This window comes from Flavobacteriales bacterium, assembly GCA_025210805.1.
Classification (GTDB): Bacteria; Bacteroidota; Bacteroidia; order Flavobacteriales; family CAJXXR01; genus JAOAQX01.
Map to the genome: position 1 here is coordinate 1 of JAOAQX010000034.1, position 57,671 is coordinate 57,671.

54 protein-coding genes and 2 tRNA genes (1 of these 56 running past the window's edge) are annotated in these 57,671 nt (G+C 32.7%); 34 read left to right on the top strand and 22 right to left on the bottom strand.

The annotated features are described in order from the left end of the window. The first annotated feature begins 105 nt into the window (after window positions 1–105). The 7 genes from N4A45_12980 (at window position 106) to N4A45_13010 (ending at window position 4,636) form a co-directional block, all read left to right on the top strand. A tRNA-Ile gene (locus N4A45_12980) sits at window positions 106–175 on the top strand. A 137-nt stretch (window positions 176–312) separates the two neighbouring features. Further along, window positions 313–507: a GIY-YIG nuclease family protein gene (locus tag N4A45_12985; protein ID MCT4666133.1), complete on the top strand. Its 195-nt coding sequence runs from the start codon at window positions 313–315 to the stop codon at window positions 505–507. 309 nt (window positions 508–816) lie between these two features. Then, on the top strand, window positions 817–1,347 hold the full coding sequence (locus N4A45_12990; protein MCT4666134.1) for a carboxymuconolactone decarboxylase family protein: 531 nt from the start codon (window positions 817–819) through the stop codon (window positions 1,345–1,347). A 113-nt stretch (window positions 1,348–1,460) separates the two neighbouring features. Beyond that, a complete protein-coding gene (locus N4A45_12995) occupies window positions 1,461–2,339 on the top strand; it encodes a helix-turn-helix domain-containing protein (protein ID MCT4666135.1) in 879 nt (292 codons plus the stop codon). Window positions 2,340–2,468: 129 nt separating this feature from the next. Further along, on the top strand, window positions 2,469–3,122 hold the full coding sequence (locus tag N4A45_13000; protein ID MCT4666136.1) for an alpha/beta hydrolase: 654 nt from the start codon (window positions 2,469–2,471) through the stop codon (window positions 3,120–3,122). Further along, window positions 3,119–3,799, top strand: coding sequence for a YiiX family permuted papain-like enzyme (locus tag N4A45_13005; protein MCT4666137.1), 681 nt, complete (start codon window positions 3,119–3,121; stop codon window positions 3,797–3,799). Before N4A45_13000 ends, N4A45_13005 begins: the two co-directional genes overlap by 4 nt. A 180-nt stretch (window positions 3,800–3,979) precedes the next feature. After that, on the top strand, window positions 3,980–4,636 hold the full coding sequence (locus N4A45_13010; protein MCT4666138.1) for a hypothetical protein: 657 nt from the start codon (window positions 3,980–3,982) through the stop codon (window positions 4,634–4,636). On the opposite strand, the gene N4A45_13015 is transcribed toward N4A45_13010, so the two are convergent. Continuing rightward, complete coding sequence (locus N4A45_13015) at window positions 4,614–5,261, bottom strand: NAD(P)H-binding protein (GenBank protein ID MCT4666139.1); 648 nt, start codon at window positions 5,259–5,261, stop codon at window positions 4,614–4,616. The two genes, N4A45_13010 and N4A45_13015, sit on opposite strands and share 23 nt — an antisense overlap. A gap of 126 nt (window positions 5,262–5,387) precedes the next feature. Between N4A45_13015 and N4A45_13020 the strand changes: the two genes are divergently transcribed. From N4A45_13020 to xrtN, 5 genes are all read left to right on the top strand, one after another. Continuing rightward, window positions 5,388–6,008: a hypothetical protein gene (locus N4A45_13020; protein MCT4666140.1), complete on the top strand. Its 621-nt coding sequence runs from the start codon at window positions 5,388–5,390 to the stop codon at window positions 6,006–6,008. 1 nt (window position 6,009) lies between these two features. Further along, window positions 6,010–6,300, top strand: a complete 291-nt coding sequence (locus tag N4A45_13025; protein MCT4666141.1) for a transcriptional regulator — start codon at window positions 6,010–6,012, stop codon at window positions 6,298–6,300. Window positions 6,301–6,468: 168 nt separating this feature from the next. Next, window positions 6,469–6,867, top strand: a complete 399-nt coding sequence (locus tag N4A45_13030) for a ubiquinone biosynthesis protein COQ4 (GenBank protein ID MCT4666142.1) — start codon at window positions 6,469–6,471, stop codon at window positions 6,865–6,867. A 19-nt stretch (window positions 6,868–6,886) separates the two neighbouring features. Beyond that, window positions 6,887–9,367, top strand: a complete 2,481-nt coding sequence (locus tag N4A45_13035) for an XrtN system VIT domain-containing protein (protein ID MCT4666143.1) — start codon at window positions 6,887–6,889, stop codon at window positions 9,365–9,367. Continuing rightward, window positions 9,367–10,674, top strand: a complete 1,308-nt coding sequence (xrtN, locus tag N4A45_13040) for an exosortase N (GenBank protein ID MCT4666144.1) — start codon at window positions 9,367–9,369, stop codon at window positions 10,672–10,674. Before N4A45_13035 ends, xrtN begins: the two co-directional genes overlap by 1 nt. 264 nt (window positions 10,675–10,938) lie before the next feature. Here the strand turns inward: xrtN and gcvP are convergent, their stop codons facing one another. The 15 genes from gcvP to N4A45_13115 all read right to left on the bottom strand — a co-directional run bounded on the left by gcvP (window position 10,939) and on the right by N4A45_13115 (window position 26,488). Further along, entirely contained in the window at window positions 10,939–13,815 is a 2,877-nt protein-coding gene (gcvP, locus tag N4A45_13045; GenBank protein ID MCT4666145.1) for an aminomethyl-transferring glycine dehydrogenase, read from the bottom strand. Window positions 13,816–13,924: 109 nt separating this feature from the next. Further along, on the bottom strand, window positions 13,925–14,569 hold the full coding sequence (deoC, locus tag N4A45_13050) for a deoxyribose-phosphate aldolase (protein MCT4666146.1): 645 nt from the start codon (window positions 14,567–14,569) through the stop codon (window positions 13,925–13,927). 30 nt (window positions 14,570–14,599) lie between these two features. Continuing rightward, a complete protein-coding gene (locus N4A45_13055) occupies window positions 14,600–15,604 on the bottom strand; it encodes an iron ABC transporter permease (protein MCT4666147.1) in 1,005 nt (334 codons plus the stop codon). After that, entirely contained in the window at window positions 15,605–16,693 is a 1,089-nt protein-coding gene (locus tag N4A45_13060; protein MCT4666148.1) for a hypothetical protein, read from the bottom strand. Then, complete coding sequence (locus tag N4A45_13065) at window positions 16,690–17,694, bottom strand: hypothetical protein (GenBank protein MCT4666149.1); 1,005 nt, start codon at window positions 17,692–17,694, stop codon at window positions 16,690–16,692. The genes N4A45_13060 and N4A45_13065 overlap by 4 nt, the downstream gene beginning before the upstream one ends. Next, the gene (gene bioA, locus N4A45_13070) at window positions 17,681–18,949 is read right to left on the bottom strand and encodes an adenosylmethionine--8-amino-7-oxononanoate transaminase (protein ID MCT4666150.1); all 1,269 of its coding nucleotides are present in this window, start codon (window positions 18,947–18,949) and stop codon (window positions 17,681–17,683) included. The genes N4A45_13065 and bioA overlap by 14 nt, the downstream gene beginning before the upstream one ends. Window positions 18,950–18,955: 6 nt before the next feature. Then, window positions 18,956–19,312 carry a hypothetical protein gene (locus N4A45_13075; GenBank protein MCT4666151.1) on the bottom strand — a complete coding sequence of 119 codons (357 nt, stop codon included), beginning with the start codon at window positions 19,310–19,312 and terminating at the stop codon, window positions 18,956–18,958. Between the two features lie 317 nt (window positions 19,313–19,629). Then, the gene (dnaX, locus tag N4A45_13080) at window positions 19,630–20,745 is read right to left on the bottom strand and encodes a DNA polymerase III subunit gamma/tau (protein ID MCT4666152.1); all 1,116 of its coding nucleotides are present in this window, start codon (window positions 20,743–20,745) and stop codon (window positions 19,630–19,632) included. A gap of 108 nt (window positions 20,746–20,853) precedes the next feature. Beyond that, complete coding sequence (locus N4A45_13085; GenBank protein MCT4666153.1) at window positions 20,854–21,282, bottom strand: phage tail protein; 429 nt, start codon at window positions 21,280–21,282, stop codon at window positions 20,854–20,856. A 343-nt stretch (window positions 21,283–21,625) separates the two neighbouring features. Next, entirely contained in the window at window positions 21,626–22,336 is a 711-nt protein-coding gene (locus N4A45_13090) for a 3'-5' exonuclease (protein ID MCT4666154.1), read from the bottom strand. A gap of 3 nt (window positions 22,337–22,339) precedes the next feature. Then, window positions 22,340–23,932: a S41 family peptidase gene (locus tag N4A45_13095; GenBank protein MCT4666155.1), complete on the bottom strand. Its 1,593-nt coding sequence runs from the start codon at window positions 23,930–23,932 to the stop codon at window positions 22,340–22,342. After that, window positions 23,933–24,358, bottom strand: a complete 426-nt coding sequence (locus N4A45_13100) for a dCMP deaminase family protein (GenBank protein MCT4666156.1) — start codon at window positions 24,356–24,358, stop codon at window positions 23,933–23,935. 1 nt (window position 24,359) lies between these two features. Beyond that, window positions 24,360–25,031 carry an isoprenoid biosynthesis glyoxalase ElbB gene (elbB, locus tag N4A45_13105; GenBank protein MCT4666157.1) on the bottom strand — a complete coding sequence of 224 codons (672 nt, stop codon included), beginning with the start codon at window positions 25,029–25,031 and terminating at the stop codon, window positions 24,360–24,362. Between the two features lie 12 nt (window positions 25,032–25,043). After that, window positions 25,044–26,018, bottom strand: coding sequence for a tryptophan--tRNA ligase (trpS, locus tag N4A45_13110; protein MCT4666158.1), 975 nt, complete (start codon window positions 26,016–26,018; stop codon window positions 25,044–25,046). Window positions 26,019–26,107: 89 nt separating this feature from the next. Then, window positions 26,108–26,488, bottom strand: a complete 381-nt coding sequence (locus N4A45_13115) for a hypothetical protein (GenBank protein ID MCT4666159.1) — start codon at window positions 26,486–26,488, stop codon at window positions 26,108–26,110. 584 nt (window positions 26,489–27,072) lie between these two features. On the opposite strand from N4A45_13115, the gene N4A45_13120 reads away from it, so the two are divergent. After that, window positions 27,073–30,033, top strand: coding sequence for an insulinase family protein (locus tag N4A45_13120; GenBank protein MCT4666160.1), 2,961 nt, complete (start codon window positions 27,073–27,075; stop codon window positions 30,031–30,033). Window positions 30,034–30,141: 108 nt separating this feature from the next. Here N4A45_13120 and N4A45_13125 read toward each other — a convergent pair whose 3' ends face one another. After that, on the bottom strand, window positions 30,142–32,208 hold the full coding sequence (locus N4A45_13125) for a M13 family metallopeptidase (GenBank protein ID MCT4666161.1): 2,067 nt from the start codon (window positions 32,206–32,208) through the stop codon (window positions 30,142–30,144). A gap of 217 nt (window positions 32,209–32,425) precedes the next feature. Between N4A45_13125 and N4A45_13130 the strand changes: the two genes are divergently transcribed. The 6 genes from N4A45_13130 to N4A45_13155 all read left to right on the top strand — a co-directional run bounded on the left by N4A45_13130 (window position 32,426) and on the right by N4A45_13155 (window position 37,073). Beyond that, window positions 32,426–32,989, top strand: a complete 564-nt coding sequence (locus N4A45_13130; protein MCT4666162.1) for a Crp/Fnr family transcriptional regulator — start codon at window positions 32,426–32,428, stop codon at window positions 32,987–32,989. Window positions 32,990–33,073: 84 nt separating this feature from the next. Beyond that, a complete protein-coding gene (locus N4A45_13135) occupies window positions 33,074–33,673 on the top strand; it encodes a hypothetical protein (protein ID MCT4666163.1) in 600 nt (199 codons plus the stop codon). A 3-nt stretch (window positions 33,674–33,676) separates the two neighbouring features. Then, the gene (locus tag N4A45_13140) at window positions 33,677–34,399 is read left to right on the top strand and encodes an acyloxyacyl hydrolase (protein ID MCT4666164.1); all 723 of its coding nucleotides are present in this window, start codon (window positions 33,677–33,679) and stop codon (window positions 34,397–34,399) included. Window positions 34,400–34,445: 46 nt separating this feature from the next. Further along, complete coding sequence (locus N4A45_13145) at window positions 34,446–35,450, top strand: DUF4377 domain-containing protein (protein MCT4666165.1); 1,005 nt, start codon at window positions 34,446–34,448, stop codon at window positions 35,448–35,450. Further along, window positions 35,447–36,301, top strand: a complete 855-nt coding sequence (locus N4A45_13150; GenBank protein MCT4666166.1) for an endonuclease/exonuclease/phosphatase family protein — start codon at window positions 35,447–35,449, stop codon at window positions 36,299–36,301. Before N4A45_13145 ends, N4A45_13150 begins: the two co-directional genes overlap by 4 nt. Window positions 36,302–36,521: 220 nt before the next feature. Beyond that, complete coding sequence (locus tag N4A45_13155) at window positions 36,522–37,073, top strand: hypothetical protein (GenBank protein MCT4666167.1); 552 nt, start codon at window positions 36,522–36,524, stop codon at window positions 37,071–37,073. 102 nt (window positions 37,074–37,175) lie between these two features. Here the strand turns inward: N4A45_13155 and N4A45_13160 are convergent, their stop codons facing one another. Continuing rightward, window positions 37,176–40,304: a carboxypeptidase-like regulatory domain-containing protein gene (locus N4A45_13160; protein ID MCT4666168.1), complete on the bottom strand. Its 3,129-nt coding sequence runs from the start codon at window positions 40,302–40,304 to the stop codon at window positions 37,176–37,178. A 161-nt stretch (window positions 40,305–40,465) separates the two neighbouring features. Then, on the bottom strand, window positions 40,466–41,473 hold the full coding sequence (gene murB / locus N4A45_13165; protein MCT4666169.1) for a UDP-N-acetylmuramate dehydrogenase: 1,008 nt from the start codon (window positions 41,471–41,473) through the stop codon (window positions 40,466–40,468). A 37-nt stretch (window positions 41,474–41,510) separates the two neighbouring features. On the opposite strand from murB, the gene N4A45_13170 reads away from it, so the two are divergent. The 15 genes from N4A45_13170 to N4A45_13240 all read left to right on the top strand — a co-directional run bounded on the left by N4A45_13170 (window position 41,511) and on the right by N4A45_13240 (window position 55,871). Further along, complete coding sequence (locus N4A45_13170; protein ID MCT4666170.1) at window positions 41,511–42,623, top strand: glycosyltransferase; 1,113 nt, start codon at window positions 41,511–41,513, stop codon at window positions 42,621–42,623. Continuing rightward, window positions 42,614–43,417 carry a DTW domain-containing protein gene (locus N4A45_13175; GenBank protein ID MCT4666171.1) on the top strand — a complete coding sequence of 268 codons (804 nt, stop codon included), beginning with the start codon at window positions 42,614–42,616 and terminating at the stop codon, window positions 43,415–43,417. Before N4A45_13170 ends, N4A45_13175 begins: the two co-directional genes overlap by 10 nt. A gap of 338 nt (window positions 43,418–43,755) precedes the next feature. Further along, entirely contained in the window at window positions 43,756–45,858 is a 2,103-nt protein-coding gene (locus N4A45_13180; GenBank protein ID MCT4666172.1) for a DPP IV N-terminal domain-containing protein, read from the top strand. 439 nt (window positions 45,859–46,297) lie between these two features. After that, window positions 46,298–47,155, top strand: a complete 858-nt coding sequence (locus N4A45_13185; protein ID MCT4666173.1) for a hypothetical protein — start codon at window positions 46,298–46,300, stop codon at window positions 47,153–47,155. Window positions 47,156–47,309: 154 nt separating this feature from the next. Further along, a complete protein-coding gene (locus N4A45_13190) occupies window positions 47,310–48,302 on the top strand; it encodes a DUF4365 domain-containing protein (protein ID MCT4666174.1) in 993 nt (330 codons plus the stop codon). 427 nt (window positions 48,303–48,729) lie between these two features. Further along, on the top strand, window positions 48,730–49,224 hold the full coding sequence (locus tag N4A45_13195; GenBank protein MCT4666175.1) for a hypothetical protein: 495 nt from the start codon (window positions 48,730–48,732) through the stop codon (window positions 49,222–49,224). Between the two features lie 268 nt (window positions 49,225–49,492). Beyond that, window positions 49,493–50,164 carry a hypothetical protein gene (locus N4A45_13200; protein MCT4666176.1) on the top strand — a complete coding sequence of 224 codons (672 nt, stop codon included), beginning with the start codon at window positions 49,493–49,495 and terminating at the stop codon, window positions 50,162–50,164. Between the two features lie 90 nt (window positions 50,165–50,254). Next, window positions 50,255–50,719: a hypothetical protein gene (locus N4A45_13205; protein MCT4666177.1), complete on the top strand. Its 465-nt coding sequence runs from the start codon at window positions 50,255–50,257 to the stop codon at window positions 50,717–50,719. Window positions 50,720–50,773: 54 nt separating this feature from the next. Next, on the top strand, window positions 50,774–51,094 hold the full coding sequence (locus N4A45_13210; protein ID MCT4666178.1) for a hypothetical protein: 321 nt from the start codon (window positions 50,774–50,776) through the stop codon (window positions 51,092–51,094). A gap of 29 nt (window positions 51,095–51,123) precedes the next feature. Next, complete coding sequence (locus N4A45_13215; protein ID MCT4666179.1) at window positions 51,124–51,903, top strand: T9SS type A sorting domain-containing protein; 780 nt, start codon at window positions 51,124–51,126, stop codon at window positions 51,901–51,903. Between the two features lie 329 nt (window positions 51,904–52,232). Further along, on the top strand, window positions 52,233–52,859 hold the full coding sequence (locus tag N4A45_13220) for a hypothetical protein (GenBank protein MCT4666180.1): 627 nt from the start codon (window positions 52,233–52,235) through the stop codon (window positions 52,857–52,859). Window positions 52,860–52,966: 107 nt separating this feature from the next. Next, window positions 52,967–53,431 carry a hypothetical protein gene (locus tag N4A45_13225; GenBank protein MCT4666181.1) on the top strand — a complete coding sequence of 155 codons (465 nt, stop codon included), beginning with the start codon at window positions 52,967–52,969 and terminating at the stop codon, window positions 53,429–53,431. A gap of 166 nt (window positions 53,432–53,597) precedes the next feature. Beyond that, complete coding sequence (locus tag N4A45_13230; protein ID MCT4666182.1) at window positions 53,598–53,999, top strand: hypothetical protein; 402 nt, start codon at window positions 53,598–53,600, stop codon at window positions 53,997–53,999. 734 nt (window positions 54,000–54,733) lie between these two features. Continuing rightward, window positions 54,734–55,000, top strand: coding sequence for a hypothetical protein (locus tag N4A45_13235; GenBank protein ID MCT4666183.1), 267 nt, complete (start codon window positions 54,734–54,736; stop codon window positions 54,998–55,000). A gap of 235 nt (window positions 55,001–55,235) precedes the next feature. Next, window positions 55,236–55,871 carry a hypothetical protein gene (locus N4A45_13240; protein MCT4666184.1) on the top strand — a complete coding sequence of 212 codons (636 nt, stop codon included), beginning with the start codon at window positions 55,236–55,238 and terminating at the stop codon, window positions 55,869–55,871. Between the two features lie 130 nt (window positions 55,872–56,001). On the opposite strand, the gene N4A45_13245 is transcribed toward N4A45_13240, so the two are convergent. The 3 genes from N4A45_13245 to pfkA all read right to left on the bottom strand — a co-directional run. Next, window positions 56,002–56,086, bottom strand: a tRNA-Ser gene (locus N4A45_13245). Window positions 56,087–56,514: 428 nt separating this feature from the next. Next, window positions 56,515–57,282 (bottom strand): hypothetical protein, encoded by a 768-nt coding sequence (locus N4A45_13250; GenBank protein MCT4666185.1) that lies wholly within the window; start codon window positions 57,280–57,282, stop codon window positions 56,515–56,517. Window positions 57,283–57,292: 10 nt separating this feature from the next. After that, window positions 57,293–57,671 carry the final stretch of a 6-phosphofructokinase gene (gene pfkA, locus N4A45_13255; protein ID MCT4666186.1) on the bottom strand. The gene runs 623 nt beyond the window's last position, so only the last 379 of its 1,002 coding nucleotides appear in the window; its start codon lies off the right edge, out of view — the gene reads right to left on this strand; its stop codon occupies window positions 57,293–57,295.

The following is a 57,671-nucleotide window of genomic DNA, read 5'->3' on the forward strand; positions in this document are numbered from 1 at the left end:
CGCAGGGGGTCGCGGGTTCGAGTCCCGTCCAGACCGCTTTTTTAAAGCACAAAAAACCTTAGTATATTCCTATACTGAGGTTTTTTTATGTTTTTAAATTTCATACTGGTAGTTCAGTTGGTTAGAATATCCCGATTATCATCGGGAGTGGTCGCGGGTTCGAGTCCCGTCCAGACCGCTTTTTTAAAGCACAAAAAACCTTAGTATATTCCTATACTGAGGTTTTTTTATGTTTTTATAATTTTCAAAATATTTGATTATGTTCTATGTTTATATCCTATTTTCTAAGTCAATTAATAAATTCTATATCGGGTGCACCCAAACCCTACAGAAAGACTTAGGCGACATAACACAAATCACAAAGGATTTACGGGACGTGCAAATGACTGGATCATTGTGTTTGTTCAAGAATTTCCGTCTAAAAAAATGGCAACTTTGAGAGAAAAGGAAATAAAAAATTGGAAATCAAGAAAGAAAATTGAGGAATTGATTGAAAAATTTCAATAATACCATTTAAGGTGTAAATATACCCATAAATTTTAGCCTCTTTTTCGAGTGCATTTACTTGGTGTAACATCCCCCTTTCCCCCTTCAAAGGGGGGGAAACAGTGAATAAATTAACACCGTAAATGATATAATACCTCCTTGTCGAATATCAAACGGCACAATTAAAACCCTTAAAAAAAGACTTGGATAGCTCACAGAAAGTATTTTGATAAAAATGTCCATTCAAATGAATAATCTGTCTATTCTATATAGGATTATTGGAATATAAATTTGTAAAGTCAATAATGACATAACTTTAAAAGAAATAAAATGACAAATTTTAACGTTCCCAAAAAAGAAGAAGTTTCAGAAACTAATCAGATAATTTTTGATAACCTCAATAAAACATTAGGCTTTGTACCTAATTTATACGCAGCAATGGCACATTCTGAGAATGGCTTAAAAAAGTATTTAGAATTTCAGAATACAAAGAGCTCTTTCTCTAATAAAGAAAAAGAAGTAATTAACCTGGTCGTTAGTCAGATAAACGAATGTAAATATTGTCAAAGTGCGCATACTGTTTTAGGAAAAATGAACGGTTTCAGTGATGAAGAGATAATAGGGTTCAGATTAGCTAAAAGTAGCAATACGAAGCTCCAATCATTAGTAGAAATAACAAGTGCAATCACCAGACAAAAAGGAAAAATTGACCATCAATTGGTTGAATCATTCTATACACAAGGATATACTAAAGAAAATTTAGTAGATTTAATTTTGCAAATTAGTGATAAAATTGCAATGAATTATTTACATAATTTGACTCAAGTTGAAATTGATTTTCCGTTAGCAAAAGAATTGTAAAATATGGACAATTATAGTTCAACAAATATGATGTAATGCATAGAATCATACTAATGAGTTAATTAACATCATAAATGGTATTATATACCAATTGAAGAAAGAGACAGAAGATTATGATTGATCAAGAAACTTACACCTTAGTAAATTCTCAAACTGGCGAGCTTGCTTTCAAACTTTATAAATTTGAAAGCATTCGCCATTTAGACCATATTCAAAGATTAAATTATTATTCCCTAATATGGATAAAATCAGGCGAAGGAAATGCGCTCATAGAAGACAAAGAATATAGTTATAAAAAAAATGATTTATTCTCTTTTTCACCCTACCAACCTTTTATGTTTAAAAGCTTAAAAAAAACTTCGGGAATAATAATTAACTTCCATTCTGATTTCTTTTGTATTTACAAACACCATAAAGAAATTGCTTGTGATGGTGTTTTATTCAATAATATATATGATACACCTATTATAAAAATAAATGACTCCTATTTTAAGAAGTTAGACTGGATAGTACAAGAAATTATTGAAGATATACAGCAAAATAATTTGGCGTATAATGAAGCTATTATTTCGCATCTAAAAATATTTTTAATTAACATTTCTAGACTCAAGAAAGAACAAAATCCTATTATCACAACAGATGAATTGAGTGAAGATCGATTTATTACACAAAAATTAAAAAATTATATTGAGCAATATTATAAAAAGAAACATCAGCCGAAAGAATATGCAGAATTACTTCATCTCACTCCAAATTCACTCGCAAAAATCACAAAGAAATACTTTAATAAAACATTATCGACTTTAATTGCTGAACGCATCATTATTGAGGCGAAGAGAGAACTATACCTATCTTCCAAATCGGTAGAAGAAATAGCATTTGAACTTGGATATGAAGATCCTTTCTATTTTAGTAGATTTTTTAAGAAACACACAGAAATAGCCCCAAGTGTTTACAGAAAAACTGTGGGATTTGACAAAGCTAATTACTGAATAAAAACACTAATGACACCTATGTATTGAAGAGCCACAAAGAATTAATAAAGTGCGTAATTTTAACGTATCGATTGATTCTTCAAATTCGAATCAGATCCCATTGTTGATTATCAGAAAAAAATATAAATGAAACTATATGGAATTAGTGGACTAGGAGCGGATAAAAGGGTTTTTGAATTTCTAACTCTAGAATATACTCTTTTTCCAATTGAATGGATTGAGCCTTTAAAAAACGAAACAATAGAAGATTACTCGCTAAGGTTTTCAAAACTTATTAATACGGAAGAGAATTTTGGTATTCTGGGGGTGAGTTTTGGAGGTTTAATTGCCGTTGAAATCAGCAAAATACTTAAACCGAAATTGACGATTCTGATTTCTTCAGTTGAAACAAAAAAAGAATTAAGGAAAATATATCGAATTATCGGAAAGACAAAAATATTCAAAATTATACCTGAATCTCTTTTTGACCCGCCACGCATTGTTGCAAATTGGGTATTCGGTGCAAAAAATAGAAGTTTACTGAATCAGATTTTAAACGATACTGATCAAAGTTTTGCAAAATGGGCAATAAATGAATTGATGAATTGGAAGAATGACGAAAAAATATCAACTCCAGTTCTTAAAATTGGAGGAACAAATGATCTATTACTTCCTTCTCATAAAGGTGAAAATCAAGAACTCATCAACAAAGGAACACATTTTATGATTGTAGATAAAGCGGATGAAATTAGCCAGATCATAAATCGTGAAATAAAAATCTTAACTGCTAAAACAAAATGAAAAAAATACTCTTTACAATTCTTGCCATCAGCTTCCTTATTTTTTTTGGTTACCAAGCAAATATTACATCCCTCCTTTCTACAGGTTCAAAAGGTGAAACCGCCTCATTTTCTTCTTTGGAATTAGAAAAAACAATAAAGAATGGTGATCTCATTTTTCAAACCTCTCTGTCTAATCAAAGTAAGGCAATACAATTGGCTACAAATTCAAAGTATAGTCACATGGGGATTATTTTCATGAAAAAGGGACGCTTTTATGTTTATGAAGCTGTTCAGCCTGTGAAGCTTACACCCATCCAAAAGTGGATTAAACGTGGAAAAAACAAACACTTTGTAATAAAAAGACTCAAAAATGCCGATCGAGCATTAAGTCCTAAGGTGTTAGGTAAGATGAAAAAAATTGGTGAAAAATTTCTTGGAAAGCCTTATGATATCTATTTTGAATGGTCGGATAAGAAAATTTATTGCTCAGAGCTTGTTTGGAAAATTTATAAAGAAGCCACAGATATTGAAATTGGACAACTTGAAAAACTCTCCGATTTTGATTTAAGCCATAAGACCGTAAAAAAGTTGATGAAAAAAAGATATGGCAATAATCTACCCTTAAACGAAAAAGTGATTTCACCCGTGGCGATGTTTCAATCCAATAAACTAGAAACTGTTTTGGCCAATGAATAATTCTTGTGCATTTATTTTTTAGTAAGAAAGCACTTTAGGAAATTCACCTTGCCTGATTCAAAAAAATAAGCAAGAAAAATACTCCCATAAATAGTTTGCCAAACCTTGATTCTCCTTGCTCATATTTCCTTATCTTTGAGTATATCATCAGCCTTTGTCTCACCTATAAAATTCACATAAATGGAATCCAATTATCCTATTTTTAGAAAGTATCAAAAGTTAGAATATGCTTTAGAGACAAAAAAACTACTTGAGGATCATAAAATACTCTGTGAAATGGCAGACAATGCTCCTATAGTTGATGTTACTTTTGCGGGAAATACTATTCAAAACTTAATTGAAATTAGGATTCCACAAGAAGATTTTGAAAAAGCGGAAAAACTATTAGAAAACGAAGCCAATAGGCTTATAGAACAAGTAGATAAGAACCATTATCTGTATCAGTTTTCTGAGGGCGAATTATATGAAATTCTTCTCAAAAAAGACGAATGGAGTGCTTTTGATTACCAATTAGCCCAAAAAATCCTGAAAGAAAAGGGAAAAACGATTGACGAACATTTATTGGCTCAACTGAATAAGCAAAGAATGGAAGATTTAGCAAAACCTGAGAGTAGCCAAAAACCATGGGTAATTGCTGGGTATTTTTTAGCCTTTTTAGGAGGAGCTTTTGGGATCATTACAGGCTATTTTCTTTGGACTTCAAAAAAAACTTTACCCAACGGAACACGAATATTTTCCTACCAAGAAAATGACCGAAAACACGGAAAAATTATTTTCTTCCTAGGCTTAGTCATTCTAATCACTTCTCTAATTGTCAGATGGATACAATTTTTCTAATCTCTTGACCAGAAATCACTTGAAAAGGTTTTGAAGCCTTTTTGCATACGGTAATCATAGCTTCAGCCAAAACCTTAGTATCTAGTGGTCTTTGACTATTCCACAATCCTATTGAATTTAAAAAACGAATTACTTTTGCGGCTATAAGCTCCCCTTTTCTATCACTACCTTTCCTCAAAAGCATCGGTGGACGAAAAATAGTTGTATTCTCAAATCTTAACGCTATAACCGCTTCTTCCAATTGTCCTTTCATTCTAGGATAATAAAATCTTGCATTTGCAGAAGCGTGTGCCGAAGAAACAAGAATATAATGAGTGACCTTATTCTCCTTTGCCAACTGAGCAAATTCGTACTGATAATCATAATCTACAATCCATTGTTTCTCTTTACTTCCTGCCGTTTTTAGAGTGGTTCCTAGACAGGAGAAAAATACAGCTCCTGAAATCATTTCCTTATAAGAAGAAATCTGATCATAATCAATAATATATTCTTGAAGCTTTGAATGTTCAAATCCTGATTTTCTACGTACAAAAATGACTACTTCTGAAAAAAAATCGTCTTTTAACAATTTTTTTATCAAATCGGATCCAGTTGCTCCTGTTGCTCCTATAACGACTGCTTTCATTGAATTTCTATTGAAAGTTAGACTCAAATTTATAAGAAAATTGTCCTGTTTTTCACGATTCACCCAAATAATTTATTTGCTCAAATCAAAATTTATCATTTACTTTGTAACTCAAAGTTCTTTCTTATGACAAAAAATCAACATTTAGAAAACTTATCCGAAATTAGAAATATCATGGAACGCTCCTCAAAATTCATCTCTTTGAGTGGATTATCGGGCGTTTCGGCAGGTGTCATTGCACTTTTAGGTGCGGGATATGCCTATAATATTCTTAATAATACATCGAGAAATACAGGAAAATTGCTCCTTACTATGACCGAAGAGAGCAAGCATGAGCTTTTTTGGTTAGCCCTAGTCATTTTGATTTTAGCCATCTCTTTTGGAGGACTTTTTACCTGGTTAAAAACAAAAAAAACTCAAGGAATGGTATGGAATAACACTTCAAAGAAGCTGTTAATCAATATGCTCATTCCGTTGATTGTTGGAGGAATTTTCTGTTTATTACTCATGTATCACGGTGCTTTGGTTTGGGTAGCCCCTGCTACATTGGTTTTCTATGGCTTAGCCTGTATAAATGCCAGTCATCACACACTTTCAGATATTCGCTATCTAGGAATTAGTCAATTAGTTTTGGGCTTATTGAATTCCTATTTTTTGGGATATGGCTTACTTTTTTGGGCACTTGGTTTTGGGATTCTTCATATTATTTATGGCGGGTTGATGTATTATAAATACGACAGAAACTAGTATGATTGAAGGCTTAAACAAACATTTCGAAAACAGAGTCAGACTTGGGGTGATGTCCGTTTTGATGGTGAATGAAAAAGTTGATTTCAAAACCTTAAAACAGACACTTAATGTAACCGATGGAAATTTGGCAAGTCATATTACGGCTTTAGAAAAAAATAAATACCTCATTGTTATGAAACAATTTATCGGGAAAAAACCGAATACCACTTATCAGGCTACTGTTATAGGAAAAGAAGCGTTTACAAAACATTTAGATGCACTAGAAAACTTACTAAATCTACGTTCTTAATTTTTTTTACCAACTTACTTTGTAATTCAAAGTACTTTTAAATAATTAGAGATAAAAATAGCAAAAAGAAGAAAAATAGCCATTTGGCTACAAAAAAACATCCAACCGTTATATGACAAATACAGTAATAAAAAGAAGGAGAAATGGCAAATTTCGAAACAATATCTGTTGAACCTTCCGACAGAAAGTTTAGGAAAAAAACTAGGAATATTCCTTCACACCAACAATTATAAAATGATTCCTTACCATGAAACACACGATATCTTTCATGTCCTCTTTAATGTTGGAACCAGTTCTGAACAAGAAGGTACGCTTCAATTTATCCTACTGGGAAATGGCAAAATCACACTCTATAGTTTTGGAACTGCAATGATGAGTATCATCCTATTTCCAGAATATATAAAAACTTATTTAAAAGCATTCAGGATTGGTAAGAGATGCCGTGCTTTTTATCATCTCCCCTATCAAAAACTCTTAGAAACACATTTTCAAACAGTCGTAAAAGCTATCGGAATTCCTACTTCCATTCATCATCGCAATACATTTTGGAACCATAAAACTTTATAAATCTTAAAACTTCAGTATCATGAACACACAATCATCATCACCCATATTTACACGTATCGGTTATTTTTTAAACCTCTTGTTTATTTTTTGGATTCTTGCTTTTAGACTCAATTGGATTAGCGATTCACAAAACGGAGAAGGAGCGTTTGCAATACATTTAATCGTATTAGCCTATTGTTTACCAAGTTTACTCGTAAAAAGTTATCGAAAGGATAAAACAATCTGGATTCTTTCAAGCTTAGCATTTTTCCAATCTGCTTATATTCTGAATGGCTATATTACGGTTTTTGAAGCATTTGATACTTGGTATATCCTTCAAATATTTCTGCTTCATATTTTGTATCTCTCTTGGATATTTATTGACAAAACCTCCAAAACAATCCAAAGAATTCACCAATTTTTCATCGGTTTTTTAAGTATAAACCTCATTATTCAAATAATTTACCTCATTCCTATCCTTCCTTATTCTGCCATTGGACTTATTTTAATTGGTTTAGGAATTTATGCTTTTTCTCCTATCATTTATCTGGCATTATTATTAAAAGAGTTGGCAGCACACAATAGAAAAAAACAGATTTCTTTGTGGTGGTTTGGAAGTGGTTTAGCACTCTCTTCTCTAATTATGATTGTGATTATGAGTATTTGGAGTTTTAAACTCAATGCAATACATAAAACTTTTACCGAAACCACTTTACACGAAACAGAGCTTCCTCAGTGGGTACTTCTAGGGCAAACTTGGGGGCAAGATTGGATCTCTGAACGAATCCTGCTAACTGATTTAGAGTTTACAAGTCCTATCAATGGCTTCAATAATATCGGGAACAATTCTTTTAGAGAAAAAAGACGCTTTGACCCTTTTGCTTTTCTAGGTCAGGTTCTTTTTGAAGACATCCAGCTAGATGCCCAAACCAAAATGAAAATTCTCAACGCCAATTTTGATAAAAGACATAAAAGCTATACTAAACTTTGGACGGGAAAAGATCTTTCCACTTCTCAAATTATCAGCAATATAAAAGTCTATCCTGAATATCGATTAGCTTATGTAGAAAAAACAATTGAGATAAAAAATAATTTTAAAAGATGGGGACGCAATCAACAAGAAGCTCTTTATACTTTTTATCTACCTGAAGGAGGCTTGGCAACTTCGCTATCACTTTGGGTAAACGGCGTAGAAGAAAAATCGAGACTTACCACCAAGAAAAAGGCAAGCCAGGCTTATAATCAAATTGTGGGGGTTCAAAGGCGTGATCCTGCCCTACTACATTGGCAAGAAGGAAATAAAATAACGGTCACGGTTTTTCCTTGTACACCAGAAGAAAATAGACAATTTAAAATTGGCTTCACGATTCCATTACAATCAAATAATGAGGAAATTTTATTAGAAGACATCCCTATTCTTGGTCCCGATTTTTCTAAAACTCGAGAAACAAAACATATTCAAATTGCGTCTAATAATCCTATTTATGAAAATTTAAATCTCACAGGATTTGATTTAGTAGGCCCTCAAAAATTTCAACAAACTGCGGGTTATTTTCAGTTTGAAACTCTTAGTATTCCAAAAGTTCCTTTAGGGAAAAAGCCTTTTATTTTCAATAAGAAAGCTTATATCCTTCAAAATCCAACAGAAATCAATCATCCAATTTCTGCAACATTAATCTACCTCGATTTAAATAAAAATTGGCACCAAAAAGAAGTGGAACAATTGCTCTCCAAGTTTCCAGAGAAAAAATTCTATGTTTACCAAAATGGATGGATAAAATTACAAGAGCATAAGCTAGATCAAATAATGGAAAATGCCCAAAAAAAGGCTTATAGTATTTTTCCTTTTCATCATATTTATAAACCAAAAAATAGCTTGGTTATTAGTAAATCCACTGTTTGGACTCCAAATATTGGGGAACTTAAAAAAACTAAATTTGGACAAAATTTTAGAAGCTTTTTGGATCAAAATAAAGATCCAATAAAAGTGATTGAATTAAATACAGAAAGCTCAAATTATTTATCAGGTCTAAGCCAGTTTGGTGCTATTGATTTAAAAAAAACAACTTTTGAAGAAGTTGAAACACTACTCAAAAAAGGGCTTTGGAGTCAACCAAAATTAGATTCAAATGCCATTTACCTACCAGTTTCTAAACTTATAATAACCGAGGAAAACACCCACGAAAACACGCCGTCTGTTGCACCCGACCACCTCATGAGACTCCATCACTATAACTTGATTATGAAAACTATTGGAGCGGATTTTTACCGCAGTGATTCCTATGAATTTGGACCATTGATTGATTTGGCAAACAACGCCTATGTTGCCAGCCCTATCTCAAGTATGATTGTTTTAGAAACCATCAAAGACTATAAAAGGTTTGATATTAAGAAGAATAAAAACAGCCTTAAAAATGCCAAAATGAATCAATCTGGTGCTGTACCTGAGCCACATGAATGGGCTTTAATAATTATTTCATTAATAAGTATTCTTATTATGAAAATAAAAAGATTGTTTTAATGAAGAGTTTATTGAAATCCAAAATCAGCATTTATTCCTTAGCAAGTATCATTTTTATTTTGTTTCTCTTAAAAATAAGAAGCTTTATATATCATGATAGTTTCATCAGTGCTTTAGTTTTTCTTCCATTTATTTTTCGATACAAAAAAATGGAAAAAACAAATTATATTACCCTCTTTATTTTGGTAGTGAGCATTGCTGCTTCGTGGTATTTTCAAAGAAGATCTTTAGTGTATTTATCACTGTTTTCTTGGCTGATTTTTGGATTCAATACATTCCGTTTACAAATCAATAAGCTTACTTGGTTTTGGATTCTTTTCTCCTCACCTGCCTTTTTATATGGAAGTAAAATATTTAGTTTTCCACTAAGACTAAAATTAACCGAAATGGCTGGAAATGTTTTTCAAAATCTAGGCATGAATGTCTTAGTAGATGGAAATGAAATCCAGATTAATGGAAACGCTTTTTTGGTAGATCCTGCCTGTGCGGGCTTACATTTTTGGACAATAGGATTTATGGTTTTATTGGCGTTGCTTTCTTGGAAAGAAAAAAAGAACAATCAAGAATATAACTTATGGAAAATCATTTTTTTTGTGGGGATTACAGCTATTCTTTCGGTTTTTTCAAATTTTTTCAGAATTCTTAGTCTTGTAATCACACAATATCCCGAAAACAGTTTTGGTCATGAAGCTGTGGGTTTGGCTTCTTTTCTTATTTATCTGGTCATTCCACTAGCGTTTATCATTTCTAAAATAAAAGTGAATCATCAAGAAATTCTCAAGAAACAGACCTTTCAAATTCCAAAAAAACTAAGTCTGAAAATGATCTTTACTGTAGCGTTCTTTGGTGGGATTATTTATAGTTTGCCTGTTTATTTTGAGGAAAAAAACCCTTTAACCAAGGAAACCATACCTATACAGCTAGATCGTTACAAGTTTGTAAACGAGAAAAACATGGTCTTCCAATTTCAAAACGAAAGTAGTTTATTATATATAAAACCTTGTTTAAGTGCTTTTGGAAGTTGTCATAATCCTACTATTTGTTGGAAAGGTTCGGGATATCAGTTTTCTAATGAAAAAGTGCATCAACTTGAAGATCATCGATCTATTTATTGGGCAAAACTCATCAAAGAAAAAGAACAACTTTATACGGCATGGTGGTACACAGATGGTGTTTATCATACTGTAGATCAATTTGGGTGGAGAAGTCGTGGAGTGCAATCAGAAAAACCTTTCATGCTGGTAAATATCACAGCAGAAAGTAAAGAAGAACTCTTTCAACAAATTCGTGTTTTGCGATATCAATAATAGAAAAAAGAAATCAAAAGAAAGGATGCTATTTTGTCTCCTTCTTCTTATTCATTTTATATATAATGTATCCAAAAGCTCCAAGAAGATGAACAATTGCAATGATAAAAAGTGTGTAAGCCCAGAAATTTGATTCTCCCATAATCGATTTTTAAAGAATTCAAATTTCGACTTTTTGAAATTAAATAAAGTATCATAAAACACAAAAAAGCCTTTTCTGTATTTACTCAGAAAAGGCTTTAATTCTTATAAGTACTTAGAATACTATTCTATAGTTTCATATTCTTCAATGGAAGGACAAGCACACATCAAGTTTCTATCACCAAATGCTTCATCTACCCTTCTTACTGAAGGCCAGAACTTATTCTCATGCAAATAAGGCAATGGATAAGCAGCTTGTTGACGAGAATAATCTAAACTCCAGTCATTTGCAGTAAGCAAATTAAGTGTATGTGGAGCATTAATCAATGGATTATTATCTTTTGGATATTTGCCATCTACAATTTCTTGTACTTCTTTACGAATACTCACCATTGCAGAGATAAAACGATCGAGTTCTGCCTTGCTTTCACTTTCTGTTGGTTCTATCATCAAAGTTCCTGCTACTGGGAAAGAAACCGTTGGAGCATGGTATCCATAATCCATCAAACGCTTGGCTATATCAGTACTTGTAACACCCGATTCTTCTTTGAAATCTCTACATTCTAAGATCATTTCGTGAGCTACAGTTCCTTTATTCCCTGTATAAAGAATTTCATAATGCTTTTCTAACTGACTCTTAATATAGTTTGCGTTAAGCATAGCTACTTTTGTAGAGTCTGTCAATCCATTTGTACCAAGCATTTTTATATAACCATAAGAAATCAAAAGAATAAATGCGGAACCATAAGGTGCAGCAGAAACTGTATTCAAATGAATTCTTTCAGGGTCTATGGTAGTTATTGGATGATCTGGAAGATGCGGAACTAGTTTTTCAACCACTCCGATAGGTCCCATTCCTGGTCCTCCTCCTCCATGAGGAATTGCAAAGGTTTTATGTAGATTTAGGTGACAAACATCTGCTCCGATAATTCCAGGACTTGTGAGTCCTACCTGAGCATTCATGTTTGCTCCATCCATATAAACCAATCCACCATTTTGATGAATAATATCTGTAATATCTTTTATTCCTTCTTCATAAGTTCCATGAGTAGAAGGATACGTAACCATTAAACATGATAGTTTTTCGGCGTGTTTTTCTGCTTTTTCTCTTAGATCCTGAATATCAATGGTTCCATCATCATTAGACTTTACCACTACTATTTTCATTCCACACATTGAGGCTGAAGCAGGATTTGTTCCGTGTGCCGATGCAGGAATCAATGCGATATTTCTTTCGTGATTTCCTTGTGCTTCATGATAAGATTTTATACAAAGTAAACCTGCGTATTCTCCTTGTGCACCAGAGTTTGGCTGGAAAGACATTTTAGCAAAACCTGTGATATCACTTAAATATTCATCTAGCTCATTAATAATAAACTCATACCCCTCTGCTTGATCTTTTGGAGCAAATGGATGAATTCCAGCAAAAGCTGATTCATTCAAAGGAATCATTTCTGATGCTGCATTTAATTTCATGGTACAAGAACCTAGTGCAATCATTGAATGATTTAGTGATAAATCTTTTCGCTCTAGTTTTTTAATATAACGCATCATTTCTGTTTCAGAATGATACTTATGGAAAACTTCGTGAGTGAGAATCTCAGATTTTCTTGCTAAGTCTGCAGGAATTGCCATTTCGTTTGAAAGCTCAGTAATAATCACTGCATCTTTCTTTTTGGCAGCTGCTAATACCATTACGATATCATTTAGATCCTGAAGTGTTGTCCCTTCATTGATACTAATAGCAATAGTAGTTGGGTCAATATACAAGAAATTCATTCCAGCTTCTAATGCCAAATGATTAATGACTTCTGCAAGTTCTTCTTGTAGATCGATATATAAGGTATCAAAGAAGTGATTATTCACTTGAGAATACCCCATTTTCTCGATATTTTGAGATAATGACACGGCTTTCTGATGAATATCAGATGCAATCGCTTTTAGTCCTTCTGGTCCGTGATAAACAGCATACATTCCTGCCATTACTGCAAGAAGTACTTGAGAAGTACAAATATTTGAAGTTGCTTTATCTCTCTTGATATGTTGCTCTCTTGTTTGAAGAGCCATTCTTAAAGCTTGATTCCCTTCAACATCTTTTGAAACTCCAATAATTCGCCCTGGAATCTGTCTTTTATATTTCTCTGAAGTTGCAAAATAAGCTGCATGAGGCCCTCCATATCCTAATGGAATTCCAAAACGTTGAGTAGAACCTACTACAACATCAGCACCTATAGTTGCTGGATTTTCCAAAAGCACTAGCGCCATAATATCTGCTGCAAAAACCACTTGAGCATCAAGACTGTGGAATAAGTCACAATATGATCTATAATCCTCTATTGAACCTGTAGTAGTTGGGTATTGAAAAATTCCTCCAAAGAAAGAATCATCAATGTCGCAATCTTCTACTTCTCCTATAACAAGTTCTATTTCAAACGGAAGTGCTCTTGTTTCCAAAACTGCCATTGTTTGTGGCAATACCTCATCGGAAACATAGAATTTGTTTGCATTTGCTTTTTTCTTTGATCTTGATCTTGCTGCAAAAAGCATCAACATCGCCTCTGAGGCAGCAGTAGATTCATCTAACAAAGAAGCATTTGCAAGATCCATTCCTGTAAGGTCACAAATAGCCGTTTGGAAATTTAACAAAGCTTCTAATCTTCCTTGTGCAATTTCTGCTTGGTAAGGAGTATAAGCTGTGTACCATCCTGGATTTTCCAAAATATTTCTTTGGATCACACTTGGGGTAATACTGGTATGATATCCCAAACCAATATACGTTTTATACAACTTGTTTTTTTGTGCTACTTCACGGATATGAGCCAAGTATTCAGCCTCTGAAAGAGACTCTCCTACTTTTAGTGGTTCTTGAGACAAAATTCCATCAGGAATAATGTCGTTCATAAGCTCCTCCATAGAGCTTACACCAATACTGGCGAGCATCTCTTGTTGCTCTTGTGCATTGGGTCCTATATGTCTTTTTGAAAACTGATTATAACGCATTTTTCTATGAAAATTTGAACAAAAATACGTCTAAATTTCATTTCAAAACGCCGTTTATACCTAAAAAATGGTGTTTATAATCAAACAATTTTATGTATTTATGTTAAAATCAATAATCGCAGATTATTAAACCTGACGAAGTCCCAATTCTATCGACCCCTAAATCGAGATACTTTTGTGCAGTTTCTAAATCTCTAATTCCTCCTGATGCTTTTATTTTCAAAGAATTACCAATAGCTTTACGAATATTTTCGATATCTGCCAATGAAGCTCCTCTTGTTCCAAAACCTGTGGAAGTTTTTACATAGTCTGCTTGAGCATTTTTACAAACCAAAGCTGCTTTTTGAATTTCTTCTGGTGTTAGATAACAAGTTTCGATGATCACTTTTAGAACACGCTTTTGGCAAATCATCTTTAAGAGGGAAATTTCATGGGCTATTTGTTCCCAATTTGCTTCTTTTACCCAAGAATTATTAATTACCATATCAATTTCTGTTGCTCCATTTTCTATGGCATTTTGTGTCTCAAAAATTTTAGCCTCGGTAGTATTTTGTCCTAAAGGAAAACCTACAACTGTAACACATTCCACAGCACTCCCTTTTAATTCCTTGGCTACTAAACTCACCCAATGCGGATGCACACAGACACCTGCAAATTTTGATTCCTTTGCTTCCTTGCATAATTTCAAAATATCCTTTTTTTGAGCTTGAGGATTTAAGTTCGTATGGTCGATCGTTTGGTTGATGTTTTTCATAATAATTTGTTTTTATAAACTATTCTAAAATTAGCTAATTGCTCTTCTTTTCCATATTAACCATATTACCATAGGTGCTCCCAAAATTGAAGCAATGGTGTTCAGCGGTATTGGCTGATTTCCAAATGGATTTTGAGAAAATATATCAAATAATATAGCCAAAATAACCCCTACTACACTGGATTGCAATATGAGATAATGGTGCTTAGAATTCTTAAAAATCATACGAGTAATATGGGGTACTGCCATGCCTAAAAAGGCAATTGGTCCGCAAAAGGCCGTTACGCCAGCCACAAGTAATGCAACTGCCAAAAAACTTCTATTTCTAACCAATTTTATTGAAACCCCTAATGTTTGAACTTCAAAATCAGATAAATAATATGCATCTAATCTATTCCTTAGGTTCCAAGCTAAAAACCAACCTGCCAATACTAGGGCTAAAAAATATGGGATTTGTGCCGAGTGTACTGCTGTAAAAGATCCCATTCCCCACACAACAAACTGTTTTACCAATTCTGGAGGTGCAATACTTTGCAAAAAAGTAACTAATGCAGAAATAAGATAGGAAAACATGAGACCAATAATCAAAATTGACACATTATTTTTAAATCTTAAACTAAATAAGCCGATAAGCAACATCACAGAAAAAGCACCGATAAATGCAAAAGAAACCAGTCCCCAACTTGAAATAATTAACCAAGAAAAGAAAAATGAACCCAAAGTATAAATCGCTACCCCGAAACTTGCTCCTGCTCCTATTCCCAAAACATAAGGCCCTGCTAATGGATTTCTAAAATAAGTTTGCATGAGCAAACCGCCAATTGAAAGTCCTATCCCAGATAAAATTGCAGAAAATACTCTGGGTAATCTAAATTCCAACAATATAGATCGGTGTATTTCGTTATCTGCGTGAGGATTCCATAAACTTTCAATCATCTCAGAAAATTTAATAGATTCTGCACCTACTGTTAGGTCAAAAAGTACCAATACAATAGCTAAACAGATTAAAATAAAATACCGAAAACTGTGTTTCATTTAAAGTTTCTTAAAAAAGTATAGAGTGTCAAATTTTTCTAATCGGATATTTTGTAAATCCTTCAAAACCTTATCAGGACGAAGATAACCCATTTCAAAATAATCATTTCCTCCATTCTGCGTTACGCTTCCAAAGCAAGAAAATACTTTTTTATTTGAGAAAGATTTCAATTTATCAACTCTTGACTCACTGTTTTTTAATGCTTCTAAGCTAGTAAACATTCCAGGATTGATCCAAAAAGGTGCATCAGAAAAATGAATAAATATTTCTTCAAGAGTGAAAGATGAAACCGTTTGATTTGCTTTCTTATTTGGAAAAAAGAATCCCGCATCTTTCATCAAAATCTCCATATAACTGCCTTTGTTAGGAATATGCCAAGAACCTAAATACGGCCCGTTTATCAAAGTCTTTTTTGCTGTTATTTTCTGATTTTCGAAATTCTTTTTTTGATCAAGATAGGCTTTTTCTACAGCCTTAAAGTAGTTTACAGATTTTTCCCATTCACCAGTAAGCAATCCTATTACCTTTATCCACTCTGCACGTCCTAAAGGATGAGTTTCATCAAATGAAAAGTTATAGAGAATATTAATTCCTAATTTTTCCAATTTTTGATACTGAGGACTATTATAATTAAATCCCGAAGCAATAAAAATATCTGGCTTCTTTGCAAATAGCTTTTCGGGAATAATAGATACACCATCACTCACTTCTGTGATTATACCTTGTGAAACTTTTTTTCTTATTGCGTTAGAAAAATGATACTTAGAGAAATCAATTAACTGCAATTTTTCCAATTGACCCAAAACTTCAAAAGCAATAGAATATTCACAAGAACCTGAACCTATTTTTTGTAATGGAAGTACCATCTTATTGGAGTTTTCGTGACCAAAACTCCATTCTTGAATAAGTTTTTTCTGGTAAAATAATTTCAAGACAACTTCATCACCCTTTTCAATTATTTGAAAGTTCTTTGCCCAATTTATTTCAAAAGTGTTACTTTCTTGGTTTTGATAAATTTTGGTCTCTTTGGGCTGATTACATGAAATTAATAAAAAAACCAGACAGAAATTTAAAAATATACGAATCATTTCTTATAAAGTTGCGAAGGAATTAATCCAGTTTCTAATGAATCCAATACAAGTCCTTTTTGATTATATATCAACAAATTACCTTTTCTAACATAATCTTTGGCATCAGACAAATAAATTTGTTCATTCTCTACCAAAAATCCATAAGTTACTTTATTAACATTAAACAAAAAATCTACCTTTTGATTACTTTTATTCCATTTTCCCACAGTTTTTCCGCCTGCGAGATACAAATTATTATCAGAAAAAGATAAGAAAGAATAATTTCCTTGAAGTTCAAAGGATTCTTTTTTATTATTCTGAACATTCACTTTTTCTAAAAAAGTTTGAGAATCATTGCTAACTAAAACATAAAGTTCATTATTCTTTACAAGAAAATCTTTGATATTTTTCTCCATCAAATATTCACTTATTAAAGCTCCTTGCTTATTTAGTTTTAAAATTTTGTTATTTGGAGAATTTTGAAATCCAATTTGCTTTTGTGCAACAAAAATTTCATTTTCAATAGCGTATATTTTTTCTGTCCATGCATCGGCATCATAAAACTTTTGTATCGAACCATATTGAATATTCACTTTGTAAATAATATTCCCTTTAAGGCTCGTTACCAGACAATTTTTATCATCTATAGGTAAAATATACCTTGGCGTTTCCAGACCGTTGATCGTTTTGAGGAAATTCATATCCTGATCACAAACAATCAATTGGTTTCCATTGTTGATAGACAGAACCCACTGATCTCCCACTTGCGCCATAGACTGAAAAACATCTCCCAAAGGACGATTATTTTGTGCCTTAAACACATAGTTTGCTATTTTTTTTTCTTGCAGATTATAGAAAGACAAGGATGCATTTCCCTGATTAAAATTACCTTCATTTACTAACCAAAAACCATTTTCTAAAGGCACCTGCCCAGAACCATCAACATATTGAGGACCAATTTCTTTATCACAAGAAACCAGCACAAACACACAACAGATAATTATACTAAACCATTTCATCAATTAACTCTTTTAGACTGTTATAAATGATTTCTAATTCTTTTTCACTAATGGTATAGGGTGGCAAAATGTATAATGTATTTCCCAAAGGACGAAGATAAACTCCTCGTTTCATCAAAAATTGAAACATTTTATCACGCTGATTTCCATATCGTTCCCAACTCACATTGAGTTCAAAAGCGAGAATCACTCCTAAAACCCTTGTGTTTTTAACCTTTGGATTTTGTTTTAAACAAATTGCAAAGTCTAAATGGTTTTGATGGATATTTTGGATATTTTGCTGAATTTCTTTGGATTCCAAAAGTTCTATACCAGCAATAGCCGCTGTGCATGCCAAAGGATTTGCAGAGTAAGTATGACCATGAAAAAAGCCATCTGCTATTTGGTCTGAATAAAAAGCTTGATAAATTTCTTCGGAACAACTGGTAAGAGCCATTGGCATCAGCCCTGCCGTGAGTGCTTTTGACATACAAATAATATCTGCCTGATTCTCTAGATATTCTGTGGCAAAGTTTTTTCCAGTTTTTCCAAAACCTGTCATGACCTCATCGGCAATACAAAGGGTTCCGTTTTTTTGGGCAATATGAATCATTTCATCCAAAAATTTTGCAGGATACATTTTCATTGCAGCCGCACCCTGAACTAGAGGTTCAAAGATAAAGCAGGCAAATTCTTTGCTTTCCATTTTCTTTTTGAAATCTGCCAAAATTTCTTCCCAATGTTTATCATTAGGAACTGAAATATCTTCCACTTCCATGACAAAATCAGCAAAAGGTCCGTTATAAACCGATAAACCCGAAACTGCCATTGCCCCAAAAGTGTCTCCGTGAAATGCTTCTTGAAAACACAAGATTTTTTTACGTGCTTCTCCTTTGTTAAAATGGTATTGTATTGCCATTTTTAGGGCAATATCTACGGAAGTAGAACCATTATCCGAAAAGAAAATTTTACTTTGATTTTTAGGTAAAATTTTCATTACCTTCTCCCCAAGTTCTACCGCAGGTTTATGCGTAAATCCAGCAAAAACTACTTGATCCAATTGAGACATTTGCTGTGCAACTTTTGCTGTAATATAGGCATTACAATGTCCGTACATAGCGGTGTACCACGAGGCTATTCCATCTATATATGTATTCCCATTTTCATCCCAAAGTGTACAATTTTGAGCCTTAATGATCGGAATATTTTCTTTTTGAATTTTATGTTGAGTAAGCGGATGCCAAAGAAATTTTTGATCCTTTTCTTTTAATGTCATGAAATACTATCTGATTTCTAGTTTAAATAGTTGGTTGAGTTTTTCAATACTGGTATTCTCATTTCTCAATTTTTTCCATAATTCTATCTCAGATAGGTGCGCTTTTTTTAGCTCCATTTCCTCGATTTTATGTTTTACAATAAGAAAATAGTTCCCCAATTTTTGGCGAAGAAAATTGGTGAGATTTACCCTGATTTGACTAAAACTATCGACTTGTGCTTGAGAGGAAAAAACTATTTCAATAGTTTCCTCTTCTACTAAGCTTGGCAAATTAGCTTCCAGCATTTTGGCTGCTACTTTTTTACCATTTTTTTCAAGATCCTTTGCATACTCTTGCCAGTATTTCACCACTTGGCTTTGCATAATAGAATTTCTCTCTGTTCCACTGAGAAAATCTTCTTGTTCTTCTTTATTCTCTTTTAGGCTAAAGCCTTTTAGAGTGAGTTTATTTTTTCTAGATTTAAGCTTATCTAACTTAGAAGATTTAGATTTTTTTGATCTCTGAACTAAAGGAATTTCCTCTTTTTTAGGAGATTGATAGGAAGAAGAAGGCTCTTGAACCTTTTCTTGATTATGAGCGTCTTTTTGAGCAAGATTTGTGGGTTTCTCCTTAGGTGTTCTTTCCCTTTTTATCTCCTCTAAATAAGCCGAAAATTTCTGTAAAATTTCGGGATGAGGAATTATCCTAAAGGGCTTTTTTTTTTAATACTTTCTAAAGAAGATAATTGCATTAAAGCCAACTCAACAAGCATTCTTTTATTTTTACTGGTACGATATTGGACATCGCATTGGTTACAGATGTCTAAACCTTGAATAATAAAAGTAATATTCGCTTTTTTAGATTGTTCTAAGTATTGTTTTTGGGCTTTTTCTCCTACTTCCAAAAGCTTTACAGTAGCTTCATCTTTACAAACCAAAAGATCTCTAAGATGTTCTGCTAAGCCTGTTATAAAAATATGAGGATCAAAACCTTTATGAAGAATTTCATTAAATGTGAGTAATACTTTCGGGATATTACTATCTAAAATATCCTCCACAATCTGGAAATAATAATCGTAGTCTAAAACATTGAGATGCTCTGCCGTAATTTGATAACTAATATCTTGGGTAAAACTTGCCATTTTATCAAAAATAGACAAGGCGTCACGCATCGCTCCATCGGCTTTTTTTGCAATCAGCAAACTGGCTTCAGATTCTAACTTAACACCTTCTTGGTCTGCAATAAAATGTAATTGTTTTTGGATATCTTTTATCTCAATTCTATTGAAATCAAACACCTGACAACGAGAAAGAATCGTGGGTAAAATTTTATGTTTTTCTGTTGTGGCTAAAATAAAAATAGCGTGTTTTGGAGGTTCCTCCAAGGTTTTTAAGAAAGCATTAAAAGCTGACTGAGAAAGCATGTGAACCTCATCAATAATGTACACAGACTTATTCCCTACTTGGGGTGGAATTCTCACTTGATCCACTAATGAACGAATATCATCTACAGAGTTATTTGAAGCGGCATCAAGTTCATGAATATTGAAAGAATGTTGCTCATTAAACGCGGTACAAGATTCACATTTTTCGCAAGGTTCTGCTCGGTCATCTTTTTCCAAACAATTGATCGTTTTTGCAAGAATACGTGCACTAGACGTTTTTCCTACCCCACGTGGACCACAGAAAAGAAAAGCTTGCCCCAAATGATTATTCAATATGGCACTTTTGAGTGTTTCCTTAATACTGCTTTGACCAACTACGGTGTCAAACGAATGGGGACGGTATTTTCTTGCTGCTACAATATAGTCTTTCATCCAAGTTTTGTTTGGTGTTTCAAAGATAGTAAATGATTATCGAAAATGGTTTTTTAGCCTTTATTTCCTGAATGATTTTTCTTTTTTAAAAAATATATTGGGCAAATTTTACTCGTTTCTCACAACCATTTCTTCATACACCACTTCAAGATATTCCATAACAGGTTCATTTGATACTGCTTTTAAATCTGACCATGATAATTTTACAGGAAAAGCATTTTTCAGTAACCACATCATGACCATTTCATGATTTTCATCCAAGAGTTTGATAAATAAGTCTCTTTTCTCCACTTTATCAAATTTTACGGTTGAAAGCCAATTGTAGTATTCATTGTCGCCTTTTATCACACCCCTTTTAAGCGTGATTCTATTGGGCTTTGTAAGACCTGGCATAAGTGATTTTGTTGTAGTAGGCATGGCTCCATCTCTATATTCCACCACATCTATTTCTTTTGTAAGTCCCACTACTTCTGTAGCAGATAATCGAGATCCACCCCAGTCTATTTGGAAATGGAACTTGCATAATGGGTAACTCATCTTTTTTTTTGTTTTCTATTGCTAATAATACTGTTTATGGTGTTAATTTACTTGTACATTTTAGCTTCTTTTTCGGGTGCGTTTATTTGGTAAACATCACCTTTCCCTTCCCGAAAAATCGGGACAAGCTCTTCAAAGGGAGCTTAAACAGTGAGTAAATTAACACCGTAACTGGTATAAAACGATAAGACTGTTTTAATTTACCGATATATTGCTAAAGATATTATTTTTTAGAGACTTGAAAAGGATTTTTCAATTTTTCAATGAAATCCTTGATATTTCAGAATATTTGGCTTCTTAATATGTTAATTATTGAAGTACTAATTGTGTAGCTCAAGGTTCTTTATTGTAATGAAAACAAAACCTCATGAGGTTCAAGCAAGGCTTCCCCTTGCCATTTAAGCATGAGTTGAGCAGTAGTAAGGACATCTTTTTCACAATAAATAGCAATTCTTTTAGGATCATTTTCTTCCCAATAGACTCGCCCTACTTCTGAGCCATCAATATCATCCTTTGGGCTTGGGATTCCAAAAATTTTGGCAAGGAGTTTTAGTGAGGTAAAATGCTTAAAATCGCCAAATTTCCATAGTTCCATAGTATCTACATGGGTGATTTCCCAAGGCTTTTTACCGGCAATCTGTAAAGAATTGGGTAATTCTAGACCATTGATTAGATACCGTCTACAGAGATAAGGTAAATCAAACTCTTTGATATTATGTCCACAAAATGAATAAAAAGGAAAAGCCGAAATGACCTCAGAAAATTCTTGAAGGATATTTTTTTCATCATGCCCAAAAAAGGATTTGAGTTTCAAAACTCTTTTACCACCTTTTTTTGAAAGGTAAGCTATTGAAATACATACTATTTTACCAAACTCCGCCCAAATACCTGCTCGATCATAGAATTCTTCGGCTGTGAAATTATCTTTTCTTTGATAAGAAGTTTTTTTCTCAAAAAGCTCTTGATATTCTGTATCAAGTTCATCAAAACGTGAATATTCACTTACAGTTTCTATATCAATATAAAGGAGTTTTTGGATATTAATATGTTTCATATTTTACTTTTTTTCGAAGACTTCTTGTGCCTTCAAAATCATTGGATCATCAGTATTCCTTATTCTTTGAAAACCTTTTGAAGACCATAATTTATTGGCTAAATTGAGTTTGATATTTTTCTTTAAGAATTTTATATCCTTCTCATTAAAGCTAAAATCCTTGGGTACTACACGCATTTTTTTAGCTTTGTTTTCGATCCATTTTATCAGTTTACTGGGAATCTCAAAGTTTTCTTGATATTTTTCAATATTGGTTACTTTTAATTCATCCAGATGCCTATCCCAATAGTTAAAAACTGCTTCGTTTACGATATTGTGTGCATAAATGAGTTCAAAATAATGAGAAAATTGGTTGCTATCTTGAGGAATAAAGAAGTCAGGATAAATTCCACCACCACCATAAACAGTTCGACCAGCTTTTGTTTTAAACACCAATGAATCTATTTTCGGAATAGAGTCTTCATTTAAAAGTTCGCCACTTTCTAGTCTTTTATAGAAATCTTGGTAATAATCTTTTTTACCTTTTGAATAATCTCTCTGAATACTTCTTCCAGAGGGTGTGTAGTATCGAGCGGTAGTCATTCTACTTGCAGAACCATCTTTATAAATAAATTGTTCTTGAACAAGTCCTTTACCGAAAGATCTTCTACCTATGATAGTTCCTCGATCATTATCTTGTATAGCTCCAGCAACAATTTCACTAGCAGAAGCAGAGTTTTCATTAATCAAAACACAAAGCTTGGCATTTCTAAAAAAACCATTTCGATCCGAAAAATATTTTTCTTCTGGTCGGTTTCGTCCTTGGGTATAAACGATTAAATCACCTTTTGAAAGAAAGTACTCAGACAAATCTACTGCTGCATGAAGGTAACCTCCCGGATTTGATCGTAAATCAACAATGATATTAGGGGTTCTGCTTTCTTTAATTTTCCTCATTACATGCCCCACTTCTTCAATGGTACTCCCTGCAAAACGGTTTATTTTCACATAATAAGTGTTTTCATCCATTTGATAGGCAACCTCCACGCTTTTTAGCGGAATTGTACCTCTTGTAATTTCAAAAGAAAGAGAATCTGTTTTTCTTTTTACCGAAACGTTTACTTTACTTCCAGAAGCCCCTTTAATTTTAGAGGTAATTTCGGAAGTCAATAAATCTTTTCCTGCGATATTAAAACTATCTACATAAGTTATTCTATCTCCAGCCTCTAGCCCAGCCTGTGCACTTGGACCGCCGTCTATTGCTCTTAAAACGATTAAAGTATCTTCATGCATTTGAAATTCTATTCCTATTCCATCGAAATTTCCTTTCATATTTTCTTTCACAGAAACCATTTTATCAGCAGAAATATAGTTGGAGTGCGGATCTAATTTATCCATAATTTCTGCCATACTCATTTCTACGATACTATCTACATTTACATCATCTACATAGTCTTTTTCAATAGTTCTTACTAGTTTATTGAGTTTACCATTTGAAGAAGAAAATAGACTCGATCCATTTTCTGTATGACCGCCTAATTTTGACCCTATAAAAAGCCCAAAAAAGAGCACCAATGCAAAATAGATTGGATAATATGTTCTTTTGTTTCTGTTCATTTAAAAATGTCCTGTATCCAGTTTTATGATGTCGATATCCGATTTTCTTAATAAATCTACACCTGAAACATCGCTATATTCATGAAGATATACTACTCTTTTTATTCCTGCTTGTAAGATTAGTTTACTACAGTCTTTACAAGGGGAAAGTGTAATATATAATGTTGAACCTTCTGAGCTTTGGGTGGACTTTGCCACCTTTGTCAAAGCATTTGCTTCTGCATGAAGAACATACCAATGTGTTGTATTTTCTTCATCTTCACAGCAATTTTCAAAACCTGAAGGTGTTCCGTTATAACCATCGGAAATAATCATTTTATCCTTTACGATTAGAGCACCCACTTGTTTTCTTTTACAGTAGGATAATTTTGCCCATTCTAGTGCCATTTTCATATAGGCAATATCGTATTTGGTTTGCTTTTCCATCTTATTTTAGGGCTTTTACTCCTTGAAGAATATTTTGATAAACCTCCACCATATTTGCCTCCATCATATATGCAGGAACCGAAATGATGTTGAGTTCTTTATCAATCGCTATTTCTGTCTTTGTTTTATTAGTTGTTCGGGCTCCAATAGATCTCATTCCCTCATGGATGGCTTCTATTTCATAGGGAGATGCTTCTTGAGCATGCCCAACACTCAACTCTGGATGATATTTTGATCCTTCCAAAGCTTTGGCAACAACTGTGGGTCCCATACACATGGCTAAAATTTGCTTCTTTTTATCTAAAGTTTGAAGAATCTTCGTTTGAACCATTTGATCCATTGCTCCATCTTTTCCTTGCAAAGCCCATTCATTAATATTCTTAGCAGCTCCGAAACCTCCAACAATCACTAAACCATCAAAATCATTTTCTTGATAGTCTGCAAAATCTTTTATATTTCCTCTAGCAATTCTTGCAGACTCAACCAGACAGTTTCTTGTTTCGTTCATTTCTTCACCTGTAAGGTGATTCACTACATGGTATTGCTTTTTATCGGGTGCAAAACATTGATAAATCATTCCTTCTTGCTCTAATGCTAAAAGGGTAAAAATAGCTTCTTGAATTTCAGATCCATCATAAACACCAGATCCTGATAATAAAACGGCTAATTTCATTTTTAAAATATTTTAATAATTAAAATGTAGTTTTTCTCTAACTCTTTTTAATACTTCCGAAGAAATTTCACGTGCTTTCTCTGCACCTTTTTTGAGCTCTTGATCAATCACTTTTTTGTCTGCCATCAGCTCATTAAACTTAGCTCTTGGTTCCGCAAATTTCTCACAAACTAATTCAAAGAGTTCTTTTTTTGCATGTCCATAACCATAATTACCTCCTTGGTAGTTGGCTCTCATCTGTGCTATTTGTTCTTCATTTGCCAAAAGCTTATAAATCGAGAATACATTACAAGCATCTGGGTCCTTTGGATCTTCTAAAGGAGTATCGTCTGTAACAATTTTCATTATTTGCTTTTTGAGCGGCTTATTTCCTTGGAATATATTGATAAAATTCCCATAAGATTTACTCATTTTCCTTCCGTCAATTCCTGGAACAGTCATCACGCTTTCATCTATTTTAGACTCAGGAATCACAAAAGTTTCTCCATACTGACGGTTAAAAGCTCCAGCCATATCTCTGGTCATTTCAAGATGTTGTTTTTGATCTTTCCCTACGGGAACAATTTCTGCATCATACAATAATATATCCGCTGCCATAAGAACAGGATAAGTAAAAAGTCCTGCATTTACATCAGAAAGATTTGCAGATTTGTCTTTAAACGAATGTGCATTTGCCAACATGGGAAAGGGTGTAAAACAGTTCAAATACCACATAAGTTCTGTAACTTCGGGGATATCAGACTGTCTATAAAGGATATTTTTTTGAGTATCGAAACCAAAAGCAAGCCAAGCTGCGGCAGTGGCATAGGTATCTTCCATCACTTGTTCGCTATCTTTTTTAGAAGTCAGCGAATGTAGATTAGCAATAAAGAATAAACTTTGGTTTTCAGATTTTTTTGATAATTCGATTGCGGGGATAATCGCCCCCAAAATATTTCCTAGATGGGGAATTCCACTACTTTGAACTCCAGTAAGGACTCTTGACATATTCTTCCGGTATTTTATTGCTAATATAAGCAACTTTACACGGAGCGTAAAGAAAGATAGTGACTATTTTGGTAATGACGGATTTTTGATTAATTATCGAGGTATCTAATTTCTACTTTCAATTCATTTGTGGGCAAAGAATACTCTGCATACCAAGTGTTCTTTTTATTATTTCCTGTTTTTATCCAGTTATCACCTTCTTGGTAAAAGTTATTTACTGTTAAATAATTATGTACATCTATTTCTTTTGTATCAAACTGGAATTTATGAATCTTTTTGTTTTCCATTAACACACAATCTTGGTTTATGGTTGTAGGAATATCTAAACCTGTTCTTAGTTCGACATGGTCAATAACGAACTTATTACAGTCCTTACAGTCAAATATAAAACTGAGAAAAGACTTAAAACCAATAAAAACAACTGCTCCAACTATCAATAGTATCCCTAAACTAAATCTTCCCTTTTTCATCGCTTTCTTTTAATTTTAATTATCAATTTTGTTTTGTTTATGCGTTACATAAAACAATAAATTAATAACAACAATAATTTTGCCAAAAATCACTAATGAACATTACTCTTGAGAAAAATTGAGATTAATTTTATTTTAAAACTTTTCTTTTAAATTTATAAAAAATATTCACAACATTCAGGATCATTTTTCACAAATATCTAGAGTAATCTCTCATGAACAAAAATACTTCTTTCCCTTTGTCAGTGTTAGGTATTACTGAAACTAGGTACAGAATCGTCCACAATACTCCTAGCTAAAATTAGGTATATCAACCTGCTAAAAAAAATGTACAAAAAGGGGATATTTATCTACTTTTTCGTCCACTCTATAATCGATATATACACGTTTTCAGTCGAGTAATCCACTTAAAGTAACGACAAGTAGAAGAAAGAATGCATATACAATTAATAAAATGACCTAAGTGTACTTTTAGGAATCATTCTTCTCAAAACCTTTTTTAACAAGCTGTTTTTGATAATTGTTTTCATTTTTCTCATTATAGATTATCTTTACTACTTTATTAAAAACTAATAAACCACTATATGAAATCAATGAAAGTCCTAGCAAGTGCTATATTGGTTGCCTCTTTAGTTGCATGTAATGACTCTGGAGACAACAATACAAGCCAAGCTAAAAAGGAAACTCCTGTAATGGAACACAAAGACCAATCAGGCTTTTCTTATGAAACCTACGCAAATGATCCTACAGGATTGAGACTCTATACCCTTAAAAATGGATTTAAGGTATATTTGAGTCAAAATTTTGATGAACCTAAAATACAAACCTATATTGCGGTAAGAGCAGGATCAAACTACGATCCAAAAGAATCTACGGGTCTTGCACACTACTTAGAACACATGGTTTTTAAAGGAACCTCAAATATTGGAACAGTAAACTGGGAAGAGGAAAAAGTGCTTTTAAAGCAAATTTCTGATCTATATGAAAAGCATAAAGCAACTTCTGATCCAAAAGAAAAAGAAAAAATTTACAAAGAGATTGATAAAATTTCTTTAAAAGCATCGCACCATTCTGTTGCGAATGAATATGATAAAATGGTGAGTTCATTAGGAGCTACTGGAACTAATGCTCATACTTGGTTTGAAGAAACTATTTATAAGAATAAAATACCTGCAAATGAACTTAAAAAATGGCTTCATCTTGAAAAAGAAAGATTTAGTGAATTGGTTCTCCGTCTGTTCCATACAGAATTAGAGGCTGTTTATGAAGAATTTAACCGTGGACAAGATAACGACTGGAGAAAGAGTTATGCTGCCATGCTTGAAGGTCTTTTCCCAAAACACCCTTATGGTCAACAAACAACTATAGGTACTAGTGAGCATCTAAAAAACCCATCAATGGTGGCTATTCATAATTATTTTAACAAATATTATGTGCCAAACAATATGGCAATGGTTTTAGTTGGTGATTTCAATTTTGATGAAACAATTAAAGAAATCGATGCAACTTTTGGAGCTTTGAAGTCTAAAAAAGTGGAGCATCCTGTTCTTCCAAAAGAAGATCCAATTACAGAACCAATCATAAAAGAGGTTTACGGTCCTACTGCAGAAAACATTACAATTGCCTTTCGTTCTGAGGGAATCGGTTCTGCTGACGAAAAATTACTAACAATGGCTGATATGATCCTTGCAAATGGACAAGCTGGTTTGATTGATCTAAACCTGAATCAACAACAAGCCGTTTTAAATGCTGGATGCTCCCCTACTTTCTTAAATGATTATGGATATCATTCTTTTAGAGGTTCTCCTAAACAAGGACAAAGTCTTGACGAAGTAAAAGAACTGTTGATGGCTCAAATAGAAAAACTTAAAAAAGGAGAATTTGAGGATTGGATGATGGGTGCTGTAATCAACGATCTAAAATTATCTGAAACAAGACAATACGAGAAATCAACTCCAAGAGCTTCGGCATATTACAATGCTTTTATTCACCGTGAAAACTGGGCAGATAAAGTAAAATTTATTGATGATTTGAAAAAAATCACTAAGGAAGAATTGGTTGCTTTTGCTAATAAATTTTATGGAAACAACTATGTAGTTACTTATAAAAGAAAAGGTGAAGATAAAACAGTAGCAAAAGTTAAGAACCCAGGAATTACCCCTGTAAAACTTAATAGAGATAAAAAATCTAATTTCCTAGGGAATTTCAATAAAATGGAATCTGGAAGTATTCAGCCTAAATTCATCGATTTTGAAAAAGAATTGAAAACTTTCAAAAAGGATGGACTAGAGATTACTCATATAGAAAACAAACTCAATGATCTTTGCGATTTGTATTTCATCTTCGATTTTGGAAAAGAAAACAATAAAAAACTTTCTTTAGCTGCCAATTATATGGACTATTTAGGAACGGATAAATTGTCTTCAGAAGATTTGAAAAAAGAATTCTACAAGATTGGTATGAGCCCTTATATTTACGCTAGTGAAGACCGTGTAATTATGGGACTTACAGGTTTAAAAGATAATATTGCGAAAGGTGTTGAGCTTATGGAAAACCTTTGGACAAATGCAAAAGCAGACCAAACAGCTTATAATAAAATGATTGCTGCAACCGCAAAATCTAGAGAAAACACAAAGTCTAGTAAAGGGGCAATCTTAAGAAATGGACTGTATTCTTACGCAATGTATGGAAAAAGCTCTCCTTTAAGAGATATTTATTCAATAGAAGAACTAGGATCTATTAAACCTCAAGAGCTGATAGACATTATCAAAGAGCTAAAGATTTACAAACATCGTGTTTTCTATTATGGAAAAGACATCAACAATGTAAAAAATGCGATTGCTCAATATCATAAAATACCTAGTGATCTAAAAGATTATACTCCTGCTAAAAAATATGAAAAACAAGAAACAGGAAATCAGGTGTACTTTGTAGATTACGATATGGTACAAGCTGAAATGATGTTTTTAGCAAAAAGCAAACCTTTTGATGTGAATAATATGGCAAAAGCTTATTTATTCAACACTTACTTTGGTTCTGGACTTTCGTCTATAATCTTCCAAGAGATTAGAGAATCTAAATCATTGGCTTATTCTGCTTATGCAAGATATTCTTCTGCTCGTGAAAAAGAAGAACCTAATTATGTTCATGCATATATCGGGACTCAAGCGAATAAGCTAGAGCAAGCTGTAAATGCAATGATGGAATTGATGAATGATATGCCAATGGCTCAAGAACAATTTGATGCTGCCAAAAACTCAGCCTTAAAGAAAATTGCTGCCGAAAGAATTACTAAGACAAATATTTTCTGGAATTATGAAGGACTCAAAAAAAGAGGACTTAAACACGATATTAGAAAAGATATGTATGAGACCATCAAGAATATGAGTATTGATGATTTAAAAGTATTTTTTGACAACAATATCAAAGGAGAATCTTATAATGTAATGCTTCTTGGAAATAAAAAAGACCTAGACATGAAAGCAATTTCTAAACTAGGAAAAGTAACTGAACTAAATGTTGATCATTTGTTTAATTATAACTAATTATCCAAATCAAAAGGTTACTTCTCTTTTGACAACCATAAAAAAACCTCAAATCTTTATTGATTTGAGGTTTTTTTTATACCAATTAATAATAAACATCAAAAATGTTTACCAAATTTTGGCAGGTTCTTCTTGGATCATTTCATCCCCTTCTTTACATCCAAAAGCTTCTTGGAATTCTGGCATATTACTAACCGTTCCGTTTACTCTAAACTCCCCTGGAGAATGTGTATCATTTTGGATTCTATTTCTCAGATTTTCTTCGGTGATATTGTTTTTCCAAACATTTGCCCACCCTAAAAATATTCTTTGTTTATAAGTAAAACCATCGATATCTGCTGGTTTCTCTTTACCTTCAAGAGATTTTTCCAATGCATGATACGCCAAGGTTAAACCACCCAAATCGGCAATATTCTCTCCAAGTGTCAACTTTCCGTTGATATGAAGACCTTCTAACACTTCATAAGAATCAAACTGATTTGAGAGTACTGTTGCTCTTTCATCAAATTGGCTTTTATCCTTTTCTGTCCACCAATTATTTAGATTTCCTATGTGGTTATATTTACAACCTTGGTCATCAAAACCATGAGTAAATTCATGCCCAATTACGGCACCAATAGCTCCATAGTTAATTGCATCATCAGCATTTGCATTATAAAATGGAGGTTGGAGAATAGCTGCAGGAAATACTACTTCATTATACACAGGATAATAATATGCATTTATGGTTTGAGGGTTCATTAGCCATTTAGTCTTATCAACAGGTTGCCCATAGTCCTCAAGCATTTTTTCAAATCCGAATTTCTTTAAGTTCAATAAATTCTGAAATAAATTATTCGCCTCAATCTTTACTGATGAATAATCTTCCCAGTTGTCTGGATATCCTATTTTATAAGTAAAAGAATTCAGTTTTTTCAGTGCTTGTAATTTTGTCTCCTGAGACATCCACTTTAGGTCATTAATTCTTACTCTAAAGGCAGAACGTAGATTTTCTATTAAAGCTCCTACTCGTTTTTTTGATTCCTCACTAAAATGTTTTTCAACATAAATTTTCCCTAAAGCTTCTCCTAGATATCCGTTTACCACACCTTGTGCTCGCTTCCATCTTGGTTGCATTTCTTTAGTTCCTCGTAAAGTTGTTGAATAAAAAGCAAAACGCTCTTTTTCTAAAGCTTCAGTTAAAGATGAAGATGCCATATTTACTCGATCCCAAATAAAATAGTTTTTCCAATCTTCTAAAGCAATCTCTTTAAAAAATTTGTCGAAAGACTTAATAAACTCAGGCTGACTTACCACTACTTCTGATACAGCTTTGAGTCCTAAATTATTTAAGAAATTTGTATAGCTAAAATTCTTCCCAGCTGTCTCTAACTGTTGAGATGTCCAAAGATTATAAGTCAAATCTGGGTTTCTTCTTGAAACTCGATCCATGGATATTTTTGCCAATTTAGCTTCAATTTCATAAGCTGATTGAGCAATTGAACCAGCCTCCTTTTCAGAATAATTAGCCAGTTGTAACAATCTCTTCATAAAAGCTTGATATTCCTTTCTGATTTTCACCATACTTTCTTGATCAGAAAGATAATAATCACGATCTGGAAGGTTCAACCCACTTTGAGAAAAATAAACAGCATGTTCATCAGATTTTTTTGAATTTATGGTAATATAAAATCCAAAAGGAGAACCACCAACACCAGATTTTACGGAGCTTGTTATATAGTCTTGTAATTCTTGTTTAGAGGAAATACTATTGATCTCTGCCAACAAATTTTCCAATGGTTTAATCCCAATTTGTTCTCTGGTAGCAGAATCTAAGGAAGACAAATACAAATCTCTTACTTGTTGCTTCTCTCCTGCTTGTAGATTTTTAGCCTCTAGCAGTTCTTCCATTATGGTTTTAATCTGTTTTTTATTCTCTTCAGACAAAAACTCAAAACTCCCCCATCTACTCTCGGTTGAAGGAATTGGGTTATCCTTTAACCAGGTTCCTACAGCATATTGATAAAAATCAGAACAAGGAGCAATATCCTTTCTCATCATGCTTGTATCAAATGCTTTTACTTCTACTTTTTTCTTTTCAATATTAGTAGTCTTTTTTTCTGAAGTGGTGTTGTTTCCACAAGAATAAAGTCCTGCCACTAAAAGAAAAGCTAAAGAAGGCTTTGTTAATTTCATTTTAATAGTGTTTTGGTTTGATTACGATGTGGAATTTACTTATTTTCTTTCAAACTCACTCCGATATCTCTTTTGATTTTAATACCCATAAATTTCAAAAGAAATGACAAATTTGATTTTCGAATCTCATAACATTCTCCTATTGCATAATAAAAATCCATTAAAACAGTTATCTCTCCTAAATATCAAAGCATTTGTTTTTTAGTATTTTTGTAAAATGATTTTACTGAGTGATTATATTAGGGAAAACTACAATAAATCTTTTAAGGATGATGATTATTCCTTTGAACTCGTTTCAAAAAAAGTAAAAAAGGGCACCATCATTTACCCATATCATAGAATAGGAAAAAATATCTATTTTCTGAATTCAGGAATCGTTGAAACAACTATCAGTTTTGGAGAAATTGAAAAAACATTAAGCTTTATTTTCGAAGGCAACTTCTTCTGTGCATTTGCTTCATTACTCACTCAAAGCCCATCTGAAATACAAGGTACAGCACTCACAGACTGTGAGTTTCAAGTAATACCATACGTGGAATATAAAAAACTTTGCGAAAGCGTTCTATTAGTGAATCAAATAGGGCGTCAAGAAGTTGAAAATTATTATCTCAATAAATACCTAAGAGAACGGGATTTACTTACAAAAACTAAAGAAGAAATGTATTTGGACTTATTAAAAACAAATCCACATATTGTTAAAAATATTCCATTGAAAAAAATTGCTAATTACTTTGGAATTCTTCCTGAAACACTCAGCAGAATTCGTAAAAAAATAAAATAGTATGATTTTCTTGACTTTTGGTCAAGTTTTTAAAGAAAAGCTTTCTGTTCCTTTGCACAAAAATCTATAAAGCGATTTTGAAAAATGGATCAAAAAAAAATTATTTGCTGTTTATTTCTTTTTCTAGGCCTCAAACAGCTTTCTGCTCAAATATCTGAATCTTTTAGACTTGGTGTTGATTTTGGCGTAGTTCAAGCTTCTTCTAGTACCGATGTGGTAGTGGGATCAGATTTAAGATACTTTTTATCTCCCAGAATAAACATAGGATTTCGTTTAGAAGGTGCTGCGATCGCCAGAAAAATTGAATCTTCTGTAAAATCAAAAACTAAAGGACAATCAAGACTGAATTTAGCATACCTTCTTGTCATGGATTATTATCTGCCAAGTAATAAGAAAATAGCCCCCTTTCTTTCTGGAGGAATAGGTTATTATCAACTTGCAGACATCTCTTCTGACATTAGCCCTACATGGTCACCCATTGAACTTAGTTCAAAAGTTGGTTTAATGCTAAAAGCAGGAATAGAAATAGACAAAATTCGAATTACTGCGGGTGGAAATTTAGTACCCAGTTCAAAAATTTCTATTAGCACTTCAAATCAACAGAAATTCACCAATAGCTATTTCACATTTTCTCTAGGGTTTTATGTAGGAAGAAATAGCAGAAATAGCTCAGAAAAAAAATAAGTTATGGAATTTAGATCATACATTTACCAAGCAATGTTCATATTGCTTCTGTTCACACTTAATACTCAAGACACATGTGGACAACAATCTTCTCCAAACAGTTCTATCTTTGAACCTTCTACAGAATGGCCAGAAATTCCAGGTTTGCATCATGGAGGACCTATCACCTTAACAAATGAAAAGATATTTATACGGGTTGCAAGTGCCGCAGCACTTTCCTATATTATTGCCAAATATGTGGTAAAACCAAAATCTACTGAAGATTATTATCAATTCAGAACCAGTTTAACTGTAGGTGAATACAAAACTGTTTTGAGACAACATATTGGTGTTGAAAGACGAATAGCCCCTTGGTTTGCTGTGGCTTTAGAATTTAGTCTGCAACAATGGTTTGATGAAAGAAAGAATTTGGAATCAAAAAATAAATTCGGAATGGGAATAGGTCTTCAACCCTATTTTAGATGGCATATTTTAGGCTCGAAAAAATGGAGTCCTTTTTTAGAATACGGAACAGGTTTTTTTCAGGGATTTGAAAAATTCCCACATACAGGTACGCATTTTACATTTTCTCATTCTAGCCATATAGGAATAGAATATACTAACAAAAAAGGGAGTAAATTCCGATTAAGTTACGGGCAGTTTCATTACTCAAACAATGATTGGTGGGAAGTAAACCCTAGCTACAATGGAAACGGTCTGAACTTTACATATGCTTGGAAATTGTAAGAAAAATATTAGGTACGCTTCTTGGTTAATCTGAACAAAAAACAATATGAAAACAATTATCTACTCCACCGTATTCTGCTTATTACTTTTTGGAATCATGTCTTGTAAATCTAATAAAGCTCGAACTGTAGAAACGGATAAAAAAATGACATTTTGGGTTCTTAATATTCAAAATGAAATGGATGGTCAAACATTAACGCTAAAGAACGAAAAGGGCGAGAAATTCACCACCATCATAAGTCCCGCAAATGGAAATTATATTGAATTGAAAAAGGGTGACAAAATATCTGCTTTGGTGACATCCTATCTCAAGAATACAGAACCTTTGCAACTAGTTACCAAAAATATAAAAATGATTGAGGGAAATATGACTACTAAAAATCAAGAAAAAACTTGGTGGATACATTCAAGAAAAACAAAGAGTAACGATCAGTTTGGAAGCTCCATTACTTGTCTCCAATACCAAGAAAACGACATCCTAAATCAAAATGGTGAATGGAAAGTACTCTGTGATCCTATCAAATATTTTCAATTTATTGAAGGGTATTACTATAAAGTGAAAATTACACAAAAACTCCTTAAAGACTCTGAATTACTTGTGGATCGTTCTGCTACAGAACAAGAATTAATTACCGTTATTGAAAGAGTAAAAGATACAGAATATATCAACCCAATAAAAACCTCCATTAAAACTGATAAAGAGAATTATCTCCAAGGAGAAAACATCAAACTTACAATGGAAATTACCAATACTGGAAAAGAAGCTTATACTTTTCTACCTTGGGGAACCCCACTAGAAGGTAATTTTACAGGAAGTAGCCTTTTGATTCTCAAAGATGGAAAACGTATACCTTACTCGGGAATAATGGTGAAACGAATGCCTCCTAAAAAATCAGATTATAAAACACTAGTAGAAAATCAATCTTTTCAAGGCAGCGTAAATTTAGCTGATGGATATCAACTATTAGAATCAGGAACTTACACAATACAATTTGAAGAAACTTATGCTGGCTTACCAGCATCAAACACAATAAACGTTTCGATACAATGAGAGCTATAATATTTTTCGCTTTGAGCACTTTTTTACTAGGTTGTCATAAAAATAATGTTTTGAACGCACCACAAAACTCTGAGCTTTCTATCATGTCCTTTAATCTAAGATATGACAACTCTGAAGATGGGACTCATCAATGGACAAATAGAAAAAATGCATGCGTAAAAATGCTTGATGAAATCAAACCTGATATCTTAGGTATCCAAGAAGGCTTAGAGCATCAGGTAGGTTTCTTAAAATCGAAATTCCCAAACTATAATGTTGTGGGAGAAATAAATGAAAATGGACCTTATGGAGAATACAAAAGTATTTTCTTTAAAAAAGAACGATTTATTTTACTGAAAAGTGAAACGTTTTGGCTTAGTGAAACTCCTGAAGTTCCCTCAAAAGGTTGGGATGCAAATAACACAAGAATTGTAAGCTGGGTTAAACTAAAAGATCAAAAAAACAAGCAAAACATCTATGTGTTTAATACACACTTTGACCATATCGGAAAAATATCTCAATTAAACTCCAGTAAACTCTTACATAAAAAAATAAAAAACATTGTAAAAGATCATGCTCCAGTTTTTATCACGGGTGATTTTAATATGTTGTTTGGCAATAAGAGAATGAAAGCCTTAACGAACAACTATAATGTTGCCCACAAAAACTCTGAAAGAACTGATGGACACGCCTCGTTTAATGGATTTGGTAAATGGGGAGGAATTCTTTCAAGGAATATAGATTTCATTTTTTTTCTAAATGCAAAATCCCTCCAATACCAAACAATTAATAAGAAATATGGCGTTCCATATATCTCAGATCACTACCCCATTCTAGCTAGATTCAAATATAAAAGTCTCTAGTATCTTAAAAAAAGCATTGAGATTTTTAACATTTCACTACCTAAATACTATAAAAAAACAAACAAGATTATCACAATCTTGTTTATTTATAAACAAAAGGGTTTATTTATTTAATAATATTACCTTACCTGTTATTTTTAAAATTACTCTTTGATTTTTTGGCACAGTATTCTCAATAAGGTAAACAAGACGTTTATGTTTAACTTAAATACTTGTAATTATGAAAACACTTAGATTACTTACCCTGGGAATGATAATGGTAGCAGCACCATTAATGACAAAAGCGAACACACCTGCGAAAAAAGACAATCTCAAGTCAAAAAAAATTATTGGAAAACACACCAATGATAATATACAAGATTTAAGATTCCTAAAACGCGAACTCAGACAAATGCTCCGAAGAAACAGAATAAGAGCAGCAGAAAGAGTAAAGGTGGACATCATGAGAACGATGAAAGCAGATTTGAGGCGAGATAGAAGAAAAGTCCAACGACTCAAAGACAAATTGGATTATCTTAATTTTCATCATAGCTACAGAAAAAAGCAAAGGATAAGAAGAAAAATTCAAAGATTAAGAACGCAAATAAATAGACAGAAAAGTATCCTAAGACAAATGAGAAGACTGGATATCTGTCATCGTTATGACAAACAAAGAGTAATGAGATTAGTTAATAACTACATAGATCTACATGATCAAAGTTATAGAAATGACTACCGTCATAGAGATTATGATTATGACACATATCATAGACCAAGAAGTGACAGATTCTAATTTCTATACCAATCGATCATTTACTTTTAAACAAAGAAAGGGCAGAGAATTTTCTGCCCTTTCTTTGTTTAAAAATTTTTATATCCACTTCCCTTGGCTCTTTTAAAATTCCAGAGAAACACCAAGTTGAACTCGCCATCTAGAATTAAAATTATCAATGATCCAAGGTTTTCCGTTTGGCTTTTTGAACTGGTAAACAGGCTTATTATCTTCAATTCCTTTAAAATCCAGTAAACGATAACTAGAGTTTACTACGTTAGGTACATAAACGAGTTTCCCCCAATTTTTATTGAGCAGATTTGCTACATTAAAGATATCTGCGGATAATTTTAATCGTTTTGTTTTCCATACAGAGAAATCATAAGACAAAGAGAGATTAATTTCCTGATTCCAAGGGGTTCTTGCACCATTTCGCTTAGCGTAAGTTCCTCTATTTTCTGTTAAATAATCTATAGAGTTAATATACTCGTCAAGATCTTTCCATTGCTGTTCTTTAGTAATTAAAGCTCCCTGTTCATTTGTATATTCTTGAAATTGAATTTCTGTAGAATTTTGCGGAATGTAAATTAAATCATTTTTTGAAGATCCATCTTTATTCACATCACCAGAATAGATAAACGAATAAGGACTTCCAGACCTCAAAGTATAAAACAACCCTAGGTTCAAATTACCCTTCTTAAAAGGAATAGAATAGGTATGGAAAGAAACAAATTTATGCCTTAAATCAAAATTTGAATAAGATAATTGAGGCTCATTCCCTTGGATCGTTTGATTCCATTCAAAGTTTGCTGCATGGGAATTTCGCACAGTGCTCGAAAGATCCTTACTCACTCCATAAGTATAGCCCAAACTTGCTTCATAATTTTTTATCTTCGTTTGGATATTTGCGCTCAATTGATAACGATAACCTTTATTCGTATTTTTTAGCAAAAATACATTAGTGAAATTCTTATTGATCTTTTGTTCCTCTTTTGGTAAAGAAAAATATGCTCTATTATCAGCTCCATCGTAGTTTTTTTGAACATTTTTTCTATTAATTGATTGAAAATAAATACCATCTATCACTTTATGATACATTCCTTCGAAACTGAATCTCCAATTTTCTGCTAATGGAACCTGAATACCCAATTGGCTTTTCCACTCTCTGGGTAGTTTGAAATCATTATTGATCAAATTTATTTCAGTGAGTCCCGATTGCTGATTCGCTAAATCTGATAAATCTTCGGTAAGTTTTATGGAGTTTTGAGGTCTTATATCTACATTAAAGTATTCTGTTCCCGAAATATATTCAGCATAAGCAAACCACAAATTTGGAATTCTACCCGAGTAAAAACCTGTTCCCCCACTAAGTGTTATAGGACGTTCATTCTTAGATTGATATTCAAAAGAAAAACGTGGATTAATTCTTGGTTTTGTAGAAAGAGTGTTTTCAAAATGAGCAAATTCTGGAGTATTCTTTATCTCTTGGCTTACGGGTAGTTTTTCATCCAGCAAGACACCATCCATTCTTAATCCAAATTGAAATTTCAAGCGATCATGGTAACGATATTCATCTTGTAAAAACGCATTCCACATAAGAATACCAAAAGCAGCCGACGGCTTCATTCTATTGTGTTCATAATCATTATTCAAACTATTATAAACCCCTCTAATTCTCGATGGGCGATCGTTTAAAAAATCATTTACTGATCCGTATTCCCATCTTCCATTCCAAGCCGACAAAAATCGGTATTCAATTTTACTAAACTCTCCTCCAAAACCACCAGAAAAAGTGTGTTTGTCTTTAGAAAACTCAATCTTCTCTTGCAATTGCCAAGTGTTTTGGGTATTTCCAAAAACAGATGCTTCTCGATAGGAACCTGCAAATATTGTATTTGCTGCACCTTCATCTATCTGAATATGAGGAAATACACGCCCTTGATAATCTCTATCCTCGTTCACATAATTATACCCAATAGAGAATTTATTATGCGTATTTTCGTCAAAAAAGCTGCTCAGTTCTACTATTGATGAATTGGCAACACTCTGATGCTGAAATCCCTGATTCCCAAAATTGAAAAAATTCGCATTCCACTCCAATTGGTCAGATTCACTAAAAATCAAATTATTTCTAAATACTAAGGTATGCTTTGGTGAAATATTATAATCTAAACGACCAAAAACTTTCGTGCTTTCACGCTTTAGGTCGGCATTTTCGAATGTACCAGGATCGTAGTTATATTGATCTTTTAGATGATTTGCAATTTTTTTAACTGAAGCTAAGCTTATCCTACTTCCAGAAGAACCAGGCGCATTCATCACGTTTTCCTTGCGTTTCGTTTGCTCTACATTAAAAAACACAAATGCTTTATCTTTTTTGATAGGTCCACCAAAACTCAAACCATATTGAGCGTCGTAAAAATCTCCTTTTTCCTGCATAACTCCATTGGAATAATTTCCTAATAGATTTTGATTATGTCCAAACAAATAAGCATTTCCAGACCAACGATTCGTTCCATTTTTGGTAATTAAATTGATATTTGCTCCTGTAAAATTCCCCACTGAAACATCAAAAGGGCTCAGTTTAACCGATAATTCTTTGATTGCGCCAAAACCAATGGGTTGTGTTTGAGCCAAAGCACCAGGAGAACCTGTGGCAGTACTTCCAGAAGCTCCGCTAGCGGGTTCTTGAAAACCAATTACATCATTATTAACCATCCCATCTATATTGAGATTGTTGAATCTATTACTCGCCCCTGCAAAAGAATTAAGATTTGCAGAGCTCATCGTGTTGGTTAAATCTTGAATTCCTCTATTTATCGTCGGGATTTTATCTTTTTTTTCCTGATTAATCAAAAAATCGGCCTGATTGTTCGTCGCTTTTTCAGACTCATCGCTCAATACGATTTCTTCAAGAGCATTATTTTCCTCGTTCAAAAGGAAATTCAATTTGGTAGTTTGTCCCAAAAGTATCGCGATATTTTGCCTTTTTTCGGTTTGATAACCAATAAAACTTATTTCTAGCTGATAATTTTTAGAAGTTGCTACATGATTAAAAGAATAATAGCCATCAGAGCGAGAACTGGTTCCATATTTCTTTCCCGTTTCTGTGTCGAATAATAAAATATTAACTCCTGGCAGTGCTTCCTTGCTTACTCCAGACTTAATATATCCTTCTAATTTTCCACTTGTTACCTGTGCATTTAGAAAATTCCCGATAAATAACAAGAGAATTATAATGTTTTTTTGCATTCCCAATTATGATTTTATAATTGAGGGTTTAGTATTCATTCTTTGCAAAACATTACAATTTATTTTCATCAATTTTAAATTAATAAAATATTGATTTTGCTACATTTTTTTAAAACACATAAGGCATGATAAAAAAAAGGTATGTATTTCTAATATCTATATCAAAACATTTGTACCTCAGGCTCTAGATCAATCTCAAATTCTTCTTTTACATTTCTAATAATCTTTTTTGCCAATTCTTGAATCTCTTCTCCCCTTGCGGAACCATAATTCACAAGAACCAAGGCTTGTTTATCATAAACTCCAAAATCATCAAACTTTTTTCCTTTCCACCCTAAACGATCAAGCATCCATCCTGCGGGAATTTTAATCATTCCATTTTCAAGCGGATAATGCTTTGCATCTGGATATTTTTTTAGGATTTTCTCCCAATGTTGTTTCGTAATTACAGGATTCTTAAAAAAACTACCTGCATTTCCAATTTCTTGTGGGTTCGGTAATTTTGAATTTCGTATTTCCACAACGGCATTAAAAATATCTATTGGCTGAGGATTCTGGATTCCATTTTTATTTAACACATTTTGAATAGCACCATAAGATGCGTCTATAACGGGTTCTTTATGTAATTTGAATCTAACTTTAGAAACCAAATATTTGCCTAAATTTTTCTTAAAGAATGAATTTCGATATTCAAACTCACAATCTGAATGAGTAAAATCTTCCCATTTGTTTGAAACTAAATTAAAAGCTCGTACAGAAACCACAAAATCTTTTGCCTCTTTTCCATAAGCTCCTACATTTTGAACAGGTGAAGCACCTACCGTTCCAGGAATTAAAGCCATATTTTCTAACCCAAAACACTGATGATCAAGGCTCCATTTTACAAATTCATGCCAGTTTTTTCCTGCCTCAACGGTGATCCAAACATTTTTATCATCTTGCCTTTCTATCTGTACTCCTTCTTGTTTCTGATGAATAATGATTCCCTCAAAATCTTTGGTAAAAAGAAGATTACTCCCTTGCCCGATCACCAAATATTCCTTTCCTTCAATCATTTCTGAAATTTGAGGAATTTCATCTTCATGTTCAATCTCAATGAGCGTTTTTGCCTTTTGCTCTATTCCAAAAGTATGATAGTTTTTTAGCGAAATATTATGATAGATTTGCATAAAAGATTTTGTTTATATTGCAACAAAAATAAGGAATTTGACTAGGGAAAAACCAATAAAGAAAATAATTTTGTGCGTCTCCAATGATTTGACCACAGACCAAAGACTTCATAAAGTCTGTACTTCTTTATTACACCATGGATATGAACCCAAATTGGTAGGAAGGAAACTCTCAAACTCGTTACCAATTAAGAAAAAATACGAAACCCATCGACTTCATATTCTTTTTAATAAAGGATTTCTTTTTTATGCATTTTTGAATATTCAATTATTCTTTTGGCTCTTATTCCAACGAGCAGATTTTTTTGTTGCCAATGATTTAGACACGCTTCCTGCCGTAAAAATAGCTTCTTGGATTAAACGTAAGAACTATTTAATTGATCTTCATGAACTTTTTCCCGAAGTTCCAGAAATACAAAGCAAACCGAAAGTAAAGAAATTTTGGCTTTGGGTGGAGGCAACTTTTTTACCCAAAAGTCCTAGGGTAATCACTGTTTGCAAAAGCATTGCCGATTATTTGATGGCAAAATATGATGTCAATATTTCGGTAGTAAGAAATATTCCTTTAAAACAAGATAAATCCCAGGAACCGAAAAAGGAAAGCATTCCTAAAATACTCCTTTACCAAGGTGCCGTAAATTTAGGAAGAGGAATCAATTTGATGATTGATACTTTGGAATTCCTTCCAGATTTTGAGCTTTGGATTATCGGAAACGGAGACGAATATGATACACTAAAGAAATACACTTCTACAAAAGAATATACCCAAAACGTTCAATTTCTTGGTAGAAAAACTCCCGAAGAGCTCAAAAAAATAAGTCCTAAAGCTGGCTTGGGTTTATCTTGGGAAGAAAACCTGGGGCTCAATTATTATTTTGCACTTCCCAATAAGTTGTTTGATTATATTCAAGCCGAAATCCCTGTGCTCACAAGTGATTTCCCAGAAATGAAAAACATTGTTGAAACTTACCTTATAGGCGAAACCATTCACAAAAGAACTCCTGAAGAAATTGCCCAACAAATTAGAAAAATCATCGAAAGTAGGGAATACTACCAATCACTTGTAGAAAATTGTAGAAAAGCTCAAGAGCATCTTACATGGGAAATGGAATTTAAGAACTATTTAGCCCTGCTCCCACCATGTCGATAAAAGATTTAAGACCTCAAAAAGAGCTTCAGAAAAAACAGGAAACTACAGAAGCTAGAGCATTTTGTTTCAACTGCCGAAGAGCAAAAAAAGTATGTATTTGTAAAATGATTGTTCCACAAAAAAACCAAGTGAGAATAGGAATTTTACAACATCCCAATGAAAAGAAAAAAGCCTTTAGTACGGCATTAGCTTCCCATTTGTCTTTAGAAAACAGTTTTTTGATCAATAGTTTAGAATTTGATGATCAAACAATGCTTCATAATGAATTAGAAAAATTTGAACACAACGAAATTGGCTTACTTTTCCCATCAAAAGAAGCAAAAAACCTTGAGATCGCCCCAAAAAACTTAAAACTTCTTCTAATGATTGATGGAACTTGGAGTGAAGCTAAAAAAATGATTCAACACTCCGAAACATTAAAAACAATTCCTCAATACCAATTAATTCCCAAGGAAAAATCACGCTTTGTACTCAGAAAAGAACCCGATGCACAGTTTCTCTGTACTCTGGAGGCTATTGTTTATAGTTTAAGAATTGTAGAAAATGATTCTAAAGCATACGAAAAGCTTCTTGAAATGCTTGATCAAATGCAAGATTTTCAAGCATCTTTTCAAAATGAAAATCCTCGTCATAAAAAACACTTCGAAAATAAAAAAGTGATGGCAAGAATCAAAGAACTTAGAAAATTATTATACTCTCAAAATCTAGAAGGCATCGATTTTTCGGAATGGAAAAAGGAATTAGAAGAATTAGAAAAAAACTTGAAATCTCTTCAAAAGAATCAGCCTAAATAAATTAAAGCTGATCCAAAAAATAAATCAGCTTTAAGATGAAAAAAACAACCCTTATTTTATTCCTTTAATTCAAATTAATTTTAAGATTTACAAGTTCTAGATGTATCATAAAATACATTCCGTTCATATCAGTTTTTTTGAACTTAAAGCATAAGTACAAAAAAACTAGTTATCTCAACAAAAAAACACCATCAAAGATACGAAGTGTCGAAATTATGTTACGAATGGGAATCAGTTGTTGAATAATTGCTATTTTGGAATCCTCGCCAGTTAAAAACAACAAATAGAAATGTCTTAATATTTTTGTAATTTTAGCTTCTGAAAAAAGCAACAATTATATGCGCAAAATTATTTTATTGGCTTCTAGCCTATGCCTTTTTAGTTTTACAGGATTGGCTCAGCAAGAATTAACATTAGAAAACGCTGTATTAAAACAATACAGAGACTATTATCCAGAAAGAATCTATCAATTTCGTTGGCTTCCAGAAGGAGGATATTCCATGGTAGAAAGCAATGAATTAATCATTACATTACCCAATAACGAAATCAAAAAAGTACGACTTTCTGACTTTAAAGGAGAAAAACTGAAATATTTTCCACCAGTAAAATGGCTAAGTCAATCAGAATTTCTTATTCATTATAAAGACAAAGCATATCGATATAATATAAAGGAAAACAGCTTTACCGAAAAAACTTACAAAAGCAAAGGAGCAGAAGAACTTTATGTATCCCCAAACCATGAGTACACCGCTTATGTTAAGGAAAAAGACCTTTACTTAAAAGGACCTAAAAAAGATAAAAGAGTTGCCAATTCTAAAGAAGACTTTATCACTTACGGAAAAGTGGTTCACCGTCATGAATTTGGAGTAGAAACAGGAGCATTTTGGTCACCAAAGTCCAATTATCTTGCCTATTATAGAAACAACGAATGCTGTGTAGCCGATTATCCATTGGTACACACAAACACCAGAATAGCCAGCCTAGAGAACATTAAATACCCTATGGCAGGAGAAAGTTCTGAGCAAGTAACAGTGGAAATTCTCAATGTAGCCAAAAGAAAATCCACCAAAGTGAGAACAGGGAAACCAAAAGATCAATATTTAACCAATATTACCTTCGGACCCGATGAAAAGTACCTGTATATTGGTGTACTCAACAGAGATCAGAATCACCTAAAAATGAACCAATATGACGTAAAGAACGGAAAATTTATCAAAACCCTCTTTGAAGAAAAATCCGACAAATACGTTCAACCAGTTCATGCCATGAAATTTATCCCAGGACACAAAAATGAGTTCCTATGGAGAAGTCGTAGAGATGGGTACAACTATATCTACCGCTATAATACCGACGGAGAATTACTCAACAAAGTAACCTCTTCTCATGGTGACGTAAAAGACGTATTAGGATTCTACAAAGGAGACGTAGTTTACACAGCCTACACAAATAACGGAATGGAAGTTCAAGTTTTCCGAAGTGACTTTACCAACGAACAAACCCAACAAATAACTACCGAAAAAGGAATCCACAGAGCTAGTTTGAGCAAAAATGGAGCAATCTATGATGTGTATTCAAACCTAAATACTCCGCATATAAGCAGAATCATAGACCTTAACGGAAAAATTACCAAAGAACTCCTAAAATCAAAAAATCCTTTAGAGAATATAGCCATTGCACAAACCAAACTATCAAAAATAACCGCTGCAGATGGATCTACCATTCTAAATACCAGAATGATTCTCCCAAAAGATTTCGATGAAAACAAAAAATATCCTGCACTAGTCTATGTCTATAACGGACCAAATGTACAACTGATCACCAACTCATGGTTAGCAGGAGCCAGCCTCTGGATGCACTATATGGCAAACAAAGGATATATCGTATATACTGTGGACGGACGAGGATCTGGAAATAGAGGACGCCATTTTGAGCAAGCCACCTTCCGTAATTTAGGTTTCGAAGAAATGAAAGACCAAATAAAAGGAGTAGAATTCCTAAAATCTCAAAAATATATAGACGGAAACAGAATAGCCGTTCATGGATGGAGCTATGGAGGATTTATGACTACAGGATTACTCCTCAACTACCCAGAACAATTCACCTGCGGAGTAGCAGGAGGTCCCGTAATGGATTGGTCACTCTATGAAGTAATGTACACAGAGCGTTATATGGATACCCCAAAAACTAACAAAGAAGGATTCCAAAAAAACAACTGGAACAAGCAAGTAGAAAAACTACAAGATCCCCTACTACTCATTCACGGAGCTATAGACGACGTAGTAGTGTGGCAACACTCACTAGAATTCGTAAGAAACTGTGTCTCAAAAGGCGTTCAAGTAGACTACTTTGCCTACCCAGAACACAAACACAATGTTAGAGGGAAAGACCGAGTTCACCTCATGCAAAAAGTGTTAAACTATATTGAGAAAAACAATCAATAAGCACCAGAACACATTTTGACCTAAATACCACTTTTTCATACAGAAGAAGTGGTATTTTTTTTAGGAGCTATTTCCCGCTTTCGGCTTTATCTTTTGTTTTTCTTCAAAAAACAAAAGGATACCGCCTCTATCGGGGCTAAAAACATTGTACAGAGAAATAAAAACCCAACAAAAACTAAAAACAATAGTCGCATATTATCCGAATAGTATACGGATAATTATTCGCTTATCTCTCCTTCATAAAATTGTTTTTTGTATCTTAGTCTTATGATATTCAAAAATATAAATAGTACCTCTAGATTCACTTCCAAAACCTGTTTTTACTGGGCTTTTTGTGTTTTTGATAATGACAGAAAAAGTATAAACGTATAAGGCGTATAAACACAACTATGTTATGCAAGGGTGTGTTTATATGGTTGTTATGCCCAATTAGAAAAAAATGAAAACAGTAATAATCATATTAACAATATTCCTTAGTCTAACGACAGTGAAGACATATGCTTGTGATTGTGAATCTCAAGGGGATTTCTACAAGGTATCTCCAAATTCTGATTTAGTTGCTTTAGTCAAAGTCAATAAATATCTGACATTTAAAGACATTTATGATAGTCCAACACCAATGTCAATGGAAGTTGAAGTGCTTGAAGTTTTCAAAGGGGTTGAGAATCGAAAAAAAGTGAAAGTATGGGGTGACTTTGGAAATTTATGCAGACCATACCTCAATCAGTTTTCAGTTGACAGCTTATATGTCATTGCCTTTCATAAGGGAGAAAAGGGAAATTTTGGTCATATAGATGAAACTGAAAGCGATTATTTTATATCAAATTGTGGTGAATATTGGTTACAAGCAAATTCAAAATCTGATAAGCTTATTAGTTCTGAATCGACAATTGAAATTAATAGGCTAAGAAATTTTTATGACAGAACTAAAGAATTATCACCAACTGACTTCAAAGAGATATTTCAAAAAGCTTTAGACTTTCCAGATTTGCAACAGTTTTATCATACAGACTTTGACTCTACTCGAAAACAAGTGATTATTAAGTATTTCGGAGAAGCTAACCATAATAACTTGCTTGGAGTATCAAAATTTGATAAGCAAATAATAATCAAAACGGAAGAAGAAATTAAAGAAGAAGGTATTAAGCATTATTTTGGACTAGGTGATTGGGTTTGCGGAACAAATTCTGTGAGAATGCAACTATCTTATCCAATTGAAGGTGTAACACTTTCCCTTATGTTTAAGAAAATAAATAATGAGTGGAAGATAACGAATAACGCCTTATGGGAAGAATAAAAAAGGGCATAACAATGTATATAAAAAATAGGCGAGACAGTAATATATTCAAGTATTTTGGCTCGTATCACAAACTTGTACTTAACGAAATTTTAATACCTCGAAATCGCCTACTTTTCATATACTAAACGTTGTGCTTCATTAAAAAAAACGAATGGTTCATAAAAAACAAAGGGTAATACAGCATATTATGGAAGATGAGTCTTTTAAGATTATTAAAGACCATTTGCCAAAAGAATGGGTTGTTCGAGAATTTAATCATCCTGATTATGGGGTTGATTTAGTTATAGAATTATTTGAATCAATCAATGCAAAAGTTTCTGAGACCTTAGGCGAATATCTATATGTTCAGGTTAAATCCGTTCAGGAATTAGAGATTAAAAAGGAGAAATTATATCCAGTTCAAAACGTTGCAAAAGGAAATTGGAAAGAAGACAAATCAGAATATATTGAAGTTGAAGTTGTAAAGTTTGTATTAGACACAAATAGCATATATACAGTTCAATCATTAGGTTCAAGTATTTCATTTGTGTTGTTTGTCGTAGATTTAAAAACCAAGGATGTATACTTTATATGCCTTAACGATTTCATTGACAAAATTCTACTACCACAAAATCCAAACTACACAGACCAAGGTTCTGTGACAATTACAATTCCGACTTTAAATAAATTATCTGAGAAGATTATCAGCAGATTTGCATTGGAAATTTATGGTAAACGAGCGAAATTCTTATCTGCTTTTGCAAAATTTGCATATCAAAAGAATGAATTATCATATTTGTTAAAGTATAAAGATTTTCCAGTGGTAACTAAACGGGATGAAATTGAAAATGTTTTTGCCTCTGAAAGTGACATAAGACGACAGGTGTTGTTTTTTATTGAACAAATACAAGGTCTTGACATATGGGAATATAAGGCTTGGGAAGTATTATCTGCTGCCAAAAGTGAGTTAATGGATTTAAAGAAAAGATTAAATGACGGAGAGGATTTGAATTCCTTGATTGAGAAAATACTAATTACTTGGCATAGATTATCAAATCTTGTGAATATGTATGAAGAACTAACGAGAGAATGGTTCTTGCCTAAATTTTTGAGTTTTATGACTTCCTACCCTAATATGCCTGATGTAATAGTGGAAAAGAAATAACGAAAGCACAATCGAGTAGACGGCTCCGCCAACTAAACTGACGGAGTTCGCCTCTCAAATAAGCGAAGCGATTCATGAAAACCTATAAAATTAAAACAACTGAATACTCCACCGTACGTACGGGTCTCGTATACGGCGGTTCAGTAATGATACTTACTTAGAATAGTAATTTGATAGACTTATAAAACCTCGTTGTACAAATCGTTTCGTACTGCTGCCCTACCCCTTTGGTAACTACCTTTCCACTTAGATTACTTAATGACGTTAATTCCTCAGATAAGGGACTTTAACTTATTAGAAATAGCATTTTTCTCTTCGAAAATGATTAATTTTACCATTCAAGGCACACACAGTGTATAAATGTTTATAGTAACTAAACACCATTAAAAACAGATAGTTAACCTTCATCAGAAAGAAAATACGTTGATTGAAAAATGTTTTTAACCTAAAGAATAAATTTAACAATTCAAGTAACGAAGAAGAAAAAATATACCAAATAACAATGAAGATAATGTTTACAATAATAATTTCGATGTTTTTCCTGTCTTGTGACCCTGGACTTATTAACAATTATGTTGTTGAAAATAAATCAGATTACTTAATTGAATCCAATATTAGATTAATAAACGGATTTCGAACACTCCAATCGGCTGACTCAATTCAAAGAATTCTAATAAAACCAAATTCTAATATTGAAATTGCTAACTATGGAGAAATTAGAAATGCGCATGATAAAAACCAATACTTTTTAGAAGCGTTTGATTCAATCTCATTGCAGATAAATGAAATGAAAATATTAAAAAAGATTAAGAATAGGAATAGTTGGAATTACAGGGTGATAAATGAAGGATTACTGTCAATGGATGAAGTCGAATATAAATTGGTGATCGAAAATAGTGACTTGAAAAAATCAAATGAATAAAAGAAGGCGAAAGGCTAAATAACTCAACCTTTTTCTAGCTTTCCGACAAGTTTTTCATGAAATTCAAGCTCATTTTATTTACATAATTTGCTTGATAAACTCCCAAAAAACCAACCGAATTCATACGCATATAGCAAAAAATCAACTCATTGATTTGCTAAACACTTTGGATTCATTAGATTTGGGTAAACAAAATATATAGGGAGTATAAACACATTTTTGCTATATAATGGTGCATTTAAATAATTATTGTACAAAGATTTGAAAAATGAAAGAATTTGGACTAAGAAATACAGACCCAGAAGATATTGAAGACCTACTTGTTAAAGTTGAAGAGTCTTTTGGAATCGAATTTTTTGAAAATGAATTAGTCAACATTCAGACTTTTGGGGAATTGTGTGATTATATCAAAAACAAAATTCAACTTGACAAAAAAGATGATTGCACTAAACAACAAGCATATTATAAATTACGGAAAGCTATAACCTCTATACTAAAAGTTGACAAAGACAAAATACTACCCGACACTCAACTCACAGAACTTTTACCAAGACAAATAAGAAAAAGTAGAATCAATCAAATTGAACAGAACTTGGGGTTTAAATTGTCTCTTTTGCGACCACCTCATTTTATTACAAATTTTCTATTCTTACTTCTAGTTGGCTCTTTTATTAGTCTATTTTTTAGTTGGCAACTAGGACTTATTGGAATAGGATTTTCTATCGGAGGACTCTGGCTTGCTTACAGATTAGGAAATGAGCTTGACTTAAAAACAGTAAGACAAGTTGCCGAAAAAATGACTCAAGAGCACTACCTAAAATCGAGACGAAACCCAAAGTCATATAACGAAAAGGAAATTGAAAAAGTCCTGATTGATTGGTTTAGCAATGACTTATTAATTGACAAATCGAAATTGACAAGAGAAACGAGATTGATATAAATAGAATAATTAGAGGTTAAGGTTTGATTCATTAGATTTGGAGCGACTAAACCTCTTTGTGCTTCATGTAGAAAAGAAAAGAGAATAGAAATGAACGAATACCAAGGATATTTTGCCGATTGCTATGTTTTAACAAATATCAGGACAGAATTGTTTGTAGAGGGATTTCTTGACCATTTTGTTCCAAACAGAAGAGAAACTGCTGATGAATTTGAAGTACCTCAATATGGAGATAATCCAGTAGAAACATTTAAAACAGCACGAGAAGCAGTTAAGTTTTTAGTGGATAATAAACATGTTAAACATAGCTTGTATTGGGCAAACCCAGAAAAATCGGACTTAAGGGGTGCTGAGCTATTCTTCACAGATGATGCACACATAATCATGGGAATTTACTGTGAGACAAAATATCCTAACACGAAGATAGAAGACAAGATTTTTAAAGAAATAAAAGAATTCTGCGGTAGTGACTTTGGCTATATTACGTATGAAGACACTCCTCCGCATAACAGTATAGAATTCAAAGAAATGATAAAAAGAACAAAATCACAATAAAACTATTACGCCATAGCCGAAACGTTATAAAACATTAAAAAAAAACACATAACAATGAAAAAAATAACTTGTGTAATCATAATAATACTTGTTAGTAATTTCAAAGTATTTGCGAATCGCGCTATGTATGTAAATGATTTTGCAAATATCTTGGGGAATGTTACAACTGAAAATGAACTATTGACCTATGCTCAAAATAACGGAATAAAGACATTATTGCTTTACGATCTTCATATTATTAATAGCAATTATAATTTGCTAAATCCAGCAACTAATTTTATTTTAGCAGATTTCATTTACAAAGCTAAGACAATCTATGGGGTATTAGATGTTGCTGCAATTGCTGAAAACGCTTTTTTTTCACTAACGTTATAGATGTTTTCAACAATAGCCGAAGCAACCCTTTGGAGAAATTTGATACTTATAATTTGGAATTTGAGTATTGGGATAACTCTACGACTAACCCTGGAGGATACTATTGCAATAATTACTTAACTCCTAATAATTTACCATGCACTGTAAATGGAGCCTTTCAGTTTTTCATTACTATTTTACAAGAAATGAAAACTCTTGCTAACAACAATACTCATTCAATAAAGACAGAAGCTTATGTAGGATGGCCAACAGCTGCTCAGGCCGCTATAATAGGTGCTAATTTAGATAGACTACGATTACATGCCTATGTAAGTAATCCGAATACATCTTTTAATTATTCTAAGGATAGACTTATAGATTTCGCTAATAGTACTCCTGGATTAAATATCTCAATTATTTTTTCATCAGAACCTAATTTTATGCAAAGTTGGCTAAATAACAATTCCATGGGTTCTGCTGAACACATTTATAAAGCTGATTACCTTAATGAGTCTTCTGTATGGGCTAACAACATTAACCTAGAAGGATTTACATATTTCGCTTATACCTACAACACTGGAATTACTCTTTCAACCAATCATCACACGCCTTACAAAGAGCTAATTACCTTTCCTAATCTTGTACAAAATATCCTAACCATTGAAAACATTAAAAATCTAAAAAACATTAAAATCTATAACAATTCAGGTCAGTTAGTTACAGAAACAAAAGTTACTAAAATTGATTTCACCAACCTATCAAAAGGAATTTACATATTGCAATTACATACAGACAACGACATTTTAACAAAAAAAATAATAAAGGAGTAAAACATTTTACAATAACGAGGTCTTCAGATTGTTCGCAGAGCAAAACATAAACTCAGTAGCCTGCCCCAAAACATCGGGATTGACTAAGTCCCACAGCCTTGTACCGATTACTTACTTCAAAAAACATCTCAAGCTTTCCGACAAGTTTTTCATGAATTTAAGCTCATTTTATTTACATAATTTGCTTGATAAATTCCCAAAAAACCAACTTAATGATTTGATAAATCCTTTGGATTCATTAGATTTGGGTAAACAAAATATATAAGGCGTATAAACACATTTTTGCTATATAATTGTTGTTTAAATAACTCTTACACTTAATTAAACAAATGAAAATTATATTAGACGAACATAGGGATTTATTACGAAAAATGATAGGTTGTTCTATTGAGTTTGGACTTTTACCTAAATTAAGTGTTCAATCTGGAGGGTGTTTGCCAGATGGTAACTTTTATGATACGACGAAGAATTATGGGAGTTTTTACAGTTCCTATCTACTTAATTTACGAATGCGTAGAAATGATAACGATCGATTTTGGATAACAATTTCACCTGGACCAGATTCTCCAATAAAACCTTGGTCTCCATTATGGATTTACTCTAATCTCGGCTTTGATAATGGTAATGTAAAAAAAGATTATTCGTTTTATGAAGAAAGTATAGGTTCTGAACCTAAAGGTAATGAAACAGAAATTGCTTCTCAGGAAAATGACTTTTTAAAAAATCACCATTTTGATTTTGGTCTTAATCTGATGTCAAAATGGTTAAATAGTGAAAAAGTAACACAAATTGAACTTTATGATTGTTCCCCATATGCTGCATGTATTATCCAACATAATTCTGGCAAGAAATGGTGTCTATATGCAGAATATGATTTTGAATTTTGGATCAATTTCAGTGAAGATATGATAACAGGAATTCGAGAAAATTGTAAATTACAGGAAATTATAAAATAAGCACTACCCTACTCCCATACGTTATACAACATTTGATGAAGCAAAAAACGACATTACTAATAATCGGATTTTTTCTCTTGATTTCTTGCTCAGAAAAATCAGAATTTATGAATGACTGCAAATGTAAAAAGGTAGATTTAACCAGTGGAATAATTGTAAATGGAAAAGACAATCGATATTCTGTAGTTTTGCCAGATAGCAGTTGGAAACCTGAAATTACAGCGACAGGAATAAGTGCAGGAACTTATGAAGAAAATGCTTTTAAGTATTTTGGAATTAATGAAATGAGGAAAGCACAACCTTGGATGACTCTTGAGGAACAACAAAAAAATGTGGAAAGTAAGTATAATGTAATTGAATCTGGAATAACAGACTTATTCGAAAAGAAATCAATATGGAATCTTGTTGAGGAAAAAGTTGACACAATTCCAATTATCACATTATACATTATTGTTGAACATCCAAAAAATGAATTGTTCTATACCATTGATCTTTCAGTGTCACAAAACAAGTACAGAAAGAAAGAATTATGCGAATTAGAAAACATAATTAAGTCATTTAAAATGAATTAAAAAAAATGTTCAGTAACTAGGTATTCAACAGCTCAAAGAGCTATCTAAAAATCCACAAAACATCTGGATTGACTAAAAACCATAGCGTTTCTTAAATTCGAAGAACATCTCAAGCACTACAACAACCACGCATCAAACCATCAAAAACCAACACATATAGCAAAAAATGAATAAAGTCAAATTAGAAGTTTTTCATAAAAAAGAACAAGTAACAACTACACTTTATGTTGAGCAATTATCAAAAAACAAATTTCGAATGATTGACAATGATCTCTGCAATCCTAAATTAACATTAGGGACGGAATTCGAAACTAAAATAAATGAAATGCGAAAACATGAGATAATAAAAATCATAAAAGAATCAGAATTCATTACTCGCAGGTTTGAGTTGACACCTAATCATAAAGAATCTGACTATCGAATGTTAGGAGAAGAATTGGCAAAAAGAGGTGGATTTTGGCAAGTTGACTTTGATTGTTTAGCGACTATAAATATCCCAAAGGATTTCGAATTTGACATTGACCAAGTAATTAAAGAATTAGGCTTAAAATTAGTAGAGATAACTTAATGAAGTACTTTAAACGAAATTGGAAGGCTTGCCGACCAAATCTTGACCTAAGTAAATTTATGGAGTTCACCATTGAAAAAGAGGAATTTGAAAGTAAATGGAATTAAAACCAATCTTACATAATTAAGCCTAAAAACTTGCACGCAGAACAATCTAAAAATCCACAAACATCGGTTTACAAAAAATTTAGTCTGGAAATTCAAGCCCTAAAACAGGAAATTTCAGATTATTTCGCAAAAAGTGAGTAATTTTAACTAGTAATCAGTTTAATATTTAGATAATGAAAAAAAGAAATATCTTTAAGCATATTTTGTTTAGAACAATAATAATCATAGCACTTACTTTCGCTTCAATATTCATCGGATTATCTACATTAAATCCAGATAGAACATGTGGAACAGGAGATGTACTAGCAATTATTCCTTGGTTTTTAGCTTTCTATATACTTTGGTCTTTAGTTTTATTTTATGAAATATTTTATTTAGCTAAAAGAAAACAGAAATTAAAGAGGAATGCTAATATAATTATGATTTTGTTATTACCTGTTATCATAATTTTATTTTTGCTTTTCAACAATGTGTAACGTATTTACAGAAATATCGACTATAGCTGAAGCTAATCTGTTACTTCGTAAAATAACAACAAAGACTATATAAAATGGATCAAACATCATAACAGGTATTCTTATTGGAGGTACAAGTATTTATCTCATTATTCTTCTAATAATTGCTCAGGTGAAATACGCTTCCTTTATCGACTATATAAAAAAAATCAAACCAGATTATAAAGAAGACCTTGGTGGTTTATGGGTAACGGATAAAGGTGGAGGCTGGGTTTCTGGTGAGTATTGGTTTAGAACACCTCTACCGATTGCAATTAAAACTAAAAACAAGAAGTTAAAAAAATTGGTTCAATCACATGATAAGACAATCAAACTTTTCTGGATCTCTGCGATTATCATTTTGCCCGCAATAATTGTTGTTTTGAATTTAATGAATTAAAAAAAATGTTCAGTAACTAGGTACTCAACAGCTCAAGAGCTATCTAAAAATCCACAAAACATCTGGATTGACTAAAAAAACATACCTGATTAAATGTAAAAATTAAGTATTTTGTAATTCCAAAAAATTTAATAAAAACTACTCGTGGTGTGGGTATTTGGTCAACAATGTGTAAAAACATTCTAGAGGTTCGCTACGCTGCTGCCAATTGTTTTTATCATATAACAACATTAATATGAAACAAACATTTAACATTCTCCTGATTTTTTTCACCTTGGTCAGTTGTCAGACTAACAAGGCAGATAATACAGAAATTGGTATTTCAAATGAAGTTAAAACTAAAAAAAATGACGATTCAATATTTATTAAAGACAGTTCCGACTACTCAATTAGATTTTTGAACTCCATGATTGAATTAGGAATGAATAATGTATCTCTTGTTGATAGCTTTTTAATTCTATCATCAAGGGACACCGTAACGTTTCCTCAAATTCCAGAAATCGGAAAAAAAACGATTTTGACTGCTAAAAAGGATGAATTCGCAATTGCATTAACAATCAAAAGAATCAATCAAACAACGATTGACTATAAAATTGAAATGGTTGAAATTGGAAATACAAGTTACAATTATAAAGGGCAAGCTGATTTAATGCCTAGATTTTACTTAGGATCTGAGACTGATGAGAGCAGCTTAACTGGAATATCGTACCTATCAACTGAGTTTAGCAATAACCACGATTCCTGCTATACATACATAAGACTTGGAAAAGAAGACTCAATGCCGTATCTATTGGGGAAAATTATAAAAAACTGCAACGGGAAGATTAAAAATATTGGTATAGATAATTTTTCAACACTGGTGGAAAAATAAAATCGCTCTTCAATATCCAAGTCTAAAAACTTGCTCGCAGAGCAAAGTCGAAAATTCTGGGCTTTCTCAAAAAAACGGACATAACAAAAAAGCTTCATCGATTTTTAAAATCAATGAAGCTTTTTTCTTGCGGAGAGAGAGGGATTCGAACCCCCGGTCCTGTTACAGACAATGGTTTTCAAGACCACCGCATTCGACCACTCTGCCATCTCTCCGATTCGGCGTATTCCCGTTGGAATCGCGGTTGCAATGTTATCATGTTTTTTTATAAAAACCAAGGTTAATCCTAAAAAAAATCACACTTTTTTAATAATCTTTTGATTATTAACTCTTTGATTTTTTATAAAAAATGCCTTAAAAATTATTTTAATTGCTTATCCGTTTGTTTCCCCCAAACAGTTGCGAAATGAGCAGATGTCTTTTTGGTCAGTATAATATTTGATTTTCGTTAAAAATTTCCGAAGCCTTGGAGGAAATTTAGAAAATCAAATATGGTTTTTGATTTTTAATCAAAAAATACCTTCCAAAAAGTGCCCTTTTCTTTGTTTCGTTTCTTTTGGGCAAGCAAAAGAAATGAAAGTCCAAGCGACAGCGTCGAAGCTTGGGCAAGAAATCTTTTAGGGGAAACAAGCGGATAAGCATATTATTTTAACTGCAAAAACGGATTTTTATCAAGCCCCACCTCTACTAGAGAGAATCCTGCTTTAAGGTAAACCAACTCATAATTCTTTCCAAAATTCTTTTGATGCACGAGCGGGTACCAAAATCCTGTGCTAGATTTTTTCCAATTAGTCCATTGGGTTTCCAAGCCTCCGATGATAAATTGATTATTCCACATTTTCCATTTTACAGGTCGGTAATTATCATCAAATTTATACACATATACCTCTTCTGATCGGTTATTATGATTTGATGGATATCTTACACACAAACTTCTTTTAGAGTCGCCCTCCATCAATACCATGTCTTTACTAAGCTGGTATTCGTCTATCTGAAAAGGTGCCGAAAACCAATATGAATCGGTTGTAAAGTATTTTTTTGCAAGATGCAACAACTTCTCTTTTTTATGACCGTTGGTAATTTCTGTTTCGTTCACAAAAACCTTGGAAACAGCAGAAGACTGATGAAAAATAACGTTTTTACCTTTCCATTGGACTTGCACAAACCCATTTTGCTTATCCCAAATATAATGATGCCCAGAATTTGTCATCCAAGAAATATATTTCGTTTTATCCCAAGCGGGTTTATTCAAGGTTTTATGCATTTTACCCACCACTTTTTGAGCTTCTATAGGATCAGAACCCATTGGGATACTTTCATTCATAAACACAAAAATAAAAATGGAAAGAGCAATCAAAGATCCCGCAAAAATGAGAAAGAATTTAAAGAGTTTTTGGTAAAGATTTTTCATAGTATTGAGTTTAATAAGTTAAGATATCTGAAAGCTTTATCACTTCATTTGAGGGTTTTGGATGTTTTTTTATAGAGTTTTCTAAGGGAATAAGAACGATCTGATTATTTTGAATAGCAGTCATACTAGGCGCTTTTTGTTTGATCAAACTTTCAATGGCTTTTTGGGCATATTTGGCTGCCAAAATTCGATCCAAACAAGAAGGTGCTCCTCCCCTTTGTAAATGCCCTAAAACCGTTACTCTAGATTTCATTTCTGGTCGTATTTGTCTCATCTTTTCAGCCAATTCATGAGCATTACCATTCTCATTTCCCTCTGCTACAATAATGAGGTTTGAAGCTTTTCCGCCCTTTTGTCTTTTCTCAATTTTTTCAATCAATTGTTCAATG

Coding starts and splice junctions, on each gene's coding strand:
- N4A45_13065 (MCT4666149.1), bottom strand. CDS start 17,694: ATGAAATGGTTTAGTATAATTATCTGTTGTGTGTTTGTGCTGGTTTCT.
- N4A45_13025 (MCT4666141.1), top strand. CDS start 6,010: ATGATTGAAGGCTTAAACAAACATTTCGAAAACAGAGTCAGACTTGGG.
- N4A45_13190 (MCT4666174.1), top strand. CDS start 47,310: ATGGTTCATAAAAAACAAAGGGTAATACAGCATATTATGGAAGATGAG.
- N4A45_13250 (MCT4666185.1), bottom strand. CDS start 57,282: ATGAAAAATCTTTACCAAAAACTCTTTAAATTCTTTCTCATTTTTGCG.
- N4A45_13095 (MCT4666155.1), bottom strand. CDS start 23,932: ATGAACAGAAACAAAAGAACATATTATCCAATCTATTTTGCATTGGTG.
- trpS (MCT4666158.1), bottom strand. CDS start 26,018: ATGTCAAGAGTCCTTACTGGAGTTCAAAGTAGTGGAATTCCCCATCTA.
- N4A45_13210 (MCT4666178.1), top strand. CDS start 50,774: ATGAAAAAAATAACTTGTGTAATCATAATAATACTTGTTAGTAATTTC.
- N4A45_12995 (MCT4666135.1), top strand. CDS start 1,461: ATGATTGATCAAGAAACTTACACCTTAGTAAATTCTCAAACTGGCGAG.
- N4A45_13140 (MCT4666164.1), top strand. CDS start 33,677: ATGGAATTTAGATCATACATTTACCAAGCAATGTTCATATTGCTTCTG.
- N4A45_12990 (MCT4666134.1), top strand. CDS start 817: ATGACAAATTTTAACGTTCCCAAAAAAGAAGAAGTTTCAGAAACTAAT.
- N4A45_13090 (MCT4666154.1), bottom strand. CDS start 22,336: ATGAAACATATTAATATCCAAAAACTCCTTTATATTGATATAGAAACT.
- N4A45_13060 (MCT4666148.1), bottom strand. CDS start 16,693: ATGATTCGTATATTTTTAAATTTCTGTCTGGTTTTTTTATTAATTTCA.
- N4A45_13130 (MCT4666162.1), top strand. CDS start 32,426: ATGATTTTACTGAGTGATTATATTAGGGAAAACTACAATAAATCTTTT.
- N4A45_13175 (MCT4666171.1), top strand. CDS start 42,614: ATGTCGATAAAAGATTTAAGACCTCAAAAAGAGCTTCAGAAAAAACAG.
- N4A45_13230 (MCT4666182.1), top strand. CDS start 53,598: ATGAATAAAGTCAAATTAGAAGTTTTTCATAAAAAAGAACAAGTAACA.
- N4A45_13155 (MCT4666167.1), top strand. CDS start 36,522: ATGAAAACACTTAGATTACTTACCCTGGGAATGATAATGGTAGCAGCA.
- N4A45_13150 (MCT4666166.1), top strand. CDS start 35,447: ATGAGAGCTATAATATTTTTCGCTTTGAGCACTTTTTTACTAGGTTGT.
- N4A45_13120 (MCT4666160.1), top strand. CDS start 27,073: ATGAAATCAATGAAAGTCCTAGCAAGTGCTATATTGGTTGCCTCTTTA.
- N4A45_13115 (MCT4666159.1), bottom strand. CDS start 26,488: ATGAAAAAGGGAAGATTTAGTTTAGGGATACTATTGATAGTTGGAGCA.
- N4A45_13075 (MCT4666151.1), bottom strand. CDS start 19,312: ATGCAAAGCCAAGTGGTGAAATACTGGCAAGAGTATGCAAAGGATCTT.
- N4A45_13015 (MCT4666139.1), bottom strand. CDS start 5,261: ATGAAAGCAGTCGTTATAGGAGCAACAGGAGCAACTGGATCCGATTTG.
- N4A45_13125 (MCT4666161.1), bottom strand. CDS start 32,208: ATGAAATTAACAAAGCCTTCTTTAGCTTTTCTTTTAGTGGCAGGACTT.
- N4A45_13035 (MCT4666143.1), top strand. CDS start 6,887: ATGAACACACAATCATCATCACCCATATTTACACGTATCGGTTATTTT.
- N4A45_13055 (MCT4666147.1), bottom strand. CDS start 15,604: ATGAAACACAGTTTTCGGTATTTTATTTTAATCTGTTTAGCTATTGTA.
- N4A45_13010 (MCT4666138.1), top strand. CDS start 3,980: ATGGAATCCAATTATCCTATTTTTAGAAAGTATCAAAAGTTAGAATAT.
- bioA (MCT4666150.1), bottom strand. CDS start 18,949: ATGACATTAAAAGAAAAGGATCAAAAATTTCTTTGGCATCCGCTTACT.
- N4A45_13005 (MCT4666137.1), top strand. CDS start 3,119: ATGAAAAAAATACTCTTTACAATTCTTGCCATCAGCTTCCTTATTTTT.
- N4A45_13180 (MCT4666172.1), top strand. CDS start 43,756: ATGCGCAAAATTATTTTATTGGCTTCTAGCCTATGCCTTTTTAGTTTT.
- xrtN (MCT4666144.1), top strand. CDS start 9,367: ATGAAGAGTTTATTGAAATCCAAAATCAGCATTTATTCCTTAGCAAGT.
- N4A45_13225 (MCT4666181.1), top strand. CDS start 52,967: ATGAATGACTGCAAATGTAAAAAGGTAGATTTAACCAGTGGAATAATT.
- elbB (MCT4666157.1), bottom strand. CDS start 25,031: ATGAAATTAGCCGTTTTATTATCAGGATCTGGTGTTTATGATGGATCT.
- N4A45_13100 (MCT4666156.1), bottom strand. CDS start 24,358: ATGGAAAAGCAAACCAAATACGATATTGCCTATATGAAAATGGCACTA.
- N4A45_13160 (MCT4666168.1), bottom strand. CDS start 40,304: ATGCAAAAAAACATTATAATTCTCTTGTTATTTATCGGGAATTTTCTA.
- N4A45_13200 (MCT4666176.1), top strand. CDS start 49,493: ATGAAAGAATTTGGACTAAGAAATACAGACCCAGAAGATATTGAAGAC.
- dnaX (MCT4666152.1), bottom strand. CDS start 20,745: ATGAAAGACTATATTGTAGCAGCAAGAAAATACCGTCCCCATTCGTTT.
- N4A45_13205 (MCT4666177.1), top strand. CDS start 50,255: ATGAACGAATACCAAGGATATTTTGCCGATTGCTATGTTTTAACAAAT.
- N4A45_13240 (MCT4666184.1), top strand. CDS start 55,236: ATGAAACAAACATTTAACATTCTCCTGATTTTTTTCACCTTGGTCAGT.
- deoC (MCT4666146.1), bottom strand. CDS start 14,569: ATGAAAAACATCAACCAAACGATCGACCATACGAACTTAAATCCTCAA.
- N4A45_13145 (MCT4666165.1), top strand. CDS start 34,446: ATGAAAACAATTATCTACTCCACCGTATTCTGCTTATTACTTTTTGGA.
- N4A45_13185 (MCT4666173.1), top strand. CDS start 46,298: ATGAAAACAGTAATAATCATATTAACAATATTCCTTAGTCTAACGACA.
- murB (MCT4666169.1), bottom strand. CDS start 41,473: ATGCAAATCTATCATAATATTTCGCTAAAAAACTATCATACTTTTGGA.
- gcvP (MCT4666145.1), bottom strand. CDS start 13,815: ATGCGTTATAATCAGTTTTCAAAAAGACATATAGGACCCAATGCACAA.
- N4A45_13085 (MCT4666153.1), bottom strand. CDS start 21,282: ATGAGTTACCCATTATGCAAGTTCCATTTCCAAATAGACTGGGGTGGA.
- N4A45_13220 (MCT4666180.1), top strand. CDS start 52,233: ATGAAAATTATATTAGACGAACATAGGGATTTATTACGAAAAATGATA.
- N4A45_13000 (MCT4666136.1), top strand. CDS start 2,469: ATGAAACTATATGGAATTAGTGGACTAGGAGCGGATAAAAGGGTTTTT.
- N4A45_13020 (MCT4666140.1), top strand. CDS start 5,388: ATGACAAAAAATCAACATTTAGAAAACTTATCCGAAATTAGAAATATC.
- N4A45_13135 (MCT4666163.1), top strand. CDS start 33,074: ATGGATCAAAAAAAAATTATTTGCTGTTTATTTCTTTTTCTAGGCCTC.